The sequence below is a fragment of the Stenotrophomonas sp. STEN013 genome (genome assembly GCF_056760355.1).
In genome coordinates, this window is record NZ_JBRREO010000012.1 from 1 (window position 1) to 43,448 (window position 43,448).

Consider the following 43,448-nt stretch of genomic DNA (forward strand, 5'->3'; position numbering starts at 1 on the left):
TCCAGTCCATCATCGGGGCGACACATAGCCTTATCCCCTCCAGAACGTAAGGCCTGCGGGGCTTTTCGCCAGATATGGCGTGGGATTCGGTTTGCTGCATTGCTATCGTATTTCCGGGGGTTTCAGGGCATTACCGCTGCGACGGTGCTACATTCGGGGCTACAGAAACAGGCTTGTAGCACTATGGGATCGATCCTCGCCCGCCGCCGGGCCACAGGCGCCACATCTTACACAGCGACTATCCGGCTAAAGGCCGATGGGAAGATCACGCACCGCGAGTCGGCGACCTTTCCAACGCGTGCGCTTGCAAAAGAATGGCTTACCCGCCGTGAAGCAGAGCTGGCCGGCCAACGTGCGCGCGGGGAGGTCGTCGGTACCCGCATGACGGTGGCCCAGATGATCGACTGGTACTCCGGCCAGATGGCTGCCGATAACCCATGGGGCCGCTCGAAGAAGGCGGACCTGGCCCGCATTGGAAAAGGCGCCATAGCCGATAAGCGGGTTGACCGCCTCACACGCGCTGATTTCATCGCCTACGCCCAGGGACGGCGCCAGGAGGGTGCCGGCCCGGCCACGGCCGCCAACGATCTGATCTGGCTCCGCCAGGTGCTGCGCGCAGCACGGGTTGCCTTGGGCGTGCCGGTGCCGCTTCAGGAGCTGGACGATGCGGCCGAATACCTGCGCCAAAATCGCATCATCGGCAAGCCGAAGGAGCGCGACCGGCGGCCCACTGCCGCGGAACTGGAGAAGCTGGCCGCGTATTTCAGCCACCGTGACGTGCGCGCCGAGATCCCGATGCTGGACATCATGCATTTCGCAATCCACAGCGCTCGGCGACAGGAAGAGATCACGCGGTTACGCTGGGACGATCTCGATAGATCGACGGCCACATGCCGCCTGCGCGACTTGAAGCACCCCACGAAGAAGCTCGGCAATGACAAGACGTTCAAGCTGACTGCCGAAGCCCTGGCGATTATTGAAGCCCAGCCGCGCGGAAACGAGCCATTGATCTTCCCGTTCAATCCGAAGTCGATCGGCGCTGCATTCACCCGGGCCTGCCACGTCCTGGAGATCTCCGACCTGCGCTTCCATGATCTGCGGCACGAGGCAACAAGCCGACTGTTCGAAGCCGGCTACACCATCCAAGAAGTCTCCCTTTTCACGCTGCACGAAAGCTGGGCGACGCTGAAGCGCTACACCAACCTGCGGCCGGAGCAGCTGGCGCACCGGTAGCCGTTGCAGCTGAGTCAGGCTGCGATGCGATGCTCATAGAACGGGTGCCGCTTGTCATCGAAGATCGCGTACAGCTCGCCGAGATTCCCGGGATCTGGATTCAGCCACGCATCGATGTGCTCGGGCTTGATGTTGATGATGGTCCGGTCATGCCCGGCAGCGGCAACCTCGGGCTCTGGTTCGTCAGTGACCGCGGCGAATGAAAGCAGGTCCGGCTCCAAGCCTTTCGGGTCTCTCCAGTGCGACCACAGGCAGGCTACCAGCATCGGCTCTCCGGTTCGGGGTGTGAACTGCAGCACCTGGTTGCCGGCCGGCCCCTCCACATTTTCGTAGAAGGTGTTCACCACCATCAGGCCATGGCTGTGGCCAAACTGGCCCTTCCAGAACCCCTCCAGGTTGTCGCGCCGGGCGTTGTAGGTTCCGGGGTACTTGCGATCGTAGACCGCCGGCTTCCCCGCGGGCCGGCACTGGTAGCGCATCGGCCGCACTACCCTCTTGCCGCCCTCACTGACCAGCACCAGCCCATACGCCCCCGGGAAGATCCGCCCGTCACCGGGCTTCGCCGTCGTCCGTTTGATATCCGCGAGCTTTGCCTTGCCAGCAGCGATCTTGTTCGTGGCGATACGGACATCCTCGCGCGCCTTCACAGTCTCCTTCGACAGAAGCGAGCGCTCGGCATCCGCCAAACGCTTGGACTGCTTGAACAGGTCCTGCTCGAGCTTCGCGATCTGCTCGGCGTTGAAGCGCTCGATCAGCTGCCGAACCTGCCGCGCCTCTCCAGACGTTGCATGCATGAATGGCGCGTCCATCCCCTTCGGAATCTTGATCTTGGCGCCGGCGCCACGATCGCCATAGAGGATCACGAAGTCCTTGATGCTGATATCGGCGCCGTACTTTTCGACGTATTCACGATAGTCCTGCCATGCCTCGGCGGAAAAGCACATGGGAAACTCCAGGGAGAGGGCATCTGACGATAGCGCCAGGCAGGTAAACGGACCGACATCGCCCTATGGTTAGTAATTGTACTAACATTCTCCGCCCGTCTCGCTTCTTGAGACAGCGCCCCGCGAGAGTTCGCGCCATGTTGCCCGCTCCCCCACCAATCCCCAACGCTCGTTTCCTGGGCCCGGCAGTTATCGATGGCCCTGTGCAGTCCGTCCCCATGGCCGGCGCCCGTGCGCTGCTGGGCTTTCCGTCCCCGGCCGAGGACTTCCTCGACGACGACATCGACCTGCATCGCCTGCTGATCCGTAATCCGGCGGCCACGTACCTGTATCGGGCAGACGGCTGGTCAATGATCGGCGCGGGAATCTGTGATGGCGATATCCTGGTTGTCGACCGCTCCGTTCAGCCGCGGGCCGGCGACATCGTGATCGCCGTGTGGGATGGGAATCAGCCCACCTGCAAAGTGCTCCAGACCTTCGAGCACCACATCGAACTGCACTCAGCCAACCCCGATTACCCGCCAATCGTCCTGACGCCAGGCACGGAAGTGGAGGTGTTCGCAATGGTGGGCCTTGCCCGCCAGATCATCCGCAGGCCGCGCCGTGGCCGCTGAGCTGTTGCAGGATCTCCGCGAGCTGGCAAAACAGCTGCCGCCCGCCCCCGGGGTCTACACATTCCACGGCGAGTCACCGCTTCCGCTCTACATCGGCAAGAGCGTGAACATTCGCGGCCGCGTGCTCGATCACATCCGTACGCCGGACGAGATCCGCCTGCTCAGCCTGACCCGCCGGTTCTCCTATGTGCGCACCGCCGGTGACATCGGAGCGCAGCTGCTGGAGGCGCAGCAAGTGAAGCTGCTGCAGCCGCTGTTCAACAAACGCCTGCGCCGTAACAAGCGGCTCTGCACGATCACGCTGCAGGCCGGTGAGCTGCGCATAACCGACGTGCATGATGCAGGTGACACAGCGTCGTTCGGGCTGTATCCCAGCCGGTTCGCCGCAGTAGAGGCCTTGCGTGAGATCTCCGACACCCACTTGCTCTGCTACAGCCGCCTGGGCATCGAAAAGCTGCCGGCGGGCCGCCCCTGCTTCCGTCATGCGCTCAAGCGATGCGCCGGCGTGTGCTGTGGGGCAGAGCCTGAGGATGACCACCGGCAGCGGCTGCTGGCGGCGCTCATTGATCGCCACGTGCATGCATGGCCCTACCCGGGCGCTGTCGGCATCGTCGAAAAATCCGACGAGCTGCAGCAGATCCACGTCGTACGCAACTGGCACTACCTCGGCACCGCGGACACGCTCGCGAAAGCCCGGAAGCTGGACCAGCCCTCCGCCTCATTCGACCGGGACTGCTACCGCATCCTGGTGCGGCCGCTGATCACCGGCGCTGCCGAAATCCGGGAGCTGTGATGTTCGCCCTGGTCGACGGCAACAACTTCTACGCCAGCTGCGAGCGCGTATTCCAGCCGGCGCTACGCGGCAAGCCACTGGTCGTACTCAGCAACAACGATGGCTGCGCGATTGCCCGATCGGCAGAAGCCAAGGCACTCGGGGTCAAGATGGGCCACCCGGCCCATGAGTTGAAAGACCTGGTCCGCCGGCACGGCCTGCAAATGCGATCGGCGAACTTCGGCCTGTACGGCGACCTGAGCGCCCGCGTTGTCTCAATCCTGCGTGATGCCGCCCCACGGGTGGAGGTCTACAGCATCGATGAGAGTTTCCTCGACCTGACGGGCATCCAGCTGCGCGAGCAGTTCGCGTGCGACTTGCGCACGCGGGTGCACCGCTGGACCGGTATCCCCAACTGCATCGGCATCGGCCCCACAAAGACCCTGGCCAAGCTCGCCAACAAGCTGGCCAAAACCGGCAATGGCGTGATGGATCTCGGTGACCCTGTCGTATGCCATGCGGCGCTGGCTGACTTCCCCGTCGGCGATCTATGGGGCGTGGGCCGCAAACTGGCGCCGAAGCTTGCCGCACGCGGCATCCACACCGCCGCGCAACTGCGCGACGCCTCAACTGATGACATCCTCGCAGCCTTCGGTGTCACGCTTGCGCGCACGCAGCGGGAACTGCAGGGCCACCCCTGCATGAGCATCGAAGAAGTGGAGCCCGACCGGCAGCAGATCGTCGTCAGCCGCTCATTCGGCAGCCGCGTTTCCGATCCGCAGGCGCTGCATGAGGCACTGGCCACGTTCGCCGTGCGTGCTTGCGAGAAGCTGAGGTCTCGCGGCCTGGTGGCCAGTGGCGTCCAGGTATTCCTGAACTCCGACCCGTTCCGCCCCGAGCTGCCGCAGCACCACCCAGCCCGCGCGGCGAATCTCTCGGCGGCCACCGCTGACACCACGATCATCCTGCGATGCGTACGCCAGCTGTTTGAGGGCATGCCCCGCCGGGGCATCGACTACAAAAAGGCAGGCGTCGCGCTGCTGGATCTCGCGCGACCGGAGGCACTGCAGCAGGATCTATTCACCCCTGCCATGGTGGGGAACGACCGCCTGATGGACACGTTGGACGCGATCAACAAGAAGTTCGGCCGCGGCACCGCTGGGCTCGGCGCAACCGGCTGGCAGGCAAAGCCGGAATGGCGCATGCGCCAACACATGCTCTCCCCCAGTTACACCACCTCCATACACCAGCTGCCGCGCGTGCGCTGCTGAATGTGAACAGCCACGATTGACCTGATCATAACGGGCGGCCGGCATAGGATCCCCTCATGACCACCAAGCTGACCCGAGAAGAGCTGGACCAGTGGCTGCAGGATCTGGCGGTGCGAATGAAGCCGGAAGCAGAGACGGCGCTGGTCGGAGATATCGCCGAAATTGTTGCAGGTGAGGTCGAGGTAATCGAACCCCGCGTCGCCATGGCAGATTTCGACCACTTCCATGACCAGGTACGCAGCCTCATTGACGCACTGGCTTGCGTTAGAGCGGGAAAGGCAGATGAGCCAACAGGGCGCTGATTACGAACTGGCGTTCAACGAGATCAGTCACGCGCTCCTGCAGTACGGGGAAGCGCCGCAGTTCTGGGAGATCTGCGACGAGGTCGAGGAACGGCTTATCGACCAGTATCCGGAGGACGAAGTCGCAATCATCGAGCTGGTCGCCACCTGGCTGTTCAAGCTGGGCGTGCACCCGGAGGGAGAGCTCCAAGGCTTTGTATAGCCACCAGTACCACAGCCAGCACCCGGCCCTCTTGGGGAGGTAGGGACCGGGTGGACGCGGGGAATGCGTCGTTGCTGGCCTCCAGCAGCTCCGCATCCCTGCGGAAGCCCGGCGGGTGGATGGCCTGGCTGGGAGCCGGCGCCGCCGTTGCTGGCGACTCCACAATCACGCTTCTGCAAGGCGCCGTCAGTCGGCCAACGGCCTGGGTTGCTGTAGGTATTTCCTGACACGCCGGAACTTCGTCACACAACCTCGGGCGGGAGATTCCACCTGGAGCAGAAGAGCTCGCCGTCATCACGGGCCAACCCAACCCCGTTTTTGCGCAGAATTCTAGCCTTGAGCCTCTCAAGCAGCCTCTCGACACAACAAATTTCAACTATTTTCTTGCGCAGCCACACCTGCCGGTACTCGCCAAACTCCCCTCCAACCCTTAGGTCTTCGTGACATGCGTCACGCAATTTCGATTGCGGTCCGGAAATTTTTGCAAGTTTCACGCGCTAACTTAGGTTCCGGTGGGTTCGTGGTATCTCGGAGAGGGGGCGTCGAACCTCGCTGAAAATGGCGATTTTTTAGGGGCTTGGCAGACTGCAATCTGCCGATGAAGCTGTGCCACCACTTCACCGGAGCACATGAATGGATCACATCGAAACGCAGTCGGCAGGCACCCGGAAGTCACCCCACCAACAACAAGCCACACCCTGCCACAGGCGAGACGAGGTGCACATCAAGTGGCTGCACGACGGCCTCGACCACCTCAGCTTTCTCGACGAAATCGCCGACTGGATCGCCAAAGGTGTCCTGCCGGGGCAGCTTGGCGAGGATCTGGTCAAACTGGAGCGTTTCATCTTCGAGGCGATGCAGAAGGACCGTATCCGCTATACCTCCCTCACACAGTGACCTCGATCAGCGGCAGGTTCGGCGCGGTCTCCAGCACGCGGCCGTCGCGCACCCACACGTTGTACGGGATACCACCGGCATCCCCCACCTGGCCCATTACCCGGAACTGGGCGCCGTCATAGCTGGTGACTGAGCTGGTGCCGTCCGGGTTGTGGGCGGTGACAGTTGCCAATAGCCGTGGTCCTGTCTGCAGCAGGCCGCCAAACTGGCTCCATAGATCAGTTCGCATCGGTGTAATGCCTCTCCAGGGTGATGGTCTGCTCCACGGTCACGGCATTGCCTGACACACGGGCATCGATCCGGGTTGCAGTGCACAGGCCATGCCAGTTCCCGGATGATCCTCGCACCTCAACAAGCTCCAGTGGCAACACGCGTCCCGTGGTTCCCGCAACTACGGGAGAAGGGAACATCGGCAAGGTCAAGTCGATGTCGTCCTGGTCACCACGATCGCTGAGGATGTTGCGGCCGCGCTCTGCTGCTGCAGCCGCTACGGTAATCAGCGGACTGGATGCCTGTGCGGCATATAGATCGCCAGCCTCACCCTGCCGAACGATGCGTGCCGTAACGCCGGCACCGGCCAGCTCGCCGGTCACCACAACAGCGTTGTAAACCGGGGCACTGCGAACCTGCCCACTCTCAGTGATGACAATGTCATCTTGCACCACGTGATCTGCAGTTGAGTCTGGCCAATCCCAAGGGCTTACCGGGTAGCGCGGCAAAACCCGCAAGTGTTTGCTCTCCGGATGCGACTGCACCACGGCGCCGGCCGCCTCGGCCAATGCACTGATGGCGTCCAGCGCGGTCATTCCGTCGTAGTACCAGGCGCCCGCAGGAACCTGCCAATCCACCGTGCCCCAGTCGATGGTGTAGCCGGTATCGGCAAGCTCATCTGTCGCCAGCTGCGCCATGCTCCGCTCGCTGCTGCTGACCATGGCCCGTGAAGGCGCGTACGGCGCGGCCAGCAGTGAGGTACGGCTGCGGCCGGTCACGGTCACACCGCTGCGTACAAACTCCCGACGATGGCTGTAGTTCTCAATCACCGCTGTCCAGACGTACCCATTGATTGTGATCTCAACCTCACGCCGGCCACTGGGCGCAGGTTTCAGCAATGCAAGGTGCGCCGGGTCGGCCAGCGTCATATCAACGCCGTACCCCCATGCGCCGGCACTGCCGCTGATGCTGACCGATTCCACTTCAATGGGCGCGCGGTCCGGCAGCCGGACCACCGAGATTGTGTTGAGCACGATGTAAGTACCTTTCTGAGGGCGCACCGCATAACACGCAGTCACGCCAAGATTGAGGGGCGCGAACCCGCCCATGCCGATCACCGGGCAACCGAGATTCAGTGCGACCTTGTCGCCAGGAGGAAATGGATTGGGCTCTGGCGGCTCGGGCGGCACAACCGCCGGCCGAACAATCCACGGCAGATGTGCAGCAGGCCCCCAAGGCAGCGTCGTGGTGCACCTGCCAAGTTCCGGACTCATCCAGTGAAGCAGACCCACCGGCATCCTGCAAAATGCACCTGGCCGCCACAACATGTCCGCCACCTGACGGGCCTGGGCCGCGTGATACCACGGCGTGCAGGCCGCGATTCGGTGCTGTTGCTGACCCGCCCACTGGAACATCCCAGCCTTTCGCTCACAGCCCTGGGATTGCCATCCTGAGCCAAGTGCCCTTCGGCGTTCTGCAGAATGACCGCCCCAGTGCAACTCCGCCGTCATCGCCGTTCGCGGCGTTCCCCTCCACAGCAAGGCAGTAATGCCGTTCTTGCGAGCAGCAGCCCCATGCCAAGTAATGGCAGCACCGCGTCGCTCCCGCTGGCTCTGCCCCCAACTGGCGTCCACCGCGATCTGACGCGATGCCGCAACAGCCCACGCAGTACCCCATTGCGACCGAAGCCCGCGCACAACCGGTTCCGGTGGCTCAGGGGGTTCCACGTCCCACGCGATGCCGAGATTGAGTGGCGTGTGACTGCCGGGGCCGGTGAAAAGCGGCCCAAGGTTCAGCCCAATATACCCGCCGGGTATCGGCTCCATCACTCAACCATTGGCGCGGGATAGATCCAATCCTGAATCGCGCTGTTGACTTGTTGGCTTCGATCGGTGGCAATCACAGTGAACCGAGTGGACTCACTGAGATATGGCACACGCCACGTTCCATCTGGCCGCGACCAAGTTCGAGCCACCACAGCATAGGTATTCGGCTCGAGTACGGTGATATCAATACGCGCCGGCTCATTCATCACCCGAACTCGGCCGTCATCCCCGCCTTCAGTATCCGGCGGTAGGCCGCCTAGGAAGCCGTGCCCCCCCCATGGAGCCCCGCGTCCGAAACTGGCACTAACGACATGTTTACTGGTAAGCACGCTACTCATTAGTACTCCCACTCGGCATCAATCCTGATCAGGCCCTGACCTTCGCTGGGTCCGCCAAAACTGGATACGCTCAAAAATTCACCAGGAACACCACCCGGATCAACGTATCTTTCGAATCTTGAAAGTACCTTTCCATGCTCAGGTACCCACATCCCCGGATAAGCACCAATTAGCAATGCCGAGCTGGCGCTGCCCTGCTTCAGGAACGCACGGGAAACCAACATCCCACCAGTCACCGGGTAGGGATAGGGAAACTGACCGGAACTCACTCCGCCGAGTAGGTTCATCCTGCAAACCAGCGATTCACGCGGGTACACATCGATGCCAATCTGTGATCCATCCACACTGCGTGCACCGGCGATCCAGCCGTATCCAGATGTCCCATAGAAAAGCCCAGGGCGTGATGGACCTGAATTCCAAGTAGCTTGATTGCTAAAGGAAATACCAAAATTAAACGGAAAATCTTGTCCTAACGTAGTCCAATCACCAACGAAAGATCCCGAAAAGTTCTCAAACCCACCAGCAAGGTCGCCGGATGCGATGAATATATAAATCGTACGACTGTTGCCCACTATCAACCAGTTCCGAGCCGTAGTGTTGGCTGTATTGCTCTTCCCCCAAGAATTACTACCACCACCAAATCCATCAACACCAGTGTCGATACTGCTCATCGTGTGAAATGCGCTGCATAGAACATGCCGCGCGTTGCTGTCGTCGATGCGCCAGAACATCCCCGTTCCGCCATCACTCAGGCTGTTCTGATACGCACGCTTATGCCCATCGTAGAACGCCCGCGTCCAACCCAAAGGTGCTTTCGCCTCCGCACCGGTGCCATAGCCGGTGACAAGCACCGCATCCATCAACGCCGCAAAGCTACCGGCCGTCCCTGTAAGAATCGGCGCGCCCGGATCAGTGCTGCGGAAAATAGTTGGAATCAAACTCACGGTGTACCTCCTGCAATGTTGCCGATGACCTGCAGACGGGTCGAATCGGCGGCGGTTGACGCCGTGCCCGGCAGAGTGGTGCGCACCATCCACACCGGCGCAAGGCCACCGATGGTGTTGAAGCGCACGGCGTTGTTTACTGCCCAGCCACTGCCCCAGCCTTCGCGCTTGATCGTGAAATAGGGCTGGCCGGTACGTGGATTGAGTGGCGCACAATCAGCCGCGATGCTGCCGACAGCGATCACGCCTACCGCCTCGCCAATCACCTCGAAGTTGCTTGCGCTGGTGAAGCGAATTGCCCAACGCTCAGTGATGGCATTGGCGTTGGTCACCAGCAGCGGATAGTCGGTGTCGTTATAAGTACCAGGCGCTGCCCCGCCACTGGGCGTATTCGACCAACTGTTTGACCAGGTGCCCTGGTCAAACAGATTCTCCACGCGGGCCTGCAGATCGAGTGATCCATTCGCCTCACCCAGCCGTAGGGCCGTGCTGATCATCGCCTCGCCGGCCGGGTAGTCGTGCGTGAGGCCCGTATTAAGCTCGATCTCGCCAGTGATCTGCGGCTGCACGCACAGGCGGCGGTCCTCCACGCGCTCGCGGATGACGACGGGCAGGATGTAGGCGCTCAGGTTGAGCGGATCACTGAACTGCAGCGTGCCGGCGTCCAAGTCCGAGGTGTACCAGGAGCTGTTGATGGGCGTGCCTGCGCTGTCGCGCACTTCGATCTGGGCGATGCGGGTGCGCCCGAAGCTGACCAGCTGCCCCGCGACTGGCGCGGCAATGCTGTGGATGGCGGTGTGGTGCACCAGCACCGTCTGGCCCGCCTTGAACGCCGGAACGCGGCCATCGCTCGGCAGGCGCACCGGATCCAGGCCAATCACCACGCTGGACAGCGGAATAGAGCGGTACACCACCGTGCCCATGTAGATGCTGCCGGCCATCATCAGGTGCGGGCGCCATACGTCGGTGCCGACGACGTTGGCCGGATCGAACCACGGCTCACCCTCGTTTCCGGCGGCCTGCACCAGCTCGCCGAAGCGCACATTGGCTGTACCGCTCTCCCAATCCACTGCGCCACTGATCAAGGGTCCCATCAGCACGCCATTGATGTCGGCCGCGGCGGTCACCACCTGGCCGCCAAGCGTGGTGGCGCGCAGAGTGAAACTACCCGGGCGCAACGGACTGCCCGGTGCACGGAAGAACACCGCGTCGGTACCAGCGTCGAAGATGCGCGTGGCCAAAGCATCCACACTCACCGTATTCGCACCGCCGGCTGCCCACTGGGCGATGTTGCACTTGCCGGCCGCGTAATCGATGACACCAGCGTAGGTCCCGGAACCGCTCGCCGGGTCGATGCCGTAGTACAAGGCGCCATTGCGGTCCACATACGTGCGCCCACGGAACGTGAAGCGCACAGAGCCGGGAATGATGCTGTCCATCACCGTCGGCGTCAGCTCCAACACTACGGGCGGCAACGGCAGGGTGACCGACTCAGCCACCACCGGCGTACTGGTGTCCTGGTACTCAGCGCTGACAATGGTGCCAGCGCTGAACGTTGTCGTGATGTCAGCCCGGTCACGGGACTGCAAGCGCCGGCCGCCACCCACACTGGACGCGGCATACACCGGGATTGGAAAGTCCTCGATGACGATCTTGCCGAACTTGCAGTTGACCGCACCGGTTGTGTAGTTGACGGTGCCAAGTGTTCCGGCAAGTGCGCGGCCATTGGCCGACACAGCCAGGATGTTGCCGGCGCCGTCGTCACGCGCCTCGATGCGCACCGACACCGTGACGGTACCCAGGTCCTCATCCATCGGCTGAGCAGATACCAGCCACGTCAACCGCAGGCTGCCCGCGCGCAGGGGTGCACCAGGCAATGTGAAACTGCCGATGCCGCCGGCATCCGGGCTGGGCTGTTGATCGCTGTTGCTGCTCCCGGCCACTTCGTAGCTGTTGGACAGCACCGTGTCGCCATCCGGCAAGATAGCCAGGCGCAGCGATACTTCGCCGGTGGCATATACGATATTGCCGCGCTGCACACCGGCGATCAGCAAACCACCGGCACCGTTGTCGCTGACGCTCAATGGGGCGCCGCCCACTGTGAGACCACCAACGTAGCTGCCCGGGCGGATGCCGGCATCCGGCAGCATGAAGTTCAGCTCCGGCGTCTTGATTGCGGCATCGCCGCTGCGCCGCTCCCCCACAACACCGGTGCCCCAGCCAAGAATCACCTCGCTGCCGAGATCTGGCAGTGCGCCGGCAGTGAGAACAACCGCGCCGGTGGCGTAATTCACCGTGCCGCTACCCTGCCCGGGATTGCCAACCAGCTGCCCGGTACCGTTGTCCGACAGGCGAATCCAACGGCCAAGGGCACGGTAGTCGACGTATACCGTGCCCGGGGCCGGCAACGGTACACACTGGAAGATGTAGTTGAAGCCCTGGTTGCCAGGCGTGATCGCAATGCGGTCGGTATAACCCTGCTCAACGATCGCACCGGCCGGCGTGGCGGTGATGGTCACGGCCGTGTTGCCGGCTCCGGCATCGTTGGCCACGGAAACGCTACCGGCCAGGTAGTCCACGCTCCCGCTCCACGGCGAGACACCCACGGCCACCAACTGGCCGCTGCCGTTGTCAGCCAGTACCACGCTGCCAACAGTCACCTTCACTGAGCCGTTGAGCAGGGTATTGCCGAGGAACCGGGTGACGCCTACACCAGCAGCAAACGCGCTATTGAAGTTCAGGCCAAGCGAGTCGGTAGCACCGGCCTGCACGTAGCACACTGTGCCCTGCCCAGCCAACACATCCACCACGGGAGTCTCGGCAGTGGTAGCCGGCACAATGTTGACGTAGGGCGTGCCAACCTTCACCGACAGGTCGCCCGGCTCGGCCGCCACGGTCAGGCGCTTGACGCTGTAATAGCTGGTGGCATCCACCACGTTGGTCTGCAGCACACGCGTGGCCGGCTTGATGCTGGTGCGGCGGTTGACCTCCTGGCCGGGAAAGTCGTATAGCAGCGCGGTGACCGTCTCCACGATGATCACATCACGCTCGAAAGCGCCCTGGTCATCCCAGAAAGTCTGGCTGCTGCGGCTCAGGATGCTGCGGACACGCATGTACTGCTCGTTCGGCGTGTAGCCGGAACCGGTGATCGAAAGGCACAGGGTGTCGTTGATGTCCGGGGTTGGCGCATCCTTCATGCAGTAAAAACTCAGCGCCTGCTGACCAATGAAGTGTGCGCCCAGCAGCACGTAGCGGCTTTCCACCCCCTTCGTGATGTAGCCCTCCACGCGGTTGCGCGCATCGTTGCGCACGTCGCTGTAGGAGCCCGTGGCGAACATGCTGATTTGCACGTCCGGATCGGAAGGCGGGTCGACGATTACCGCGATGGCGTCCTTCAGCACATCGGTGCCCGCGGTATCCACATGCACAAACAGCTTGCGCAGAGTGCTGCGGCCGGTGGTGCGCTCTTCGTCGCCGATATCGGGGAACAGGTTGTTCATCGCCCCGTCCACGATTTCAGTGGCCACCATGCGCCCACCACCATCCGGGTTGTCAGTGAGCCGCTGGCTCTGGCGGAGCTTGATGTCAGTTGCAGAAATGGTCATGGGCTCAGGCCGTCATCAGTCGAAGGGTGATAGCGAAGAAGTCCCCGTCAGAAGCCGGGGCAATGAACTTGATGGGCTTGGCCTCCAGAGCCGCACCATCACTGCGGCGCCACAGAACGTTGAACGTACGGCTGCCGCTGTTGTGGGCAGGAACAGTGAGCAGCATCGGCGTTGAGCGCGGCACCGCTTCAAGGGCCTGTAGGGCACGCAGCACCTCCAGCGAAACCACCGCCACCCAGCTACGGCCGTCCTGCTGGCTCTCCAGCGTGATCGGCCTGCCGGTCTGCAGGGCGCTTTCCTGAACGATGCGCGCACCCGTGAGGCTGGTGCTGATAGCCTGGCCGACCTTCCATGCAGTGAATTCGTCAGACCAATTGAGATCTGCAGGCAGATCAATTCCTGCAAGTGATGAGCTCACCGAACACCCCTGCGCGCAATGCTGATAGAGCGGGCACGTTCAATCCGTTGCAGGACTCGCGGTGCCACGAGTTCAGCCAGCCGTTCGGCCTGCTCGATCTCCGCAGCGCTGGCGCTGGCAGCCACACCCTTGGATGGCGCCCGCCAATCGATCACCAGGCGCTGCTCATCGGTGCTCATCGCATCGCCAGCTGCCCGCTGGGCGTTCTTCTGCTCCTTCATCGCGGCAAGCCGCGACTCGTTCGCGCGCCGCTCTGCCTCCGCTTCGCGAGCGCGCTCCTCTGAGCGCTGCTTGCGCATAGCGTCTATCTGCGCCTCCTTCTGAATTACGGCGTCCAGCTCACCATCACTGACAAATCCAAACTGGTTGCGCAGCTGGGCACGACGCTTGGCCATCTCGTCGTACTTCCCGGACGCCTCGTCAAGGTCTGCAGCCAAGCCGGCCAGCTCGCGGCGCTGCCTCGACAGCTCGTTGGTGATACCAAAGAAGTTCTCAAGCACCGGCGAGCCCGCTCGCGCGGACGCAAACATGGCCTTCATCGCTTCCCGGAAGCCATCACCCACTTCTCCAAGGCTGAACGACATTTGCGTGCTTGCCTGCAGGAGCTGATCAAACCGGCCAGCAGCACTATCGGCAGCTTCTGCCATGTTTCCTGACGCGTCTGCCGCCTCGTTGGCTGCGCCGGCAAGGCCGCGCAATGCATCAGAAGCCTGCGACGCCCCTTCATCGACGCCAGCTCCCATGTCTTTGGCAGTCTGCGTAACCGAACCAAGCTTGCCGTCGATGGCTTCGATCGCCTTCGCGAAATCGCCGTACTGCAAGTTGCCGGCGGCCAAGGCATCAGACAGGGCGCGCTTGAGCGCACCCAGCTCAGTGCTGGTGGAAATCTTGCCAATGGCGCTGGTGAATGCTTGGCCGATAGCCTGGCTGCGCTGCTCCATCGTCAGGCCAAGCTTGTTGACCTCAGCATTAGCAGCCACGAACTGATCAACAGCGGCACGGCCGGCAGAACTGAAACCGGTACGCACCTGCTCAACATCGACACCGAGCCGGGTGAGGTTGATGCTATCGATGGCCGACGCCAGCTTGGCCGCTTCCGCCGACCCGGCACCGAAGGCCTTTTCAAATGCTTCGCGAACCGCTGGCAGGTCTGAATCCGCAATCCCGGCAAGCGCCTTACCCAGCTCACCCTGGATCGCTGCCGCAGCCTGCTTGCCCCGTGCCTCCAGATCCTTGATGATCCGCGCGGCCTTCTGCAGACCTTCACCACTGGTGAAGTCGATACCGTCAAATGCTCCCTTGATTGCATCGGCGGCACCCTTGCCGGCACCTCGCAGCTCATCAAACTTATTGATTGCCTCCTGCGCAGAATCGCGGATTGCGTTCTCGGCTTTGGCTTTTGCATTCAGATCGGCCAACGCTTGGCCAACCCGCTCCAGCTCATCGCGCAGCTCGCGGGCCTTTTCGCTCGCCATCGCGGTACGCACACTGTCACCGGCACCTCGCGCCTCCAGTACCACACCCCGGAAATACTGCTGCGCAGCCAGCAGGCTCTGCTGGTAGGCCTGGGCTTGCTCCAGCGTCATGCTGCGCAGATCGCCTGCGGCGGCAAGCTGCTGGTCGGCGTTGGCACGGTACAGCTGCTGCAGCTGCTGGCCCAGGCGGATCTGCTCCTGGGCAAAGCTGGCCTGTGTCTGCTGGTACAGCGCGGTCTTGGCCAGCATGTCGTTGTATTGGCCGATGGCATCGGTCACCTTGATCACGCTGTTGACGGTGAAATCGATCGAGGCGACCAGCGCGACCTGTGGCGCAAGGCGCGCCATGGCCGCGGCCAGTCCGTTCACCTTGCCACTGAGCGCCCCCATGCCGGCGCCACGCGCCGCCTCGGCAGCGGCCAGGCCGGTGGTGGCCACCGTGGCAGAGCGCGCAGCCGTGGCGATGCCCAGGAAGCCCTGGGCAACACTGGCCAGCTTCAGCGCCACGTACACCTTGCCCAGCAGCACGATAGCCTCCGCATGCTTGGCCAGCGTCAGCGTGATGCCGGCAATGGCCTTGCCCAGCGGCAGCAACTGCTGGCCCAGGTCCTTGACCGCCTGCAGCGTGCTGACGATCGCATCGCTGACGCGCTTGGCCAGCCCTTCCATGCCGCCGGTGGCCTGCAGCAACTGCTGCAGCTGCTGCTGCAGGTACTGGCCAACACCGGCATCCACTACCTGCTGGCGGAAATCCAGCCAGCGCGCAGAGAGCTGCGCCACCAGGCCGCTCATGCTGCTCAGACCGCGCGTGGCGGCGCCGGCATTGGCCTTGCCGATTTCCTCGTACAGCGCGGTGATGACATCGCGCCCCAGCGCGCCGGCGCTGGAGAGCTTCTGCAGCTCGTCCACGTTCTTGCCGGTGGCCTTCTGCAGCAGGTCCCACACAGGCACGCCGCGTTCGACCAGCTGCAGGATCTCTTCGCCCTGCAGCTTCTGCTTTGCCCAGGCCTGGCCAAGGGCAAGGATCTTGCCTTCCAGATCCCCCTGGCTGCCACCCACTGCGGCGTTCTGGTCGATCAGTGCCTGCAGCGAGCCGTTGAGCGGTTCCAGCCCGAAGGCTTTGAGATTCTGTGCCGAGGACAGCACAGCATCGAAGGCCAGGCCGTTCTGCTTGGCCAGGTCAGCCAGCTCGCCATAGGCGCGATTGCCCGCGGCCTGGGTGCCGTACATGTTCCCCAAGGATCGCCGCGCATCCTCGGCTGCAGCGGCAACGCCGAACAGGTTCTTGGCACCGGCAACTGCGGCTTGGAAACTGAGATAACCGGCCAGCGGCGCTACCAGCCCGCGCAGCTTGCTCAGTGCGCCGCCGGAGTCCCCAAGCTTCTTGGTCTGCGCCGTGGCCTCGGCCGCACGGTCACGGTAGGCACGCAGGCTTTCAGCAGCAGCGCGGCTCTGGGTGGCCTGCTTGCGGAACGCTTCATCGCCATCGGCCATGCGCTGCTTGAGCTGCTGCACGGCGGAGGCTTCGTTGCGCACGGCCTGGGCCTGGCGGTCGATGGCACCGGCGGTGCTGCCGATCTGGTTGCGCAGCTCGCGCTGCACGGCAGCCAGGTTGCCGGTGTTGACGCCGGCAGCCTTGAGTTCGCCTTCCAGCTTTTCCAGCTGCTGCCACTGGTCCGCGTAGGCGGCACGCTGCTTTTCCAGCTCAGCGCGGGCGGCCTTCTGCGCCTGCTCCATCTGCCGGGTGGGCTTTTCCACCTCGGCCATGGCCAGGGCCAGCTGGTAGGCAGCACGCTCGGCAGCATCGAGCTGGCTCTCTGCTTTGCCCAGCTCAGTAGTCAGCTCATCAAAGCGCGCCGCACCCTCGGCTGCCTCATTCAGCCCGATCAGCGAATCAACCAGCTTGCGTGTGTCGGCAACGGTGGCATCGCTGACATCACCCAACTCAGACAGTGCGGCTTGCAGCTGTGCGATGCCCTCGGCACCGCGGGTTTCCAGCACCAGCCGGATGGCTTCCTCAAACGCAGGCGTGGCCATCAGATTCCTCCTTGCCGGGTGAGGCGCAGCAAGCGGACGATTTCCCTGCTGCGTAGTTCATTCATTTCGCGACTCAATCGCTTTGCGTTCTCATCGCCCTGCCCGCGCACCATCTGGAACGGGCTGGGACCAGCCAGGCGTTTGAGCTTGTTGCGCGGGTCGCGCCCGCTCGCGAGGTGGCTGCCGCTGGAGAACTGGCGCACCAGCATCCATTTCTGACCGTTGAGCGTGGCGATGAAGGCGTGGTGGTAGACCTTGCGACCGCCGCCTTTGCTGATGGCCGCCGTGGCGCCAGGGCTCTTGCGCCCAGTCCACCGACCGCCGAACGCGGCGAGCGGTGTCTTGTATGTGCTGGCATTCAAGCGAAGCACCGCACCCGCGCCGGACAGCTCGCTGGTGGTAACGGTGAACTTTCCGGCCAGATCACCGGCACGCACGTTGTAGGTTTCGCGCACCAAGCGCTTTGCCGCCGGCTCGAAGCGGCGGCGCACCGTGACCACGGCGCGCTTGTCGGCCTTGGCAATGCTCGCCGGGCTTACACCGTCAAGCGCAGCAGCGATACGTGCCAGAGCGGGCCGAAGCGATTCAGCACCTGTACGCTTGGAGACCATCAGCCCTCCCCGATCGCGCCGAAACGGCGCAGCAGGTCAGCGGTGGCCGGCGTACAGGTGAGCGTATCGCCTTCGCGATAGTCCAGACCGGCATGCCTGTGGTTGCGCACAAACACGACCACGCGCTCTGGCGGAACAGGCCGATACACCGCCGGCATTGCTGCCGCCGGTGCCGGTACCGCCGCGCTGTTCGAGCGACGGCGCATCAGTTACGACTTCAACGCGTAGCTGGTGAACACGTAGGGCGCAGGTGCGCCGCTCGGCACAACCAGCGGTCCGGCCAGCGTGGGGCTGATCGGCTCGCTGGCCAGCCAGTCCACTTCGCCATCAACGGTGAGGCGTGCTTCGAACACTTCCAGCTCGCCCCACTCTCCGCTCACACGGTCCTGCATGTCGCCGGTGACGTAGAACGATTCGGTCGGCGTGGCACCGCCCAGAATGCGCGTGGCATCCACGGCGTCGTAGCTGTAGCTGCACTCCACTGCATCACCCTTGACCAGGTCACCACCGGCAATAGCGGTGAACTGCCCACGACGCGCATCGAGGGTGTAGTCGGTGCCAGCCACCAGCGGGGTTACGCCCTTGGTGAAGATGGGTGCCGGTGTGGCCTTGATGAAGCGATGGGGCAACTGCACCGGCTGCGCCAGGTCAGCAACGGTGACCACCTCGTCCGTGACCGAGCCCTCGACCACCGACGCATCCGAGGCCGTACCGTAGAGAATGCGCGCCATGATGGCAGGCGGAATCTCCAGCAGGCTCACCGACAGGCTGGTGGTACCCGGTAGGGTGTCGGTGTAGATAGGCTGGTTGTACAGACTGCCATTGCGCTTGCTGACGACCTTGATTTCATCGCCGGCTTCATAGCTGAAGGTTTTGGCGTTGACTTCGATCGGCTGGTTGCCCTGCGAGTCGGCAGGCTCGGGAATGACAGCAATCAGCGAACCATCAGCGGCTTTGCGCCACATGCGGATGTCGCCGGAATACTGCCGAACTGTGGCTTTAGCCATGGGGGTTACCTCTGCGGTTGAGTTGTGACGGGCGACTTGAGTTCGGTCAGGCCGGCCCGCGCGGTGACCTGAGCGACAACACTGGAGCTGCCATCGTCTTCAGAGACAGCGGCAAGCTGGGAGCCGGTGAGTACGAAGGTGCGGATGAAGGGCGGAAGATCGCGTTCTTTCATTGTCAAAGCGCGCACAAGATCGGCGCGCGCGCGATGGATCAGCTTGTTGGGATTGGTCTCGCCATAGCCGCGCGGAACGCTGAACTGGATGGTCAAATCCACATCGGAGCTGACGAAGCTACCGCCCGCTCCGGTGGGGTCGATGTCGCTGGCGAAGATGATCGTGGTCGGGGCACCAGCGTCTAGATCCGCATCGGTGTCATCGGTGATGACCGCGCCGGAGCCAAGGTCCGTGTAGTACCCGGATGCAGTGCCGATACCTTTGACGCACGTGGCGACGAACTCCACCAGCTGCCAGCTCGACGGCTCGACAAGATCAGCCACGACGCACCAGCCAGCGGCTCAGTGAGCCATCGTCGCTTATGGGCTTGGCATTGACGTAGACATCGCCATCCACCACCAGCCGCCCGCCCTGGGAAATCTGCAACCCGGATGCCAGCACGTAGGACACTTCGACACGCCCTGCCTGCGCCTGGTCGTTGAGCCCCATGGACTGCGTGTCGCGGTCGATGAACACCTTCACCAGCTGGCCGTCGGTATCGGATGCGTTGGCGTAGTAGCGCCCAGCGTCTGCCATGCCTGCATCAGCGAAGGCCGCGTGTGACATGGCATCGAAGTTTGCGAGGAAGGCCTTCTGGCTCATTGCTGGCCGCCTCCACTGCACAGCAGGGCGAAGGCCTGCAGTCCCTTTACTTGTGCGTCGCAGGCGTCGGCGGCGCCAATAATTCGGCCCGCACTTTGGTGCCGGTCGTCGGCGCCACCATCAGCGACGGCACCGGCTGCGACGGCTGCGGACAGTTCGCTGGTGGCGATGGCCGCTTGCCAACGCGCGTGCAGGCGCTGATTGCCAGCGCGCAGGTCAGCAACAAGGCGTTCAGAAGCGGCTTGCGCATCGGCTTTGTCCTTTTCGTATTGGGCGGCCACGGCGCTGGCTTTGGCCGCGTTGGCGCGTTCGGTGGTGATGACTGTGTTGGCCTGGGCCAACTCCGCGCTGGCTACATCGCGCTCGGTCATGGCGCGATCACGTGCCGCGGCGGCGTTGTCGGCTGCACGGTGGGCGATGGAGACACTGCCGCGCTGCCAGACGATGACGGCGAGCAGGGCCAGCAGCAGGCCGACGAGGATGCGGATCATGGGACCACCCCACTCATGCACAACCCGCGCTCGCTGCTGCGGCGATTGGCGAGGCCTTGAACAAACTTCATTTCCGGCTTGCCGTTGGGCAGGAGCCGGCCGGTTTTCACGTAGCTCCACACCGGCCGGCCGTCGTCGGCCAATTGCAGCCGGCGACAGCCAAGCGCCCACTGCTCGGCATTCCACGCTTGCATCGCACCACTGCCGCAGGTGGCGGTCGCGCCAAAGTTCCAGGCATGCGAGGTTGCGGAATCAAGTACAGGCTGCGGCGGGGTGACTTTGAAGCAGCGCAACAGCTGGTTCTGCACTTTGATGACGGCGGCGCGGGTCTCGGCGGCGCACTTTTCAGCGCTCCACTTTTCGCCGACAACAATCGGGGTGCTGGTGATGTGCCGGGTGATACCGTCGCACACGGTCGGCAGGCCACCGGCCAGCTTGTCCGCGTACACGGTGGTTACGGTTTTGCCGCTGCTTTCCCACAGGGCCAGAAACCCCAGGAGGATTGTGGAGCCGAGCACCAGCGCACCGCGGCCGGTACCGTTCTGCGGGGGCGAGGTATCAGCGGCCACGGGCCCACCTCACCAGACGGACGACGTCTGCACCGCGCGCCTTCCACCAGCTCATCCAGTCACCCCAATTGCGGATCATGGTGGTGAAGAACTGCGACAGACCAACCAACAGGGATACGACCATCACCAGCATCGACAAGTGCTTGGATGGGTCATACGTGGCAACGGCGACGGTTGCGGTCGGCGCTGTCCTTGCCAGTGCGGCCATCAAATCCTGTGTGATCTGGTCTTTCATCGGTCCCCCTGTTGCGGAGCTGGAAGCCCCACCACCGCACACGCCACCCGGGCGTCTGTGTGCGGTGGTGGGCGTGGATCAGGCCTTGACTGCGCCGGCACCCGGCGCGAGCTTGGCCAGCACCTTGGTGGTGCCATTGCCGGCCGCAGCGATTGCGATCGCGCAGTTCTCCAGATCGCCCGCCGCGGTAGCGGCAACGATGAACTGGCCAGCAGAGACGTCCCAATGCAGCGCGGCACCTTCGGTGACAACTGCGGTGGACAGCTTGGGCAGCTCGAACACGCCCTCAATCTGGGCGCTACCCTTGCCGCCACTGGGGATGTCCACCAGGGCTACGGCGAGCAACGTGCCGACGATGGCGGCCTGGCCGCTGGTGAGATTGGCCGCGGCGGTGATATCGATCACAGCACCGGGGAATTTGTAATTTTTCGCCATGACGTTGGTCCTCAAGTGGCGTAGTTGAATTCGATGTAAAGCAACCTGAAGCCGGCAGCACGATGCCGCCGGCCTCTTCGATTACTCGCCCGGGTTGCGAGCGGCGCCACGCCAACCGACCGCACCGACGCCGTACTTGTGAACAACCTTCCAGCTGAGGCCATCGGTGCGGAAATTGGTTTCCTGCTCCAGCACCGGGGTCTGCACACCATTGAGGAATGCCACCTCGATGACCGGCTCGATGCCCGGATCGGCGAATCCGTACCACGCCTTTCCAGTGCCAAGGCGCGGCGAGGTGATGATGTCGGTGAAGGTGTTGCGCGCGATGTTCGGCAACTGGAACTTGTTGCTGACGTCCGGGTTGTACTCGGCGTTGTTGACCAGTGCGGCCTTGCCCTGCATGGCCACAGTGCCGAGGAAGCGCGACAGCGAGATGTCCAGGTAGTCATTGCCACCCGGGTCCATCTGCATCGCGATCAGCTGGCGCATAGCATCGAAGGCATCGACACTCGGCGCGGCGCCGGCGGCGGCGATGTTGTTGTGGTCCGCATGGAACAGCGTCTTGCCATCGCTCATCACCGGGCCGAGGCCACTGTTCAAGGCGAGCAGGGCGTACACGTCCTTCTCGATAGTGCGGCCGGCGGCCTGGCCCAGGGCGGTGGTGATACGCACGAACGAGCCCAGGTCATCATTGACCAGCACTTCGGGCGTGATCTGCAGGATGCGACCCTTGCGGCTGCCCTTGATGGTTTCCTTCTCACCATCACCGAGCACGCCGTTTTCGTACTCGCCAGCCTCGTTGACAACCTTGAGGTCAGAGAACGACGACAGGTGGTAGCGGTTGTGCGGGCGATAGTCGGACAGGGTGCCGGTGGAGCAGAAGCGGTTCCAGGTGAACGCCTGCAGGTTGTAGGCGCCGATCAGGATCTTGTGCAGCGTGTTTTCCAGCAGCACGGGGAAGTCGCTGGTGGTCTGCACGGCCAGCACGCGACGGGCGATCTCTTCACGGTCCATGCTGCGGGTGTTGACGCCAGCGCGGATCAGCGACTGCTCGGCCAGGCCCAGCAGCGTGGCGTTAACGAACGGGTTGCCGTCACGCGCCTGCACCGCGGCATCGCCGGTCAGTACGCCGGCACGCGACAGCAAGGCATTGACCTGCGCGCGGCGCTGGTTGTCTTCTTCCGGGACCACATCGCTGATCTGCTGGTTGAAGCCACCGTTGAGCGGCTGCCCGCCTGATGCCAGCTTGGCCAGCAACTTGCCCTGCGCGGCTTCGGCCGTGATGGTGTGATCGGCGAGGCATTCGTTCTCCAGCGCGGTAACGCCGGCAACATCGCGGAAGCCCGCAAACACGGTGCGGATGGACTGGGCGCGCACCGACATGGCGGCGAGCACTTCGCTCACCGTCGGCGCGATACCGACAGCAACGGGCGGGGCCGGCACCGCCGCAGGAGCAGGCACTGCTGCGGAAGCGGCCGCGACCACGGGGGCTGCGGTAGCGGCGGGGGCAGCAGCCGGAGCGGTGCCCGCCTGCGCCATGATCAGTTGGCACTGCTGTTTCATGCTGGAGTCCTCAAGTTGGGCCACGACGGCCCGCTGGTGTCCCTCGCTGAGCGAGGCAAAAGCAGACGCCGTGGTGGTCGCCTGGATGCGTTGACGAAGCGCTGCATGCACTTCGCCTTGCGTGCTGGAGATGGCCGAGACGTACGACAGCAGCGCGGCGGCTGCCACGCGGTCGACGGCTTCGGGCTGCACGTCGGGAATGACCTCATCTGCCAGGCCGAGCGCTACTGCATCGGCGGCGGTGAGCCAGTGGTCCTTGCGGTCGGTGAGCATCGTCTCGATGTCGGCCGGGTTCTTCGCGCGGGCGGAATAGCTCTCCAACATCGAGCGGCCATACACGTCGATGGCATCTGCGCGATCGCGCAGATCACCGGCGAAGCCCCAGCCCCCACCCTGCGGGCCGTGCACCATCATCATGGTGTTGGCATGCATGCGGCGGGTGGTGCCAGCCATGGCGATGAGGCTGGCGATGCTGGCGGCCACGCCATCGACGGTGACGTTGATGGTGGCCGGGTGCTGCTTGAGCGCGTTGTAGATGGCCAAGCCATCGGTGACAACGCCGCCATCGGAGTTGATGCGCACGTTGATCAAGCTGGCGGTGGTACCAGCCAGCTGCTCGACCACGCTCATGGCGGTGACGCCTTCATCCCAGAAGTAGTCGCCGATGGGGCCGTAGATCAGCAGCTCCGCTTCACCACCCGTGGTGGTGTTGAGTGCGAGCACCGACTTGCCCTTGGAATCCGGCGCGATGGTTTCGAGGCCGACGTTGTCGAACGCGAATGTGGCGGCCAGCACCAGTGCGATGCCGGCGTGCAGCCGGTGAGGGTGGAGGTGGTTCATTGGGTGTCCTCAGGAACTGCGGTGTTGATCGGCTCCGCTGGCGCCGCCTGAGCAACACCGGAGTCACTCACTTGACCCGGATCGCTATCCAGCGTGATGCCCAGCTCAGCAGCCCACGCCCGCTCATTGCGGATTTCTTCGAGCGTGTCGTACATCCGTCCACCCCGCTCGCTGATCACAGATGTGAGCGAGCGGATACCGGCGCGGATCATCATCCGCAGCCCCGTGGCTTCGTGAACCGGGTTGATCCACGGCATCACCGGCGGCATGAACATCGCATCGGCAACACTGGCGCGCGACACACCCGCCGGAATGACAAGCTCACCGGATGCGATGGCTGCCTGGATGAAGCGCTCGTAGATGGGGCGCACGATCTGTGAGATGACCTCGTAGGCCAATACGCCATAGGCACCGTACTGCTCCACCAGTTCCTGCCGCTGAGCGGAGTACGTGCCGTTGTAGTTCTTTGAGAGCGAGGAGAACGAAACGCGCATGCCGCCGGCGACAGCGCGCAGCTGACCGTTGCGGTAGGTTTCCAAATTCGGGTTTGGACGATTGGTGTCGACGGTGCCGACGCTTTCGCCCTGCACCAGGTCATCGAACACCATGCCCGGCTGGAAGCGCATGCGGCGGCCGTTGGGCTTGTCTTCGTTTTCGCCGTAACTTTGCGGATCGCCCTTGATGATGAAAGCGGCCATGGAGGCGGCAATCTTGGCGGCGACGCGCTCGGACTCTTCGTAGTCCTTCAGGTCGTCCAGCCGGGTGAGCACTGACGCCAGCATGCTGACGCCGCGCACCTGGCCGATGCGGTCCACCATTTTTGCGTGATGCACGAAGTCCGCGCTCACGCGCTTGAGCTGCGGCATCAGAACGTTAGGGTCACCCGGATGCTGCTTGTACAGGTGGTATGCAATGGGCCGCCCCCACGCATTGCGCTCCACACCCTGCATGATGTTGCGGGTGGCGTCGTTGAGATCGAGCGGCATCATGTCCGGCTCGATCATCTCGATGCTGTAGGGCACGACGGTGCCGTGGTCCAGGTAGGGCACGGGGCCAATCAGATCCTGATACAGACACTCACCGTCGCGAAACAACGTGCGGGCCATCAAGCGCTGCGCAGAGCCGAAGTCGTGGCACCAGCTGACTTCCGGGCGTTTCCAGAAGTCACGCAGCAGTGGCGTGATCTGGTCGACCAGGGATTCAACGATGTTGCCAGCGGCGTCGCGCGGCTGCGGCTCGATGCCGATGCCGTCGCGCCCAATGACGTTCTGCACCATCTGGTTGAAGCCGTTGACCACGATGTCGTGGTTGCGGTCCAGGTGACGCGCTTGGGTCCGGATGCGCCCGGCACCACTGGCAACAACGGTGTTGCCGGAACCAAAGTCCTTCGCCGAATCACGCAGCCGCGTAGGCGCCGCTGCATCGTATGCAGAGTGGTACGCGGCAATCTTCATGCGGGCATGCGCCCGCTTCGCTGCCCAGCCGGGAGACACCGTGGCAATGGCGCGATCCAGCCGATTCATTCGCGGCACCGGAAGTCAGCCAAGGCCACCGACATGCGGTTACCGCTATTGGCCTCAGTGCGCACACGGGCTTCCCACTCGCGACGACCAGCGCGGATCTCGGCGAGATCGGCGCGCGCGATCTGACGCTCACCAATCCGAAACGACTGACCACTGAGCACCGCCACTTCGGCGGCGATGTAGGTGTCGAGCATGGTTTGTGCGGCCGTCTTCATGATGCATAGCTTGAAGATTCAGCCGTCCCACCTGTTACCAGAACAGTGGGACTCCAGCGCATTTCACCCGTTGAATATCAACGGCTTAAAAATCCCGCGTCCCAGTCTTTGCCACAAGGTGGGACTGTTTGTTGCAAACCACGCTATTCGCCGGCTGCGCATGAGGCTTTCGGCAATCCACCAGGGAACATCCGGAACAGCGCGGTGCGCGATATACCGTGCCGCCGACAGACAACTCGCCAATGAATGCCTCTCTCAAGGTCGGAGCGGATCACATCCTGTCGCGGTCGATTCTGAGCCTGCATAGCTGGCTTTGGAATGTGGATGCGCTCGCCACCGAACTCTGTCTGCAACACCATCACCACGGCTGTGGCGTACGGCATGGCGTGCTCTTCATTCAAGCCGGTCTGTTCAACGATGCCCCGAACCACCAGGCGGCGCAGGTGGTCGACGGCATCAATGTCACGCGAATTACTCATAGGCGGCTGCTCCAACGGCTGGAGCCGAAGTCGTCATGTTGTGTTCCACGGGAATCCACGATTGCTGCAGTGACTGGAATGCTGGGCGGGGATGGATCACGCACCGTCATTACCGGAGCTGGAACCTGCGCTGGAGCGCTAAACAGATCGTTGTCTGGCTGAACCTGCTGCTCCAGCTGATCCCACCACTTCGCCTTGCGCGGCGACCACAGATCGAGCCGCTCTTCCAGCCAGGTTGCATACGTGCAGCAGTCCTTCACTTCGTTGCGCTTGCGGATAGGTGTCCAGCGGCTTTCGCTGCCCGCTTTGGTACGGCGAGTGGCGCGCACCTCACTGGCCATCTGCTTGAACCACTCGTCACTCAGCTCGCTTGAGAAATGGACATAGCCCGGGCCGGGCACGGTGACTTCAAGGCGAGACTGGAAGCGATCCTTCGCAATGTTGGTGCCGACGTGCCATAGCACCGGGCCGTTGCGTTCAATCTTTCCGTTCCAGCGGTAGCCGACGCGAGTGTTGCCGTTGTCGATAGCGCGCTCCTGGCCGCTGGCGCCCTTGATTGCATGCACGCGCAGGCCTCTGAGCTTGTGGGCGAAGGCATAGACGGCATCGGGGTGGTGGCCGCCAGAGTCAATGCCGGTGGCGTAGATGCGCTGGTTACGGCCACAGGCATGGGTGTATTCGGCGGTGCGGAGGAATTCCTCCGCCTCATCCCACACCGCCTGCTGCGCTGGGTTGCCGAAGAACACGCGGTGATCAATGGTCCAGACCTGGCCGCCGCGGCCAAAACCCCACACACCGAACTCCAGGCGGTTGCCTTGGGTATCGCCACCACACAACAGCAGCAGGCAATCGCGCGGCATGTGCCGCAGCGGGAAGGGTTCTGCACGGGCCTTGAGCTCATCGGCATCGGTACGCTCGATCTCACCTTCCCACGCCTCACCTCGCGTGGTGTTGACGAAGGCCTTCATCAGCGCGTCGTCGCCTTCCTGCTGTTTGGCGTATGCGGCGAAGAAGTCCTGCGCGATGGACAGCCAGGACACGGTGGGGCTGTAGGCCGTCCACACGTGCAGCGCGACATGAGCTGGTGCGGCTACCGGATCACCGGCTGGCGTGGTGAAGCGGCCCTCATCCGTCAGCCATACATCGCCGCGCTCGTTGATCCATACGCCGTTCTCTGCGGCATTGAGGTAGTCGGCCTGTTGCAGCGGAAATGTGCAGTGCGGACACAGGTGATACACGCCCATCAGATCACCGGATTCATTTCGCTCGAACTTGAAGCCGTGCGGCTCATCCTTCCCGCCCCACGTAAGCGGGTGATGATCGTGGCACTGGGGGCATTCGATCTGGAACGTGAATCGCTCGTCGGCCTGATCGAAGCGGCGATCGATCAAGCTGAAGCCTTTGAGCTTCGGGGTGCTGCCACAGATCAGCTTCGGGAAGGTTGCGCCCTCCAGGCGCTTCCCGGCCAGGAAGTCAGGTGCGCCCTCTTTCTCGACGTCTCCATCGAAGGCATCCAGTTCGTCGAGCATCGCCGTGTCGATGGAGATCCGGCGGTAGTTCTTCGCTGCCTTACCACCACGCACACGCAGCATGGATCCGATGAACTTCTTCTGCTGCAGCGTGTTGTCTTTGTGCCGCTGTAGGTACATGGGGAACACGCTGCGCATGACCTCCACGTCGCGCAGCATCGGCTCCAATTCGGACTTCACGAAGTCCTCGGCGTCATCGTCGGTCGGCTGCCACAGCGCCTGATTCCGGCGGCGGTGCTCGGCGTTGTAGCCGATGAGCGCCAGCAGGATCTTGGTGTAGCCGACGCGGGCGGACTTCTTGATATCGACGAAGCGGACATCGTCGTTGCTCATCACCGCCATCATGGCGCGCTGGAACGGCCACGGCGTCCACGACTGTTCCACGTAGCTGGATTCGGCGGACAGGTAGAAGTTCTCGCGGGCCCACCACTCCAACGTCACCGGCTCTTGCGCGGCAAAGGCCGATAGGCCGCGTACCAAGTGACGCTCAACGGCCTGCAGCTGCAGCGGATCGATGCCAGTGAGCAGACTCATTCGTCGTCACCCGCTGAGGCAGGAACATCGTCGACAACGACGCCATCGCTATCAGCGTCAACATCGCTCAGCTTTAGCGATGCGGCGAGGTTGCGGGCCTTGGCCACGATGCCGGTGACTACAGCTATGTCGTCGCCACTCAGCTGCGGCAGTCGCCGGCGGAGCGTGCCGGGGATTGTCTCCAGCAACCGCGCGGCGCGAGCGCCAGCCCGGGAAAGAACTTCCTCCAGCACGTAGGCCGGGGCCAGCTCGCCGCGGGTGACGGCGTTCTGCATCGCGATCTTGTCGGCCTGCTCGCGAGCCAGGCGCGCACGCTCGGCCACAAGCTCTGCGCCACTCTCGCCGCCACGGCCTGCGGCCATTTCGCGCAGGTGATCGCAGTAGGCCAGCAGCCATTCATCGGCACTGGCACCGTCTGGGAGAATCTTGCGGCGGACCAGCTCACTGACCGCCGGCTGGGTGATGCCTACCAGGTCGCCGAATCGCGCCTGAGTCACGGGCGAGGTCAGGTCATGCATCAACATAACCCCCTTCGAAAACCCCTGTGACTAGCGGAGGATTGCGCGGCTGATTACCCGTAACCGACAGGTCGGGGGAGGACCCGCGAACCTGAACGGCCCGACTGCCCTTCGAACATGAACGGCTTGACACACCCCGCGCCAGACTGGATTCCCGTGGAACACGAGGAGACGGCATCACCACCAACGCCATCAGTTCAGCCCCCCACCACTCTTGCCATCTACAGCCGTTGCGATATGCGGCGCGGCTCCATCGAAATCATCAATGCGGCCGAACGCAAGGGCGTTACGCGCCCACACAGTTCCAGTCTCTCCCTCGCGCTGCTTGGCAATGATCATCTCCACCATTCCAGCGAGCTGGCTTACCTTGCCATCCTGCTGGGAGTAGTAGTCATCGCGATAGAGGAACACGATCAGGTCCGCGTCCTGTTCAATCGCCCCGGATTCGCGCAGGTCGCTCATACGTGGGCGCTTGTTCGTGCGCCCTTCAAGCCCGCGATTCAACTGAGACAACAACACCACCGGACAGCCCATCTCCTTCGCCAGACGCTTGCAAGAACCGGAGATGTCACCAATCTCGGTTGACTCTTTAGTCTTACCCGGCAACGGGATCAGGTGCAGGTGATCGATGACGATCAAGCCGAGCGCCCCCTTCATGCGCTCACGCCGGCAGCGCGCTGCAATCTGCGGCATGCTCAATCCCGGGCTGTCATCTATCAACAGCCCAGACTCATTGAGGCTCTTCACTGCCACGCTCACGCGCTGCCAACACGAGTCCTCGTCATCGGTAGGCTTCTGCAGCCAGCTCAACGGTACATCCGTCAGGGATGCTACAGCGCGGTTGTAGATCGCTGTGTCCGTCATCTCCAGGTTGAAGATCAGCGCCCGCTGTCCTCGCATCGCCACCGAAGTAGCTACGTTGACGGCCCAAGCCGACTTCCCCATCGCCGGGCGTGCTGCAACTACAACCAGCTCGCCAGCCTTCAGGCCATTGGTGAGCGTGTTGAACTTCGACCACGGTGTGGCGAGGCCCTGAAGTTGGCCACCATTGTTGAATCGCTCAGTCAGCGCCTCATACCAACGCTTGCCCACCAGCTTTGCCGGCTTTACCGATCCCTGCCTGACACCCGCCAGTCCAGCAAGCTCTGTCGTCGCTGCGGCGACGATTACAGATACGTCCTCACCTTGCGGCGAGTACCCACGGTCTATCAGTTCACGGCCCACTCCTATCAGCTGCCGCTGCACAGACTTCGACTTCACTATCTCTGCGTATGCCACAACGTTCGCAGCACTTGGCGTGGTGCTCGACAATTCGATCAGATAGCTTCCGCCTTCACGGCCATCGCCGTTCCCGTGCTCTTCCAGCCAGTCCGCCAGACTGATCGCATCAATCGACCGGGGCGGATCACATGCCGCCATCTCCAGCATTGCCGCATAGATTTTCTGATGCAGCGCGTTGAAGAAGTCGCTCGGCTTCAGCCAGTCGCCTACCTTCGCCAGCGACTCGTTCACCAGCATCACGCCACCCAGCACCGCCTGTTCCGCGTCGATTGCGCAAGGCGCTTGCCGAAGCATGCCGCCAGCAACGTCGCCGCTCACGCCGCCACCGCCTGTGACTGCGCCTCACGCTGCGCCTGCTTCCCTGCGGTCGTCAGCTCCCAAGAGCCGTCGTTATCCCACCACAGCTTGCCCCAGTTCTCCCGGACGCAATTGCTGAATGCCTGCCTCCAACCGCGAACGCCCACCTGCCTTTTGTCCGAGTGCCGCGCCTTGAACCAGGCCCAAGCAAAACCGATGAACTCAACCGGAAGCCCGATCCGTTCGGCATAACCGAAAACCGCATGGCCCTCGGGCAGCAGGTCCTCGCCGGCATCGGCACACGCCGCGGCGAACTCCAGCCACGTCATCCGTTTACCGCTTTTGCCCTTGCCTGAATCAATTCCATCGGCCCCCTTGGGGGCTATGGGGGTATTACTTCTTTCTCTTACTCTAGGTAAGCCTTCCGTAACGCTCGCATCGTTACCGACGGCGTTACCCTTTCCGCGATGCGCACCAACGCGTTTTGCCGTAAGTGCCCGTTTCTTGGCGGTTTCTCCGTTGTGCCGGTCAAACTTTGGCAAGGTCAACCCATCGTCCGATGCATCCAGCCACCCGCAAGCAACCATTGCCTCGCCGAAACCTGTAGCGCTTGCTACGTGATCAATGATCGAAACCGTAACGCCAGCAGCGTTACCGTTTTCGGTATGGGAATCGAACCACCGCCACACCTTCAGCAGCTTGCCAACGACAGCATCCGGATCAAGCGAGCAGCGTGATGCTATCTGCCACACTTCCGGCTTCTCCGGAAGGTCTACACCCATCTTCAACCACGCAGCCATCAGTCAGCCCACCTTCCGCGAGCGTGGCGGGTGATCGCCAGGGCCGGCATTGCGGTTGCGCTACATTTCTTCGCATCATGTAACGCTTCGTGCGTTACGCATGTAGCGTTGGTTAGTGGCCGTGATGATTGCCTGTGCGTTGCTGCCAGCACCTTCATCTGCTCACGCAGTGCAAGAGCGTCGTCGCCCTGCAGGCCTGGCTCATCTTCAAGCGCTGCAGCTGCAGCCGCGATCTGTGCACGGCAGGCCGGCATATCAGCTGGCCTCCATTGCCGCCGAATCAGCGCCCTGATTGCATGGGCTATGCACCGCCTCATGCCCCCACCCCGCCATCATCCAGCAACGCCTGCACCGGTCTGCGCTGAGCAAGAACAGCGCTGATCAGATCATCCGATTTGTCGAGGATCTTGCGCGCGTACGGGCGATCACCACTGTCGATCTTCCCGTCGGTAAGGGCCGGCGCAAGTGCCGTCATCAACTCGCCGAAGTCCTGCACCAATGTTGCAAGCCCAGTTGTCTGCCCGCATTCGCCACAATCCGGCAAGCGAACGGAAAGCATTCCGCGCCGTCGCGCAAGGTCACGCTCGCAATCGCTTCGAAACGGCTCCGGCAGGCTGCATACCCACGCATCTTCAAGGTCCACCGGTAGCGTCTTAACTGTGCCATCCATATAGCGCCTCAGCACCTGGGCGTTGTTCTCCATCGCCTTGATCAACTCGGTGCCCTCGCCCGTGCGCAGCTTCACCTGCCTCACGTCGGGCGCCACCATCAATAGGTAGCTCTCCGCCACCAGCATCGCAAACGACGTGTAATTCATTGCCGTTGCATCAAGCATGCGGCGCGTGTGCCCGTAGACAACGGACTGCCGCGGCGGCAGAAACTGACGGACGTCCTTCATGCGCAAAGCCCTCGTTGCGGGGAGCATGCTGAGACATGACCAACCGCTCGCTCCCGCTGCGCTTCACCGTCCTTCGCCAGTTCGATATCCGAACCGGTCCGGGCGCTGTCGTCGCGGTCTTCTTCCAGCCGGCCAATGCCGCCCGCAATCAGAAGCCCGATGCCAATGCCCAACAGCAGGGTCGCCAGCGCAAACCGCAGGGTCTTCACAGTGTTTAAGCGGCGCATATCAACGAACCTCGTCAAGATGCAGCGGCCGGCCTGTGGCCCGGCGCTGCTGGAGAAGGGAAGCCCACTGGTCGCTGGTCAACATCGGTTCGAAACCGGCAGCGCCATCAATCAGGGGCTCGTCGAGCAACGCGCTGATCTCGGCATTACCCAGGTCATCAGCCAGCGGTTCGATATGGCGTGCCATCTAAGCGGCCTTGCTCACGGGAACAGTTGCAGTTGCCTCGGCCGGCGCCGCCGCGTCGGCCGTACTTCGGCGCGCGGGTGGGCTGGTCTCTTGGGCGGCCACATCAGAATCCTGGGCCACCCGCTCGGCAAGCTCGATCACGGCTTGGGATACGGCAAAGCTCGGGCCACGGGGCATCGCGCCGCGCTTGATGCGATGAATGGTTGGCTGCGAAGTGCCGGCCTCCCGGGATATGCGGGATTCGGACCAACCGGCAGCAACCAAAGCGAGGACGGCTTCTTGAGGTGTCATGGCGCGCATCCTATACGCAAACGAATAGCTAGCGCAATACGCAAACGATCTATTTGCCCTGCGTATTGTTCGGGACAATTCGTAAATGAATAAAGTGGCGAACAACCTGCGCGCCCTGATAGCCCGCAAGGGGATCAGCGAGAACCGACTGGCGATGGAGACGGGCGTCCCCCAGCCCACTATTCATCGCGTTATCAGCGGCAAATCAACCGACCCACGCGACGGCACCCTGCGCCCACTCGCCGACTTCTTCGGTATCACGGTCGAACAGCTGCGCACGGAATTACCCGACCTTGATGCGCCCACTGGCCGTGTCGGGGACCGCATCCCGGCATACCAGGTGCGTGCGTTCGACGGTGCAGACGATCTGGACGGCGATCGCGAAGTGCTCGTTGCCGAGGTCGATGTGGTGGTGTCCGGCGGCCACGGTGCCGCGGTTCCGGAGTTCGTCGAAACCAGCTATCGCATGGCCTACCAGCTCAACTGGTTCAAACAAGTGGGTGCTAAACCACACAACGTGCGCGTCATGAAGGTGACCGGCGACAGTATGGAGCGCACGCTGTTCCACGGTGATCGCATTGCCGTCAATACCGCCGACAAAGACATCATGGATGGCCGCGTGTACGTCTTTATGACTGGCGGCGCCTATCCAGACGTCAAAGTGAAGCGCCTGTATCGCACCAGCGATGGCCGTCTTCGCGTGGTCAGCGACAATCTGGACAAGACGCAGTACCCGGACGAGTACCTGGACGCGCACGAGATCGAGCAGATCCAGGTTATTGGCCGCGTAATCGACCGGAGTGGTCGAGGCGGCCTCTAGCACGCCACAATCACAAGTCACTTCTGAAAAGCCAGGACGCTATACATGAAGATCGCCGCTGCAATTGTCGCCTCACTGTTGCTGGCTCCGGCCGCCCATTCTCAAGTCTTCAAGTGCAAAGGGAAGTCTGGGGAAACCGTCTATTCGCAAGATCCATGCGACAGCACTGCCAAACCAATGCAGATACGCGGCACCAAGGCGGCCACTATCACTGACGCTGAAGTTCAGACTCGGGCCGCGGTTTTCAAGTCCACTGACCTGTCGGATTCCGCCATCTCCGAGCGCGGCTGCCTGGCCAATGCGAGCTCATCAATCAACAACCCATCGAACGAGCGAGTGGCCGGCTACCAGCAGCAGATCGCGGGCCTCAACAGGCAACTCGCTACTGCAAAGAACAATCTTGCCGGCGCTACATTTGCCAGCGGCATACACACTCAGATTGCCGGCCTCAATCAATCCATCGCGACCGAACGCAGCGCCGCTGCTACACAGATGGCATCGGCCAGACAGCAGTGCGCAGAAGAGCGCAGGCTGAGGCAAGAGCGCATCGAAGAGAAGTACACCCCCAAGCCTTCCGAGTGAAGCCATTTCCACCGCGATGCTGATCCACGCACACGCGTGGACAGGTGTCATTGAGGGCTTATGCATAAAATTATTCGTTTAGGTATTGCATTGGCTATTCGTTTGCGTATTATCGACCCCGCCAGCCCACAAAGCTGGTGGGCGACCGGCGGGTCGTCACCCTGCCGGCCCCTCCCCCTGACCGGTAGCAGGCCACTCCCCAGGCCGAACTGACCCGCCGGCGCCCTCCTTCTTCCGGAGAGCGCCATGAGCACGCAGCAACTCGCAAATGACGTATCCGCACCGGCCTCCCTGCCGCTGCGCGCACTGCACTGCCTGCTTTACGTAGCCGCCCGCGAACACCGCCGCGCCATCCTGCTGCGCGGGCGCAGTGCTGGCGAACACAGCAAGAACCAGAAGCGCCGCAGCCGCCGCATGGGCGTGGCCAGCCGTATGGCTGAAGCATTCGCCCGCGACACCGCGGCGGAGGCCCGGGCATGAGCACGCGCATCTTCCTGCACCGCTTCAATGCCGCTGATGGCACGCCCCGCGCCCGCGTGCTCGATCACAACGCCATCGACGACTTTCGCGCCTTCGATCCGAACGCCACCGTCGAAGAGCTGGACGCCCTGGCACTGAGCGACCTGCTCGCCGCCGACCGTGCTTTTGATCGCGTCGTCGCAGACACCCAGGCGCATCACCGCCGTGTCGCCGAGCGAGGCTACACCGCGATCGAAGCACCTACCACCCGGGAACTCTGCGAGCGCTACATCGCCGCCGAAATTGACCGTGCCGATGCCATTGAGCGCTGCACACACAACGCGGCAGCAGCGCCTCACCAAAGCGCTGCAAACACCAGCGGAGTTCCGGCATGAACACCCTTCCCATCGAAGAACACTTCCCCACCGGCCATGGCGGGGAAACCCTGGTGCTGATGGTCTGCGCCGGCTTTCTGTGGGCTGGCCGCTACGGCCAGAGCACTGCCGGTGCGCCGAAACAGGTTGCCGTCAGCGTTGCCCGGCGAGTCACCGCTCGCACCAGCACCCTGCATGTGGGCGGTGCCCGCTTCGCACTCAATCCGCGCGCCCTGCAGCGCGCCTGCCGCTGGCTCGACCGCCAGGGCGTCAAAGTAAGGGAGTTCCGCGCATGAGCGCCGACATCTACACGTTGCACACCTTCCAATCCGCACGGAAGTTCGCCGCCCGTGCCGGAGTGAGCGATGCCCAGGCCTTCGCGCGCATCCGTGAAGCCCAGCGCCATGGCGAGCAGGGAAACCATGTCGTCGGCGAGCTGCTGCAGCTGTCCATACAGCGCCGCAGCACCAGCAGGCCAAACCCGCCCGGCGGTGCTGCATGAGCGACGCTCTTGAGCGCGAGCTGAAGCGGCGCGCCCGCGAGGACATGGTCCTGATGGGGCTGATTGCGGGTGTGGCATTCGCCCTTGGCGCCGGCGTCGTCACAGTGCTGGGAGCCTGGGCATGAAGACCGCTGATCTTGTCGCCCTGTTCTGGATCGGCACCGCGCTCGGCGTGCTGTCGTGCCTCATCCACCGCGCATGGGTTACCAGCGCCCACTCGCTGCTGCTGGTGTTCGCCGCCGCGTGGCTGGCCCTTGTCGTCTACGCCATCAAGCGATGGCGGCGCGCACTGCGACGCCGCCGTATCGGGTTCCTGCGCCCCAATTCGCCGCCCGTCACCGAATAGTCCGCGCCCGCCCAAACTTTCCGGAGCCACACATGCACCTCCAACCCGTCGCGAAGCGCGCCCTACTGGCCGCATTCGCCTCCCAGGGACACACCCTGCGCCGCACCCGCGGCGGATTCGTCAGCACGCCAGTGCAGGTCAAGACCAGCAAGGCCGTCACCGTGGAAGTCTTCACCCGGCGCGCCATCAACTGGCTGGACAACGCAGGCCTGGTCGCCTTCGACGACCCGGAATTCCCGCGCGCAGTGAAGCTCACCGAGCGCGGCGTGGGTATGGCCCAGCAGCTCACCCTCGCCGGCAATGAAAAGGCGGTGGCTGCGTGAAACGCTCCGTCATCGTCTTTGGCCCCAAGGGCAGCGGCAAGACCCTTCACGCTGAGCAGCTGCGGCAGCACTTCGGCATGGAGCGCATCGTCGACGACTGGGACGGCAGCCGCCCGTTCCCAAGCTACGACTGCCTGGTACTGACCAACAACGCACACCCGCAGATTGCAGCACGCGGCAACTACTACGTGCTGAACAAGGCGCTGCTGAAGGCGGCGGGGATGGTTACACCATGACCGCGCCCACCGCTCCCCAGATCCTCACCGCAGCCGCCGACGACATCGCCCAGCGCGCCGCGCTGCGTGACCAGCCCACCGGCGAGCGCTCCATGGCCCGCACCGTGGCTGCGTTCAACGCCATGCACGGCACTTCCCTCACCGAAGTGCAGGGCTGGCAGTTCATGGCCCTGCTGAAGCTCGCCCGCGCCGCGGGCGGCACACACCACCCCGACGACTACCAGGACGGCGCCGCCTACATCGCGCTGGCCGGTGAAGCCGCTGCACAGGATCTGCAGGCATGACCGACATCAAACAATTGGCCGCTGTCACAGCTTTGAACAAGATGCTGGCTGGCAGGTACTTCGATATCTGCACCATCGACCGCATCGCGTCGATGTTGAATATCCACCAAGAAGGGGACGCCTACAAAATCCTCAGAACACTCCACTGCGTACATTACGGCGACATGCCCGCTGCGCTCAAAGCCGCACTGCCTGACTTGATCGCGCAGTGCTTTGCCAATGGGCCCGCATTCCAGATCGATATCCAGACTCTTGAAAGAGCACTACCGGCCAATGAGCCAGGTTCCTCACCAGAGGAAGTGAAAAAGCCAGGTCTCCTTGCCAGGTTGACGGGGGCCATGCCATGAGCATCTCCACCTTCCTCATCACCCGCATCGCCGGTCGCCGCCCACCCGACTTCATCGTCGGTGCCGACGATCCCGCCGGCGCGTACTTGCTGCGTTGGTATCTCACCCCTTGGCGGGGCTGGTACCGGCATATCGACGAAGCGCAGCGCACCCGCTGGCAGCGTTTCGCCGTGTGGCTGAGCATGCGCCTGCCCAACGTGTACCTGCACAAGTTCCTGCGCAGCGATGACGAACGCGCCCTGCATGATCACCCATGGGCCTGGGCGTCGCTCCTTCTGCATGGCAGCTACATCGAGCACACCATCGCCGCCGGTGGCATCCACAAGCGCACTGTCCGCACCCGCGGCAACCTGAAGCTGTCCGGCCCCCGTGCTGCGCACCGAGTGGAGCTATGGGAGTCACTGAGCAACGGCCCATCTCCCTGCTGGACGCTCTTCATCACCACGCCAATCCTGCGGGAATGGGGCTTCCACTGCCCACAGCGCGGCTGGGTGCACTGGCGCGACTTCACCGCCGCCGGCGATGGCCGCCGCGGCGAGATCGGCAAGGGCTGCGACGCATGACCGCGCTCAACCTCACTCCGGCCGATATTCGCGGCGGCACCAATCGGTCTGCCGGTATCCGCGCCGTGCTCCGTGCCAATGGGCCCAGCACCACCGATGAAATCTGCCTCGCCATGGGGATCACCGACAGCTACACGCGGGCCGCCGTGCGGTCCACCATGCGCGCGATGAAGCAGGACGGAATTGTTACCTGCTCCGAAGGTGCCAAGCCTCTGCGCTGGCGCATCCTGCGCGAGCCGCAGGAGCGCAACATCTCCGTCGCGCCACGCCCACGTGGGCAGATGTGGGCCGAGCGACAAGCCACCGCCTACAAAAACGCAGAAGCCGCCTATATGAAATGGCGTGACGACACCGCTGCCGACAAGCGATCCATTGGCGAGCGCGTGCGCCAGATCGTCAAGCAACTAGGCACCGCCTCTGCCGATGAGATCTACACCGCGCTCGGTCTGTCGCCGGAAGTGGGCCGCGTGCGCATGTACTCCATCATCCACAACCAGGCGCGCGACGGCATGCTGGAGCGCATTCCAGGGCGACCACTCCGCTACCGCTGGCTGCGCGACGCGAAGCCCACTGCCACACCTCGCCATCAGCCGGCCGGCAACAACGCAAAGCGCACCGCCGCCCGATTGAAACGCCAGGCTGCGAGACAAGCGCAACAGCTGCAGCGCGCCGAGGCCCGCCGCATCGCCCGTGAGCAGCGCCTCGCACAGCAGAAGCTTGCGCGGGATGCCCGCCAGCGTGAGGCACTCAAGCGCGCCCAGCTGCGCGCACAAAAGCAGAGCGCCCAGATCGCCCGTCTGGCTGCCGCCACTGCCCGCATCGCCGGGGAAACCACCACGTCGAAAGAGGTACCAACCATCCAGCCGGAAACCATCGAGCAATGGATGGCCCGCACCGGCAAACGCCCCGAAGTGCTGCCCAACAACTTCGACGAGCCAATCACCTCATTCCCAGGCCGCCGGCCCACCGTCAACCCGAAGGGACACAACGCATGAGCGCACACAACGAGCAGCCCGCCGCAGCGCAGGAGGCGTTGGCTGACGTGCAAATCCTCCGCGCTGTTCAAGTGTTTATTGCGGGCCGGTTCGGTGAGCATGACGGCTGGGCGAAGGCCGTTTCCCGCGCTGCTGCCCGTATCGCCGCCCCCGTCGCCGCAGCGCCTGCCATCGATGACCCGTGGCGCGGCCTGTACCGCCCGGAAGCTATGCCAGTCATGGATGGCGTCAACGACTACGTGGTTTACCACGCGGACCTGCCTGTATGGCCTGATGACGACGAGCGCAGCATCCGCCCACTGATCGAGGCCCAAGGGTTCCAGGCTTTCGTTGTCTCAGAGGAATTCCCGGATGACATAGAAGCCCCAGACTTCGATGTGTGCTCGTGGCTTGCAGCATGGCAGCCGGATCCGCCGATGGTCGGCGAGTGGCGGCTGGCAATGAAGGCCGAAACCGAAGACGGCCCGACCGCGATCTTTGTGCGCCCGCTGTCGGCGCATGTGGAGGACCTGGCCGCGCGCGTGGCGGAACGCGAACAGCAGATCCTCAAGTTGGAACGAGCTGCAGCTCCTGTGATTGCCGCCAGCCCCAAGGGCGGCAGCGATGCGCTCGCGAACGCGGCAATGGCGGGCGAGTATCAGAAGTGGATCGATTTCTACAACCGTGGTGAGGGCGACTACGGGGATTTTTTGCGCCGTGAAATCATGCCGTGGAAGACTTCCGCCATGCAGGTCACCAGCGCCGAGGTGGGTGGCTGCACGCTATCCGGGGGATGCGATTGCATCGGCACCTGTAAGCACGGCCGGGGCGGCCACGGCGCGGGGGTGTCTGATGCGTAAGCGCATGTGGGCGATTACGGATCATGCAGGCGATCCGATGCTGGACACGCTCTCCGAGTCCGCCGACGAATCAATTAGCGTCGTCGCAAAGCGGATAGATGTCGATTACGACGGAATTCTGCGCGTTGGCTTCGCACTTGCGCGCGTTGACGTGGTCGTGACTGTACTCAGTGAGGTGCGCCATGACTGACAACATGCAGCGGGCCAGGGAGCTGCTGGCGGCGGAGTATGAGAGAGCAGGGATATACGACGGCGCTGTTGATGAGGCTTTCTCTGCGGACCGAGCAGCCCTAGCCGCCATCGCCGCCGCCCTGCGCGCCGCGCCGGAGGTGCTACACATTCGAGTCCGCAACAACGGCGAGTATGGGTCGTTCTACCTGCGCGAGGGTGTCGATGGCGAAGGTGACCGCAAGAGCTATTGGTGCGAACTGACCTGCAACACCGGGTTCGGTGTGGTCGGCCACTACTGGAGCAGCATGGGCGGCCCGGCCGCGTGGTTCCTATCCAAGCTCAACAGCGAATACCTGATCGGCAAGCTGTGGGGTTCCGATGCAACCGTGTTCTGCGGCGATACCGCCGTGGCACAGGCCAAAGCCGAATTGCTCCGCGAGCGCCGCGACGGGGACCTGTCGAAGGAGGATGCCCGCGAGGCATTCAACGCCTTCTGGAGCGTAAGCACAGAGTTTGAGTGGCATCAGATGGTGCTGGACTGCAAATGGCTGCATCGCCATCTATTGGACTGCGGCGGCCCGTTCGGCAGTGTCGTGAACCCTCAGGCGCTGGGCTTCTGGAAACACCTGTGGCCCGATTTTATCGCGCAACTTACCGCCGCCCGCCCGCAGGGGGTGAAGTGATGGCTGACGGCTCCCTGCGCTTCAACTTCCCGCTGCCGCAAATGTCCCGGCTGCGCCCGGGCGAGATTGTGGTGGATCTGTTCGCCGGCGGCGGCGGCGCCAGCGAAGGCCTGAAGCAGGCGCTGGGCATCGATCCCGCACTGGCCTACAACCACGACGAGCAGGCCATCGGCATGCACGCCGCGAACCACCCGCTCACGCAACACCACCGCGAGGACATCTGGCATGCGGACCCGCGCGTGGACGTGGCCGGCCGCAAGATCGGCTGGTTCCACGCCTCGCCCGATTGCACGCACTTCAGCCAGGCCAAAGGGGGCCAGCCGCGCAGCCGCAAGACGCGGGCGCTGTCGTGGGTGGTGCTCAAGTGGGTGGGCCAGCTGCTGGAAGCCGACAAGCGCGCCGGCGGCAACACCGTGCCGCGCATCATCAGCATGGAAAACGTGTGGCAGATCCTCACGTGGGGGCCGCTGGTGGCCAAGCGCTGCAAGGCCACCGGCCGTGTGCTGCGCATGGACGGCAGCGTGGCCGAGCCCGGCGAGCGGGTGCCGGTGGAAATCCAGCAGCTCATCCCGGACAAGCGCCACAGCGGCCGTACCTGGCGGCAGTTCGTGCTTGCGCTGGAATCGCTGGGCTATGCAGTGGAATGGCGAAAGCTGGTGGCCAGCGACTACGGCGCCGGCACCAGCCGCGAGCGGCTGTTCCTGCTCGCCAGACGCGACGGCCAGCCGATCCACTGGCCCAGCCCAACACACGGCAAGGCGCACGGCCTGAAGAAGCTTGTCACCGCCGCTGACAGCATCGACTTCAGCGACTTGGGCCGCTCCATCTTCGATCGGCCGCGCCCATTGGCCGACGCCACCATGCGCCGTATCGCCAAGGGCCTGAAGCGACACGTCATAGATGCCGCCGAGCCATTCTTCCTCACCGAGTTTGCCAACGCCGGCAACGGCGGCCGCATCTGGTCGGCGCAGGAGCCGCTGCGTACCCAGTGCGCTGGGGTGAAGGGCGGGCACTTTGCGGTGGTGGCGCCGGCGCTCGTCAAGTTCAAGGGCGACAGCATTGGCCAACCGGTCCATTCCCCCTTGCCGACGATCACCGCAGGGGGCGCCTGCAAACGACCCGCGGGCGCTGCTCATTCACTCGCATTGATGGCCGCCTTCCTCGAGCAGGCCAACGGCGGGTTCGCTGCCGACAACAGCGGCCACGACCTGCGCAAACCTGTCAGCACCATCACCGCCAGCGGAAGCCAGCAGCGCCTGGTGACCGCCGATGTGGCCGAGCTTTCGCCCGAGCAGGAAGCCGGCGCACTGCGCGTGGCCGCTTTCCTCATCAACTACTACGGCAACGGCACCGCCCTGGACGTTCGCGACCCGCTGGATACGATTACCACGCGCGATCGCATGGCACTGGTCACCGTGATGATCGGCGCCACGCCCTACGTGATCACCGACATCCGGCTGCGCATGCTCAAGCCCCGGGAGCTTTTCACCGCCCAGGGCTTCCCGCCTGACTACATCATCGACCGCACCGCCAACGGCAGCCCGCTGACCACCAGCGCCGCCGTGCGCATGGTCGGCAACAGCGTGAGCCCTGCACCGATAGCAGCGCTAGCCCGCGCAAATCTAGATCCCGTGTTGCAGGACGAAAGGATGGCGGCATGAGAAGCGACCGTTGTCAGCTCGACATCTTCGATCACAGCGCACAGCGCATGGCAGCCGCCAACCGGGTTGCAGCGGAACACGCGCAGCTTGCCTACAACTTCCCACCCACAGTCCGCGACGAGCGGGTAAAGCACTACATCTCAGAAGCAGAGCGCTACGAAGCGATCGCTGCGCAGGTTGAAAGGAAAGCACCATGACCACAACTACCGTCTTCCTGCTGCTGGCCGAGTTCGGAACCGGGCACATCCCCCTGGAGAAGTGCTGCCATCACTTCGGCATGAAGCCGGAGGAAGCGAACAAGCGCGCTGCGCGCCAGTCGCTGCCAGTGCCTGTCTTCCGCCTGGGAAGCCAGAAGTCGCCGTGGCTCGTAGCTGCGGACGTGCTGGCCGCTTACATCGACGGGCAGCGCGACGAAGCTACGAAGCAGTGGCAAAAGCTGCAGCGTGCATCATGAAAAAGCCCCGCTTTCGCGGGGCTTTTTCAGCTTATATCAAGCACTCCATCTTTCACCAATGAAGTCCGGTGTACTCGTGTATGGCTGTCTGTACATACCCGAGCTTTCGCCCTTGGCAACATCCCTGACAACACCGCGGGCTTGAGCAGACGCTTCCAACTCACGTCCCAGGCTCCCTAGTTCCTCAGCCTTCTTACGGACGCTACGAAGAACCTCTTCGTGCTGGTTAACAACGTTCATGATCATTACCTTTGGTTATGGCATCCGAATGCCGAGCTTGGTGTGGATTGCCGCCGGCCAACTTTTCTTTCCCATGTAGTCGACCAACAAATTGTGGTAGTTGCGAATGCTTCGCTTCAAATCTACATCGGTGCCGTAGTTGGTGATCTTTAGCTTAATTTCTTCACTGACCAGATCGTCGCATGTGATGCCTCGACCGTGTGAATGCCAGCGCTGAGCATCGCCCAAAATTTCGGCAATCTCATTGGCTCGCTCCTGCTTGTTCGCATCTGTCACTTGGACACCAGAAGTGTCTCGTGAGTTCCAGTTTTTGAACTTGTACTTAGGCAACCATTCCTTGAGCAAGGATTTTGAGTGCTCAATTGCTTGCTCAATGTGAAAGAGTTTCGCCGGGTCAAATTTCTCAATCAGATATGAGATTTCAGCGCGAACGTTTCCTGCATCAGAAGCAGTGTTGATCGTGTGCACCAACTCCTTGTACTTGGCAAGGTAACCCATGCCAGGAACGTAGTCTCCACCGCTTGCTGAATATTGAGGGTCGATCGGCCCCAAAACTGAGTGATAGTCCATCAGGATGTCATCACCAGACAATGCAAGAACTGTTCCGGCGCTGTATGCGTAATTCGGGATGATGAACACAACCTCCGAATAATGCTGCCGCATGGCTCGAACCATTCGCTCAACGGTCTCTATGTAGCCGCCGCCAGTCTCAAGCACAACCGCAAGCTTAGGCAAAGGCTCCCCACCTTCCGATGCTTGCTCTGCCAGTTCCTCAATTGCTAATCGGACGACGTCATCCCATGGCGGAGCCATAGGCGTGACGATTGTCACAACGTCGGCCTGAAGTTTTGTTGCCAGATCTGAATTACAGCTGTTCAGGAAACCATCAACGATGGTCTCCGTCCTTAGACGCTCCATGCCTTCCCCTGATCCATCAAGTTGACACCGCAAACCTGAAATTATATCTGACGCCTCACCTTGTCTACTGATGGTGGCTTCAGCAAATGCAACCCGTGTTAAACCGAAACACCTGCCACATGCCACGAAAGTGCAACATTAGAAACATAAAACACCACATGTCACTGAATTATATATATTTTTAAGGACTGTGGATCCAGTCCATCATCGGGGCGAC

The 43,448-nt window shown here is 62.9% G+C and carries 56 protein-coding genes; 28 read left to right on the forward strand and 28 right to left on the reverse strand.

Annotated elements, in window-relative coordinates:
• Window positions 1–183: 183 nt before the first annotated feature.
• Entirely contained in the window at window positions 184–1,233 is a 1,050-nt protein-coding gene (locus tag ACVOMH_RS14975; protein ID WP_481552470.1) for a tyrosine-type recombinase/integrase, read from the forward strand.
• 14 nt (window positions 1,234–1,247) lie between these two features.
• Here ACVOMH_RS14975 and ACVOMH_RS14980 read toward each other — a convergent pair whose 3' ends face one another.
• The gene (locus tag ACVOMH_RS14980; protein ID WP_481552471.1) at window positions 1,248–2,177 is read right to left on the reverse strand and encodes an SOS response-associated peptidase family protein; all 930 of its coding nucleotides are present in this window, start codon (window positions 2,175–2,177) and stop codon (window positions 1,248–1,250) included.
• 218 nt (window positions 2,178–2,395) lie between these two features.
• Here ACVOMH_RS14980 and ACVOMH_RS14985 point away from each other — a divergent pair, with 218 nt between their 5' ends.
• From ACVOMH_RS14985 to ACVOMH_RS15010, 6 genes are all read left to right on the forward strand, one after another.
• Complete coding sequence (locus tag ACVOMH_RS14985) at window positions 2,396–2,791, forward strand: LexA family protein (protein WP_481552472.1); 396 nt, start codon at window positions 2,396–2,398, stop codon at window positions 2,789–2,791.
• A gap of 34 nt (window positions 2,792–2,825) precedes the next feature.
• The gene (locus ACVOMH_RS14990) at window positions 2,826–3,584 is read left to right on the forward strand and encodes an endonuclease (RefSeq protein ID WP_481552524.1); all 759 of its coding nucleotides are present in this window, start codon (window positions 2,826–2,828) and stop codon (window positions 3,582–3,584) included.
• Window positions 3,584–4,834, forward strand: a complete 1,251-nt coding sequence (locus ACVOMH_RS14995; RefSeq protein ID WP_481552473.1) for a Y-family DNA polymerase — start codon at window positions 3,584–3,586, stop codon at window positions 4,832–4,834. The genes ACVOMH_RS14990 and ACVOMH_RS14995 overlap by 1 nt, the downstream gene beginning before the upstream one ends.
• 56 nt (window positions 4,835–4,890) lie before the next feature.
• Window positions 4,891–5,136 (forward strand): hypothetical protein, encoded by a 246-nt coding sequence (locus ACVOMH_RS15000; protein WP_481552474.1) that lies wholly within the window; start codon window positions 4,891–4,893, stop codon window positions 5,134–5,136.
• On the forward strand, window positions 5,117–5,338 hold the full coding sequence (locus tag ACVOMH_RS15005; protein WP_481552475.1) for a hypothetical protein: 222 nt from the start codon (window positions 5,117–5,119) through the stop codon (window positions 5,336–5,338). Before ACVOMH_RS15000 ends, ACVOMH_RS15005 begins: the two co-directional genes overlap by 20 nt.
• 633 nt (window positions 5,339–5,971) lie before the next feature.
• A complete protein-coding gene (locus ACVOMH_RS15010; protein WP_481552476.1) occupies window positions 5,972–6,235 on the forward strand; it encodes a hypothetical protein in 264 nt (87 codons plus the stop codon).
• On the opposite strand, the gene ACVOMH_RS15015 is transcribed toward ACVOMH_RS15010, so the two are convergent.
• The 24 genes from ACVOMH_RS15015 to ACVOMH_RS15130 form a co-directional block, all read right to left on the reverse strand.
• The gene (locus ACVOMH_RS15015; protein WP_481552477.1) at window positions 6,225–6,464 is read right to left on the reverse strand and encodes a hypothetical protein; all 240 of its coding nucleotides are present in this window, start codon (window positions 6,462–6,464) and stop codon (window positions 6,225–6,227) included. The two genes, ACVOMH_RS15010 and ACVOMH_RS15015, sit on opposite strands and share 11 nt — an antisense overlap.
• Complete coding sequence (locus tag ACVOMH_RS15020) at window positions 6,454–7,860, reverse strand: hypothetical protein (protein ID WP_481552478.1); 1,407 nt, start codon at window positions 7,858–7,860, stop codon at window positions 6,454–6,456. Before ACVOMH_RS15020 ends, ACVOMH_RS15015 begins: the two co-directional genes overlap by 11 nt.
• Window positions 7,861–8,608: 748 nt before the next feature.
• Window positions 8,609–9,553 carry a hypothetical protein gene (locus ACVOMH_RS15025; RefSeq protein WP_481552479.1) on the reverse strand — a complete coding sequence of 315 codons (945 nt, stop codon included), beginning with the start codon at window positions 9,551–9,553 and terminating at the stop codon, window positions 8,609–8,611.
• The gene (locus ACVOMH_RS15030) at window positions 9,550–13,158 is read right to left on the reverse strand and encodes a hypothetical protein (RefSeq protein WP_481552480.1); all 3,609 of its coding nucleotides are present in this window, start codon (window positions 13,156–13,158) and stop codon (window positions 9,550–9,552) included. Before ACVOMH_RS15030 ends, ACVOMH_RS15025 begins: the two co-directional genes overlap by 4 nt.
• Before the next feature lie 4 nt (window positions 13,159–13,162).
• Window positions 13,163–13,576, reverse strand: a complete 414-nt coding sequence (locus ACVOMH_RS15035) for a hypothetical protein (protein ID WP_481552481.1) — start codon at window positions 13,574–13,576, stop codon at window positions 13,163–13,165.
• Entirely contained in the window at window positions 13,573–17,088 is a 3,516-nt protein-coding gene (locus ACVOMH_RS15040; protein ID WP_481552482.1) for a tape measure protein, read from the reverse strand. The genes ACVOMH_RS15035 and ACVOMH_RS15040 overlap by 4 nt, the downstream gene beginning before the upstream one ends.
• Window positions 17,088–17,699 (reverse strand): hypothetical protein, encoded by a 612-nt coding sequence (locus ACVOMH_RS15045; RefSeq protein WP_481552483.1) that lies wholly within the window; start codon window positions 17,697–17,699, stop codon window positions 17,088–17,090. The genes ACVOMH_RS15040 and ACVOMH_RS15045 overlap by 1 nt, the downstream gene beginning before the upstream one ends.
• Window positions 17,699–17,905 (reverse strand): DUF7210 family protein, encoded by a 207-nt coding sequence (locus ACVOMH_RS15050; protein WP_481552484.1) that lies wholly within the window; start codon window positions 17,903–17,905, stop codon window positions 17,699–17,701. Before ACVOMH_RS15050 ends, ACVOMH_RS15045 begins: the two co-directional genes overlap by 1 nt.
• Before the next feature lie 3 nt (window positions 17,906–17,908).
• The gene (locus ACVOMH_RS15055) at window positions 17,909–18,706 is read right to left on the reverse strand and encodes a phage tail tube protein (RefSeq protein ID WP_481552485.1); all 798 of its coding nucleotides are present in this window, start codon (window positions 18,704–18,706) and stop codon (window positions 17,909–17,911) included.
• A 5-nt stretch (window positions 18,707–18,711) separates the two neighbouring features.
• A complete protein-coding gene (locus ACVOMH_RS15060) occupies window positions 18,712–19,203 on the reverse strand; it encodes a hypothetical protein (protein ID WP_481552486.1) in 492 nt (163 codons plus the stop codon).
• Window positions 19,196–19,522 (reverse strand): head-tail joining protein, encoded by a 327-nt coding sequence (locus ACVOMH_RS15065; protein ID WP_481552487.1) that lies wholly within the window; start codon window positions 19,520–19,522, stop codon window positions 19,196–19,198. Before ACVOMH_RS15065 ends, ACVOMH_RS15060 begins: the two co-directional genes overlap by 8 nt.
• The gene (locus tag ACVOMH_RS15070; RefSeq protein WP_481552488.1) at window positions 19,519–20,013 is read right to left on the reverse strand and encodes a lysis system spanin subunit; all 495 of its coding nucleotides are present in this window, start codon (window positions 20,011–20,013) and stop codon (window positions 19,519–19,521) included. Before ACVOMH_RS15070 ends, ACVOMH_RS15065 begins: the two co-directional genes overlap by 4 nt.
• A complete protein-coding gene (locus ACVOMH_RS15075) occupies window positions 20,010–20,582 on the reverse strand; it encodes a lysozyme (protein ID WP_481552489.1) in 573 nt (190 codons plus the stop codon). Before ACVOMH_RS15075 ends, ACVOMH_RS15070 begins: the two co-directional genes overlap by 4 nt.
• Window positions 20,572–20,817 (reverse strand): hypothetical protein, encoded by a 246-nt coding sequence (locus ACVOMH_RS15080; protein WP_481552490.1) that lies wholly within the window; start codon window positions 20,815–20,817, stop codon window positions 20,572–20,574. Before ACVOMH_RS15080 ends, ACVOMH_RS15075 begins: the two co-directional genes overlap by 11 nt.
• Window positions 20,818–20,895: 78 nt before the next feature.
• Entirely contained in the window at window positions 20,896–21,252 is a 357-nt protein-coding gene (locus ACVOMH_RS15085; protein ID WP_481552491.1) for a DUF2190 family protein, read from the reverse strand.
• Between the two features lie 81 nt (window positions 21,253–21,333).
• Window positions 21,334–23,655: a ClpP-like prohead protease/major capsid protein fusion protein gene (locus tag ACVOMH_RS15090; RefSeq protein WP_481552492.1), complete on the reverse strand. Its 2,322-nt coding sequence runs from the start codon at window positions 23,653–23,655 to the stop codon at window positions 21,334–21,336.
• Window positions 23,652–25,178 carry a phage portal protein gene (locus tag ACVOMH_RS15095; RefSeq protein WP_481552493.1) on the reverse strand — a complete coding sequence of 509 codons (1,527 nt, stop codon included), beginning with the start codon at window positions 25,176–25,178 and terminating at the stop codon, window positions 23,652–23,654. Before ACVOMH_RS15095 ends, ACVOMH_RS15090 begins: the two co-directional genes overlap by 4 nt.
• Entirely contained in the window at window positions 25,175–25,393 is a 219-nt protein-coding gene (locus ACVOMH_RS15100; protein ID WP_481552494.1) for a primosomal replication protein PriB/PriC domain protein, read from the reverse strand. The genes ACVOMH_RS15095 and ACVOMH_RS15100 overlap by 4 nt, the downstream gene beginning before the upstream one ends.
• Window positions 25,394–25,536: 143 nt before the next feature.
• Complete coding sequence (locus tag ACVOMH_RS15105; RefSeq protein ID WP_481552495.1) at window positions 25,537–25,872, reverse strand: hypothetical protein; 336 nt, start codon at window positions 25,870–25,872, stop codon at window positions 25,537–25,539.
• The gene (locus ACVOMH_RS15110) at window positions 25,869–27,935 is read right to left on the reverse strand and encodes a phage terminase large subunit family protein (RefSeq protein WP_481552496.1); all 2,067 of its coding nucleotides are present in this window, start codon (window positions 27,933–27,935) and stop codon (window positions 25,869–25,871) included. Before ACVOMH_RS15110 ends, ACVOMH_RS15105 begins: the two co-directional genes overlap by 4 nt.
• Window positions 27,932–28,453 carry a terminase small subunit gene (locus ACVOMH_RS15115; protein ID WP_481552497.1) on the reverse strand — a complete coding sequence of 174 codons (522 nt, stop codon included), beginning with the start codon at window positions 28,451–28,453 and terminating at the stop codon, window positions 27,932–27,934. Before ACVOMH_RS15115 ends, ACVOMH_RS15110 begins: the two co-directional genes overlap by 4 nt.
• 192 nt (window positions 28,454–28,645) lie before the next feature.
• A complete protein-coding gene (dnaB, locus tag ACVOMH_RS15120) occupies window positions 28,646–30,052 on the reverse strand; it encodes a replicative DNA helicase (protein ID WP_481552498.1) in 1,407 nt (468 codons plus the stop codon).
• Window positions 30,049–30,831: a hypothetical protein gene (locus tag ACVOMH_RS15125; RefSeq protein WP_481552499.1), complete on the reverse strand. Its 783-nt coding sequence runs from the start codon at window positions 30,829–30,831 to the stop codon at window positions 30,049–30,051. The genes dnaB and ACVOMH_RS15125 overlap by 4 nt, the downstream gene beginning before the upstream one ends.
• A gap of 313 nt (window positions 30,832–31,144) precedes the next feature.
• Window positions 31,145–31,729, reverse strand: coding sequence for a hypothetical protein (locus tag ACVOMH_RS15130; RefSeq protein ID WP_481552500.1), 585 nt, complete (start codon window positions 31,727–31,729; stop codon window positions 31,145–31,147).
• Window positions 31,730–31,764: 35 nt separating this feature from the next.
• Here ACVOMH_RS15130 and ACVOMH_RS15135 point away from each other — a divergent pair, with 35 nt between their 5' ends.
• A complete protein-coding gene (locus ACVOMH_RS15135; RefSeq protein ID WP_481552501.1) occupies window positions 31,765–31,947 on the forward strand; it encodes a hypothetical protein in 183 nt (60 codons plus the stop codon).
• A 10-nt stretch (window positions 31,948–31,957) separates the two neighbouring features.
• Here ACVOMH_RS15135 and ACVOMH_RS15140 read toward each other — a convergent pair whose 3' ends face one another.
• Window positions 31,958–32,143, reverse strand: a complete 186-nt coding sequence (locus ACVOMH_RS15140; RefSeq protein WP_481552502.1) for a hypothetical protein — start codon at window positions 32,141–32,143, stop codon at window positions 31,958–31,960.
• Entirely contained in the window at window positions 32,144–32,434 is a 291-nt protein-coding gene (locus tag ACVOMH_RS15145; RefSeq protein ID WP_481552503.1) for a helix-turn-helix domain-containing protein, read from the reverse strand. It abuts the gene before it with no gap.
• An 85-nt stretch (window positions 32,435–32,519) separates the two neighbouring features.
• Here ACVOMH_RS15145 and ACVOMH_RS15150 point away from each other — a divergent pair, with 85 nt between their 5' ends.
• The 20 genes from ACVOMH_RS15150 to ACVOMH_RS15245 all read left to right on the forward strand — a co-directional run bounded on the left by ACVOMH_RS15150 (window position 32,520) and on the right by ACVOMH_RS15245 (window position 42,073).
• A complete protein-coding gene (locus tag ACVOMH_RS15150) occupies window positions 32,520–33,254 on the forward strand; it encodes an XRE family transcriptional regulator (protein WP_481552504.1) in 735 nt (244 codons plus the stop codon).
• 45 nt (window positions 33,255–33,299) lie between these two features.
• Window positions 33,300–33,836 (forward strand): DUF4124 domain-containing protein, encoded by a 537-nt coding sequence (locus ACVOMH_RS15155; protein WP_481552505.1) that lies wholly within the window; start codon window positions 33,300–33,302, stop codon window positions 33,834–33,836.
• A 246-nt stretch (window positions 33,837–34,082) separates the two neighbouring features.
• Window positions 34,083–34,316 carry a hypothetical protein gene (locus tag ACVOMH_RS15160; RefSeq protein WP_054657756.1) on the forward strand — a complete coding sequence of 78 codons (234 nt, stop codon included), beginning with the start codon at window positions 34,083–34,085 and terminating at the stop codon, window positions 34,314–34,316.
• Window positions 34,313–34,690 (forward strand): hypothetical protein, encoded by a 378-nt coding sequence (locus ACVOMH_RS15165; protein WP_481552506.1) that lies wholly within the window; start codon window positions 34,313–34,315, stop codon window positions 34,688–34,690. Before ACVOMH_RS15160 ends, ACVOMH_RS15165 begins: the two co-directional genes overlap by 4 nt.
• Window positions 34,687–34,965, forward strand: a complete 279-nt coding sequence (locus tag ACVOMH_RS15170) for a hypothetical protein (protein WP_481552507.1) — start codon at window positions 34,687–34,689, stop codon at window positions 34,963–34,965. Before ACVOMH_RS15165 ends, ACVOMH_RS15170 begins: the two co-directional genes overlap by 4 nt.
• Window positions 34,962–35,171: a hypothetical protein gene (locus tag ACVOMH_RS15175; protein ID WP_481552508.1), complete on the forward strand. Its 210-nt coding sequence runs from the start codon at window positions 34,962–34,964 to the stop codon at window positions 35,169–35,171. Before ACVOMH_RS15170 ends, ACVOMH_RS15175 begins: the two co-directional genes overlap by 4 nt.
• Window positions 35,168–35,296, forward strand: coding sequence for a hypothetical protein (locus tag ACVOMH_RS15180; protein WP_481552509.1), 129 nt, complete (start codon window positions 35,168–35,170; stop codon window positions 35,294–35,296). The genes ACVOMH_RS15175 and ACVOMH_RS15180 overlap by 4 nt, the downstream gene beginning before the upstream one ends.
• A complete protein-coding gene (locus ACVOMH_RS15185) occupies window positions 35,293–35,517 on the forward strand; it encodes a hypothetical protein (protein ID WP_481552510.1) in 225 nt (74 codons plus the stop codon). The genes ACVOMH_RS15180 and ACVOMH_RS15185 overlap by 4 nt, the downstream gene beginning before the upstream one ends.
• 32 nt (window positions 35,518–35,549) lie before the next feature.
• Entirely contained in the window at window positions 35,550–35,840 is a 291-nt protein-coding gene (locus ACVOMH_RS15190; protein WP_481552511.1) for a hypothetical protein, read from the forward strand.
• Window positions 35,837–36,076, forward strand: coding sequence for a hypothetical protein (locus tag ACVOMH_RS15195; protein WP_481552512.1), 240 nt, complete (start codon window positions 35,837–35,839; stop codon window positions 36,074–36,076). Before ACVOMH_RS15190 ends, ACVOMH_RS15195 begins: the two co-directional genes overlap by 4 nt.
• Complete coding sequence (locus ACVOMH_RS15200; RefSeq protein ID WP_481552513.1) at window positions 36,073–36,360, forward strand: DUF6378 domain-containing protein; 288 nt, start codon at window positions 36,073–36,075, stop codon at window positions 36,358–36,360. Before ACVOMH_RS15195 ends, ACVOMH_RS15200 begins: the two co-directional genes overlap by 4 nt.
• Window positions 36,357–36,707, forward strand: a complete 351-nt coding sequence (locus ACVOMH_RS15205; protein WP_481552514.1) for a hypothetical protein — start codon at window positions 36,357–36,359, stop codon at window positions 36,705–36,707. Before ACVOMH_RS15200 ends, ACVOMH_RS15205 begins: the two co-directional genes overlap by 4 nt.
• Window positions 36,704–37,270: a hypothetical protein gene (locus ACVOMH_RS15210; RefSeq protein ID WP_481552515.1), complete on the forward strand. Its 567-nt coding sequence runs from the start codon at window positions 36,704–36,706 to the stop codon at window positions 37,268–37,270. Before ACVOMH_RS15205 ends, ACVOMH_RS15210 begins: the two co-directional genes overlap by 4 nt.
• Window positions 37,267–38,265 carry a hypothetical protein gene (locus tag ACVOMH_RS15215; protein WP_481552516.1) on the forward strand — a complete coding sequence of 333 codons (999 nt, stop codon included), beginning with the start codon at window positions 37,267–37,269 and terminating at the stop codon, window positions 38,263–38,265. The genes ACVOMH_RS15210 and ACVOMH_RS15215 overlap by 4 nt, the downstream gene beginning before the upstream one ends.
• A complete protein-coding gene (locus tag ACVOMH_RS15220; protein WP_481552517.1) occupies window positions 38,262–39,104 on the forward strand; it encodes a hypothetical protein in 843 nt (280 codons plus the stop codon). Before ACVOMH_RS15215 ends, ACVOMH_RS15220 begins: the two co-directional genes overlap by 4 nt.
• Window positions 39,097–39,294 (forward strand): hypothetical protein, encoded by a 198-nt coding sequence (locus tag ACVOMH_RS15225; protein ID WP_481552518.1) that lies wholly within the window; start codon window positions 39,097–39,099, stop codon window positions 39,292–39,294. Before ACVOMH_RS15220 ends, ACVOMH_RS15225 begins: the two co-directional genes overlap by 8 nt.
• Window positions 39,287–39,958 (forward strand): phiTE_072 family protein, encoded by a 672-nt coding sequence (locus ACVOMH_RS15230; protein WP_481552519.1) that lies wholly within the window; start codon window positions 39,287–39,289, stop codon window positions 39,956–39,958. Before ACVOMH_RS15225 ends, ACVOMH_RS15230 begins: the two co-directional genes overlap by 8 nt.
• Complete coding sequence (locus tag ACVOMH_RS15235; RefSeq protein WP_481552520.1) at window positions 39,958–41,619, forward strand: DNA cytosine methyltransferase; 1,662 nt, start codon at window positions 39,958–39,960, stop codon at window positions 41,617–41,619. Before ACVOMH_RS15230 ends, ACVOMH_RS15235 begins: the two co-directional genes overlap by 1 nt.
• Window positions 41,616–41,816: a hypothetical protein gene (locus ACVOMH_RS15240; protein ID WP_481552521.1), complete on the forward strand. Its 201-nt coding sequence runs from the start codon at window positions 41,616–41,618 to the stop codon at window positions 41,814–41,816. Before ACVOMH_RS15235 ends, ACVOMH_RS15240 begins: the two co-directional genes overlap by 4 nt.
• Window positions 41,813–42,073, forward strand: a complete 261-nt coding sequence (locus ACVOMH_RS15245) for a pyocin activator PrtN family protein (protein WP_481552522.1) — start codon at window positions 41,813–41,815, stop codon at window positions 42,071–42,073. The genes ACVOMH_RS15240 and ACVOMH_RS15245 overlap by 4 nt, the downstream gene beginning before the upstream one ends.
• 255 nt (window positions 42,074–42,328) lie before the next feature.
• Here ACVOMH_RS15245 and ACVOMH_RS15250 read toward each other — a convergent pair whose 3' ends face one another.
• A complete protein-coding gene (locus ACVOMH_RS15250; RefSeq protein ID WP_481552523.1) occupies window positions 42,329–43,231 on the reverse strand; it encodes an SDH family Clp fold serine proteinase in 903 nt (300 codons plus the stop codon).
• Window positions 43,232–43,448 lie beyond the last annotated feature (217 nt).

Excerpts from the sequence above, each read along its gene's own strand:
- ACVOMH_RS15220 (WP_481552517.1), top strand. The coding sequence starts at position 38,262 with ATGAGCGCACACAACGAGCAGCCCGCCGCAGCGCAGGAGGCGTTGGCT.
- ACVOMH_RS15180 (WP_481552509.1), top strand. The coding sequence starts at position 35,168 with ATGAGCGACGCTCTTGAGCGCGAGCTGAAGCGGCGCGCCCGCGAGGAC.
- ACVOMH_RS15145 (WP_481552503.1), bottom strand. The coding sequence starts at position 32,434 with ATGACACCTCAAGAAGCCGTCCTCGCTTTGGTTGCTGCCGGTTGGTCC.
- ACVOMH_RS15045 (WP_481552483.1), bottom strand. The coding sequence starts at position 17,699 with ATGGTCTCCAAGCGTACAGGTGCTGAATCGCTTCGGCCCGCTCTGGCA.
- ACVOMH_RS14995 (WP_481552473.1), top strand. The coding sequence starts at position 3,584 with ATGTTCGCCCTGGTCGACGGCAACAACTTCTACGCCAGCTGCGAGCGC.
- ACVOMH_RS15150 (WP_481552504.1), top strand. The coding sequence starts at position 32,520 with ATGAATAAAGTGGCGAACAACCTGCGCGCCCTGATAGCCCGCAAGGGG.
- ACVOMH_RS15105 (WP_481552495.1), bottom strand. The coding sequence starts at position 25,872 with ATGAGTAATTCGCGTGACATTGATGCCGTCGACCACCTGCGCCGCCTG.
- ACVOMH_RS15055 (WP_481552485.1), bottom strand. The coding sequence starts at position 18,706 with ATGGCTAAAGCCACAGTTCGGCAGTATTCCGGCGACATCCGCATGTGG.
- ACVOMH_RS15215 (WP_481552516.1), top strand. The coding sequence starts at position 37,267 with ATGACCGCGCTCAACCTCACTCCGGCCGATATTCGCGGCGGCACCAAT.
- ACVOMH_RS15090 (WP_481552492.1), bottom strand. The coding sequence starts at position 23,655 with ATGAACCACCTCCACCCTCACCGGCTGCACGCCGGCATCGCACTGGTG.
- ACVOMH_RS15080 (WP_481552490.1), bottom strand. The coding sequence starts at position 20,817 with ATGAAAGACCAGATCACACAGGATTTGATGGCCGCACTGGCAAGGACA.
- ACVOMH_RS15235 (WP_481552520.1), top strand. The coding sequence starts at position 39,958 with ATGGCTGACGGCTCCCTGCGCTTCAACTTCCCGCTGCCGCAAATGTCC.
- ACVOMH_RS15230 (WP_481552519.1), top strand. The coding sequence starts at position 39,287 with ATGACTGACAACATGCAGCGGGCCAGGGAGCTGCTGGCGGCGGAGTAT.
- ACVOMH_RS15225 (WP_481552518.1), top strand. The coding sequence starts at position 39,097 with ATGCGTAAGCGCATGTGGGCGATTACGGATCATGCAGGCGATCCGATG.
- ACVOMH_RS15005 (WP_481552475.1), top strand. The coding sequence starts at position 5,117 with ATGAGCCAACAGGGCGCTGATTACGAACTGGCGTTCAACGAGATCAGT.
- ACVOMH_RS15200 (WP_481552513.1), top strand. The coding sequence starts at position 36,073 with ATGACCGCGCCCACCGCTCCCCAGATCCTCACCGCAGCCGCCGACGAC.
- ACVOMH_RS15040 (WP_481552482.1), bottom strand. The coding sequence starts at position 17,088 with ATGGCCACGCCTGCGTTTGAGGAAGCCATCCGGCTGGTGCTGGAAACC.
- ACVOMH_RS15125 (WP_481552499.1), bottom strand. The coding sequence starts at position 30,831 with ATGGCTGCGTGGTTGAAGATGGGTGTAGACCTTCCGGAGAAGCCGGAA.
- ACVOMH_RS15210 (WP_481552515.1), top strand. The coding sequence starts at position 36,704 with ATGAGCATCTCCACCTTCCTCATCACCCGCATCGCCGGTCGCCGCCCA.
- ACVOMH_RS15160 (WP_054657756.1), top strand. The coding sequence starts at position 34,083 with ATGAGCACGCAGCAACTCGCAAATGACGTATCCGCACCGGCCTCCCTG.
- ACVOMH_RS15020 (WP_481552478.1), bottom strand. The coding sequence starts at position 7,860 with ATGTTCCAGTGGGCGGGTCAGCAACAGCACCGAATCGCGGCCTGCACG.
- ACVOMH_RS15175 (WP_481552508.1), top strand. The coding sequence starts at position 34,962 with ATGAGCGCCGACATCTACACGTTGCACACCTTCCAATCCGCACGGAAG.
- ACVOMH_RS15070 (WP_481552488.1), bottom strand. The coding sequence starts at position 20,013 with ATGATCCGCATCCTCGTCGGCCTGCTGCTGGCCCTGCTCGCCGTCATC.
- ACVOMH_RS14985 (WP_481552472.1), top strand. The coding sequence starts at position 2,396 with ATGGCCGGCGCCCGTGCGCTGCTGGGCTTTCCGTCCCCGGCCGAGGAC.
- ACVOMH_RS15015 (WP_481552477.1), bottom strand. The coding sequence starts at position 6,464 with ATGCGAACTGATCTATGGAGCCAGTTTGGCGGCCTGCTGCAGACAGGA.
- ACVOMH_RS15010 (WP_481552476.1), top strand. The coding sequence starts at position 5,972 with ATGGATCACATCGAAACGCAGTCGGCAGGCACCCGGAAGTCACCCCAC.
- ACVOMH_RS15115 (WP_481552497.1), bottom strand. The coding sequence starts at position 28,453 with ATGCATGACCTGACCTCGCCCGTGACTCAGGCGCGATTCGGCGACCTG.
- ACVOMH_RS15205 (WP_481552514.1), top strand. The coding sequence starts at position 36,357 with ATGACCGACATCAAACAATTGGCCGCTGTCACAGCTTTGAACAAGATG.
- ACVOMH_RS15170 (WP_481552507.1), top strand. The coding sequence starts at position 34,687 with ATGAACACCCTTCCCATCGAAGAACACTTCCCCACCGGCCATGGCGGG.
- ACVOMH_RS15085 (WP_481552491.1), bottom strand. The coding sequence starts at position 21,252 with ATGGCGAAAAATTACAAATTCCCCGGTGCTGTGATCGATATCACCGCC.
- ACVOMH_RS15100 (WP_481552494.1), bottom strand. The coding sequence starts at position 25,393 with ATGAAGACGGCCGCACAAACCATGCTCGACACCTACATCGCCGCCGAA.
- ACVOMH_RS15165 (WP_481552506.1), top strand. The coding sequence starts at position 34,313 with ATGAGCACGCGCATCTTCCTGCACCGCTTCAATGCCGCTGATGGCACG.
- ACVOMH_RS14980 (WP_481552471.1), bottom strand. The coding sequence starts at position 2,177 with ATGTGCTTTTCCGCCGAGGCATGGCAGGACTATCGTGAATACGTCGAA.
- ACVOMH_RS15065 (WP_481552487.1), bottom strand. The coding sequence starts at position 19,522 with ATGAGCCAGAAGGCCTTCCTCGCAAACTTCGATGCCATGTCACACGCG.
- ACVOMH_RS15050 (WP_481552484.1), bottom strand. The coding sequence starts at position 17,905 with ATGCGCCGTCGCTCGAACAGCGCGGCGGTACCGGCACCGGCGGCAGCA.
- ACVOMH_RS15240 (WP_481552521.1), top strand. The coding sequence starts at position 41,616 with ATGAGAAGCGACCGTTGTCAGCTCGACATCTTCGATCACAGCGCACAG.
- ACVOMH_RS15190 (WP_481552511.1), top strand. The coding sequence starts at position 35,550 with ATGCACCTCCAACCCGTCGCGAAGCGCGCCCTACTGGCCGCATTCGCC.
- ACVOMH_RS15130 (WP_481552500.1), bottom strand. The coding sequence starts at position 31,729 with ATGAAGGACGTCCGTCAGTTTCTGCCGCCGCGGCAGTCCGTTGTCTAC.
- ACVOMH_RS15030 (WP_481552480.1), bottom strand. The coding sequence starts at position 13,158 with ATGACCATTTCTGCAACTGACATCAAGCTCCGCCAGAGCCAGCGGCTC.
- ACVOMH_RS14975 (WP_481552470.1), top strand. The coding sequence starts at position 184 with ATGGGATCGATCCTCGCCCGCCGCCGGGCCACAGGCGCCACATCTTAC.
- ACVOMH_RS15155 (WP_481552505.1), top strand. The coding sequence starts at position 33,300 with ATGAAGATCGCCGCTGCAATTGTCGCCTCACTGTTGCTGGCTCCGGCC.
- ACVOMH_RS15095 (WP_481552493.1), bottom strand. The coding sequence starts at position 25,178 with ATGAATCGGCTGGATCGCGCCATTGCCACGGTGTCTCCCGGCTGGGCA.
- ACVOMH_RS15140 (WP_481552502.1), bottom strand. The coding sequence starts at position 32,143 with ATGGCACGCCATATCGAACCGCTGGCTGATGACCTGGGTAATGCCGAG.
- ACVOMH_RS15000 (WP_481552474.1), top strand. The coding sequence starts at position 4,891 with ATGACCACCAAGCTGACCCGAGAAGAGCTGGACCAGTGGCTGCAGGAT.
- ACVOMH_RS15110 (WP_481552496.1), bottom strand. The coding sequence starts at position 27,935 with ATGAGTCTGCTCACTGGCATCGATCCGCTGCAGCTGCAGGCCGTTGAG.
- ACVOMH_RS15245 (WP_481552522.1), top strand. The coding sequence starts at position 41,813 with ATGACCACAACTACCGTCTTCCTGCTGCTGGCCGAGTTCGGAACCGGG.
- ACVOMH_RS15250 (WP_481552523.1), bottom strand. The coding sequence starts at position 43,231 with ATGGAGCGTCTAAGGACGGAGACCATCGTTGATGGTTTCCTGAACAGC.
- ACVOMH_RS15135 (WP_481552501.1), top strand. The coding sequence starts at position 31,765 with ATGACCAACCGCTCGCTCCCGCTGCGCTTCACCGTCCTTCGCCAGTTC.
- ACVOMH_RS15185 (WP_481552510.1), top strand. The coding sequence starts at position 35,293 with ATGAAGACCGCTGATCTTGTCGCCCTGTTCTGGATCGGCACCGCGCTC.